The organism is Rhizobium sp. AC27/96 (assembly GCF_001692325.1).
Taxonomy (GTDB): Bacteria; Pseudomonadota; Alphaproteobacteria; order Rhizobiales; family Rhizobiaceae; genus Rhizobium.
In genome coordinates this window covers 1-57,045 of sequence record NZ_LXKN01000009.1, presented here as the reverse complement: position 1 = coordinate 57,045, position 57,045 = coordinate 1, and the positions used below count along the sequence as shown (strand labels likewise).

Here is a 57,045-nt window from a genome sequence, read left to right as displayed (position 1 = left end):
ACCGCGCTCGAGATTGCCGGCCAGCTGCACTTCATCGATGGCGACGAAGGAGGCGCGTGTCTCGCGCGGCATCGCCTCGACGGTGCAGACGGAAAAACGGGCATTGGGCGGCGAAATCTTTTCCTCGCCCGTGACAAGCGCCACATGCTGCGCCCCGACCTTGTCGACGACACGCGTATAGACCTCGCGCGCGAGCAGCCGCAGCGGCAGGCCGATAACGCCGCTGCCGTGCGCCACCATACGCTCGATGGCATAATGGGTCTTGCCGGTATTGGTTGGTCCGAGCACAGCGGTTACGCCGCGTCCGCTCAGGATCATTGGCTGCGAGATGTGAGTCATAGGTCCGTGCATAAGCGAGAAACCACCGTCTTCCGATCAGCAAGCTTCTCCGGGAAGAAGGAAGAGATGACGACCATATGTGACAAAGGCAAGACCTGAATGAAAAAACAGCATCGCCAACGGTCGCTTTTACGATTTGCCGTTTCAACCAAAAGCTTCATTGCCCCTACATCCCATACGAGTCCAAGCGATTCCGGAACAGCCTGAGAACGAATCGGCGACGAATCGCTGACTCTCAGTGGTTCCCTGTATGTTCACTACTACATATGGATTTGGAATCAAAGAATCCCACCAGATACTGAATCGCATTTTTCCTGTCTTTTCCACGCGAAAGAGAGTCAAGCAGCGAATCCGCAGCGGGCGTCACGCCCGGTAATTTTATGGTTAATTATTTGTAAATATTTCGCTTTTTTGAAGGTAACCGCCCGCACTTTGGAAATGAAGCAAAGCCTCAACGAATGAGCGAGGAATCGCTGGATTCAACCGATTCCCCCTTCGTTCTTCACAACATATAGCGATTCTCGACCGAAAATACTTCGGACTCGGAGGAGTTGAGGCAGTGAATCGCGCCCGAATCTTGGATTGCAGGGGGCATTCGCCGGGTTCAAATAGGATAAATCGACAAATACAATCAAAGAGTGTATCCGTTAACACCTCGATCAAAGCCGGAACGAATCGGAGACGAATCGGCGATTCCCGCATGTATCCGATTTGTTCACGGCTACATATGGTGCTCTACCATCGATGCATCCCGATATGGAGAGCCGAACAGGGCAGCAAAACTTCCTTCAACTCCCCCGCATTAACGCATTGAGCCAACGAAACACCACTTCGCCGCGATACGCCGGTAGCATAGCCGCCACGCAGAACGGCTTCCCGCCCTGCCTTGGCGGCCGTGAATGTTAACCAAAGTCCAAATGCAGAACGAATCGCTGACGAAACATCGACATCGGTTCTTTCCCGTTTCGTTCACCGCAACCCGTTGTATTTTAATGAAATTTTAACCATACAAATATGTCCCGGATCATCGATATGTCAGCCGGTTTGCGCTCTCGCGTTAACATTTCGCCGGTCACCGAAAGATCGGCTTTCCGCATTTTTATTTCTTAGCCGGAACAATTTTCGGCGAAACAAGTTTCTACGATCAGAAATGCAAGGAACTCCGCTCGTTCGCATCGAACAGATTAAGGCGGAGGCGCTGGAGCATATATCCGGACGCGGCAACGCTGCCGGGGATATTCCGGCGACGGACATGGAGGAGACACATAATGCTTGGTACGGTATTACTCGTGATACTGATTCTGCTGCTGGTCGGCGCGTTTCCGAGCTGGGGTTACAGCCGGTCTTGGGGCTACGGTCCGTCGGGCGGTCTCGGGCTTGTTCTCGTCATTGTCCTCATTCTGCTATTGATGGGGCGGATCTGATCCGCAGATGATTACTGAAAACCTCACAACACCAGGGAGCTAACATCATGAAGAAGATCATCGTCGCGATTGCCCTCGTCGGCGCGCTGGCGTCTTGCACATCCACCGAAAAAGGCACCGCAATCGGCGCCGGTACCGGCGCCCTGATCGGCGGCGTTGCCACGCACAGCTGGGGTGGCGCGGCAGTCGGCGCAGTCGCCGGCGGCCTCGTCGGCAACCTTATCGGTCGCTCGGAAGATCGCCGCGGCTATTGCATCTATCGCGACCGCTACGGCAATCGCTATGAGGCTCGTTGCCGCTAACACCGATGTCTCATGACCGATCGGCCTAACGGTCGGTCATGACCTTCAGGCTCTGCGCGCCGGACGATAATTCCAGAGAGACAATGGTCTTCTCGCAGCCAAAGGCTGCGGGAAGAAAGCAGTGTTTTGAGAAAGGAACGGCATCATGGCCGCAATCATCGCAAGCATTGCAGCGATCGTGCTCGTCGGCACCACCTTTTACGCGCTCGCCTACGCCGCGAGATCCCGCTTCAGGCAAAAGCGGCGAATGACGGTGGAAGCCGTCATCCTGGAGTTCAAGCCACGACAACGGCAGTCGGCCGGTTCAAGCCACGGATGATTGCCGGGCTGACCCGGCAATCCCCAACATCAACAGGACGATTGGCTCAGGCGAAGAACTGCCCGCCATTGGCCGATATCGTCGACCCCGTGATGAAACCGGCATCGTCGCCGGCGAGGAAGACCGCGATGCGGGCGATTTCCTCCGGCTCGCCTAGGCGTCCCACGGGAATTTGCGGAATGATCCGCTCGTTAAGCACCTTTTCCGGCACCGCCAGCACCATTTCCGTACCGATATAGCCGGGGCAAATGGCGTTGACCGTGATGTTCTTGGCTGCCCCTTCCTGTGCAAGCGCCTTGGTAAAGCCGAGGTCTCCGGCCTTGGCGGCGGAATAGTTTGCCTGCCCCATCTGCCCCTTCTGACCATTGATCGAGGAGATGTTGACGACACGGCCGAAGCTGCGGTCGCGCATGCCCTGCCAGACATGATGCGTCATGTTGAACAGGCCGGTGAGATTGGTGTTGATGACTTCGTGCCATTGCTGCGGCGTCATCTTGTGGAACATGGCGTCACGGGTAATGCCGGCATTGTTGATCAGGACGTCGACATGGCCGAGATCATGCTCGACCTTGGCGATGCCCTTGCCGCAAGCCTCGTAGTCGGTCACGTCCCATTTGTAGACGGCGATGCCGGTGACCTCATGGAAAGCGCGCGCCTTTTCCTCATTACCGGCATAAGTCGCCGCCACCTTGTAGCCCGCATTACGGAACGCCATCGAAATCGCTGCTCCGATGCCGCGCGTACCCCCGGTTACCAATGCCACTCTGCTCATGTGCCACTCCCCTTTGTTGCTACGGAGGCGGGACGACCGATCGTCAGGTCGCCCGCTCCGCCTTCATCACTTCTTCTGGAAAACCCTGCTCAAAACGCGTCAGAGCGCCTCAAGGCACATGGCAACGCCCATGCCGCCGCCGATGCACAGCGTCGCCAGACCCTTGCGGGCGCCACGGCGCTTCATTTCGAACAGCAGCGTGTTGAGGATACGCGCGCCGGAAGCGCCGATCGGATGGCCGATGGCGATCGCACCGCCATTGACGTTGACGATCGACGTATCCCAGCCGAGGTCCTTGTTGACGGCGCACGCCTGAGCGGCGAAGGCTTCATTGGCCTCGACAAGATCGAGATCGCTTACCGACCAGCCTGCCTTTTCCAATGCCTTGCGGGACGCCGGGATCGGGCCAGTGCCCATGATCTGCGGATCGACGCCGGCGGTCGCCCAGGAGGCGATACGGGCGAGCGGCTGGATGCCGCGGCGCGAGGCTTCGGCTTCAGTCATCAGCAGCGCCGCGGCGGCGCCATCGTTCAGGCCCGACGCGTTACCGGCAGTCACGGTGCCTTCCTTGTCGAAGGCCGGCCGGAGCTTGACCATGCCGTCCAGCGTCGCACCGTGACGGATATATTCGTCGGCATCGACGATGACGTCGCCCTTGCGCGACTGAATGGTGAAGGGAACGATCTCATCCTTGAAACGCCCGGCCTTCTGCGCGGCCTCGGCCTTGTTCTGCGAGGAAACGGCAAACTGGTCCTGGTCCTCACGCGAGAGCTGCCACTGGCGCGCGACATTTTCGGCCGTGATGCCCATGTGATAGCCGTGGAAGGCATCCATCAGGCCGTCCTTGATCATGGTGTCGACCATTTTCATGTCGCCCATCTTGGTGCCGGCGCGAAGGTGGGCGGCATGCGGGGCCATCGACATGGATTCCTGGCCGCCGGCGACGATGATCCTTGCGTCTCCCGACGCGATCTGCTGCATGCCGAGTGCTACGGCGCGAAGGCCAGAGCCGCAAAGCTGGTTGACAGCCCAGGCGGTCGCTTCCTGCGGAATACCGGCCTTCATCGCGGCCTGACGGGCAGGATTCTGCCCTTCGCCTGCCTGCAGAACCTGGCCGAGGATCACTTCGTCGACTTCCTTGGCATCGACGCCTGCACGCTCCAGCACGCCCTTGATGGCAGCTGCGCCGAGCTCATGAGCGGGAACGGTCGCAAACGCGCCGTTGAAGGAGCCGACGGCGGTACGAGCCGCGCTGGCGACGACGATGGATGAACTGCTCATGGAAGCCTCCTCATAAAATGAACGTGTATATGAGGCGAAACTGTCAAAGCTTTGCGCCGGAGTCAAACAGCAAGAATTTCCCCCGCGCAGATTTCACGAAGCCGTCATTGCCTGCAGGAAATGCAATCAAAGGAAAGGGCTTGCCGCATCGCACAAAGCGATTGTCACCATGCTTCTTTTGCGTCTACACTCGGGGGTGGAGGAATATTCCATACAATCAGACGGGGCCAGGAGACTGATAATGGCAAAGAATGAGGGCCAGATCGTAATCAAGAAATATGCCAATCGCCGCCTATACAACACTGGCACCAGCACATACGTGACGCTGGACGACTTGGCGGAGATGGTCAAGAAGGGTGAGGAGTTTACCGTCCAGGACGCCAAGAGCGGCGAGGATATTACGCATTCGGTCCTGACGCAGATCATTTTCGAACAGGAATCGAAGACCGGCAACACGCTATTGCCGATTCCCTTTCTCCGGCAGCTGATCGGCTTTTACGGCGATCAGATGCAGATGGTCGTACCGAGTTTTCTCGAACATTCCATGCGTGCCTTCACCGAGCAGCAGGTGCAGATGCGCGAGCAGATGAACCGGGCCTTCGGCGAGACGCCGCTCGGCAAGAATCTGCAGCTGCCGATCCAGATGGTCGAGGAACAGGTTCGCCGCAACACCGAGATGTTCCAGCAGGCGATGCAGATGTTTTCGCCCTTCATGAAGCCGCCGGCAAAGGAAAGCCGCAAGGCCGAGGCCAAGGATATCGACGAACTCAAGGAACAGCTCCGCGCCATGCAGAGCAAGCTGGATAGCCTTTGAGATAAGGCAGCCTTGAATTTGCGGAGAGTGTTCACCCCCCTCTGTCACTAACGTGACATCTCCCCCACAAGGGGGGAGATTGGTGGCTCGCAGGCGCCCTTTACCTCAATCGAATATCGAATCCGCTGAAAGTACAGCCTATTGCATCACGGGTAACGAGCCGCAAACTCCCAACGATCTCCCCCCTTGTGGGGGAGATGTCACGAAAGTGACAGAGGGGGGTATCAAAGGTGCGGCACACGAACAGGCCGCTTTTCACCCACCATAAGACCCCATCGAAACAAAAAAGGCCGGCGAACCGCCAGCCTTTTTTATTCATGCCATCAAGGCAGCGCAGAAATTATGCGCTTTCCTTCGGCGTCAGAACCTGACGGCCGCGATACATGCCGGTCTTCAGGTCGATGTGATGCGGGCGACGCAGTTCGCCGGAGTTCTTGTCTTCAACATAGGTCGAAGCCTTCAGCGCATCAGCCGAACGGCGCATACCGCGCTTGGACGGGCTTGTTTTTCTCTTCGGTACAGCCATTTTCGTTACTCCACTTTGCGGACGAAACATATCAGCGGCCAGCCAGGCGGCCGAAACAGACATGCATCAATTTCGGAATTTGGCCGGGCTTGTACATGACTTATCGGGCTTTGACCAGTCCCTCTCAGCATTTTTTGCCTGCCGCGCCCGATTCAACCCTATCAGGATCGAATCAGCGGGTCACGCCTCGTCCTCCGGCACGATCCATGTTTCCTTCAGCGCGGCCTCCTCCCATTTCCTCCAGGCAGGCGACGCTTTCATCACGTCCATATAGTCCCGCGTGTCGGCGGATACAGGAATGTCGTACCGCTCGAAGCGGCTGACGACCGGAGCATACATCGCATCAGCCCCGGAAAAGGCCCCGAACAGAAAAGGACCGCCGGAACGCGAGCGCGCTTCACGCCAGATCGTCTCGATGCGCGCCACGTCATTCATGAGGCCATCGGACAGATCGGGACGGCTCACCGGACGCCGCATGTTCATCGGGCAGGTGTTGCGCAGGGCGTGGAAACCCGAAAGTATCTCCATGCTGTAGGATCGCGCCAGCGCCCGCGACTGCCGATCGTCAGGCAGAAGCCCGGCGTCGGGAAAGAGTTCGGCCGCATATTCGATGATGGCAAGCGATTCCCACACCTTGAAGCCACCATGCACCAGCATCGGCACCCTTCCCGTCGGCGAAACCGCGCGAATATTGGGATTGCCGGCCGGAAAATCGAAGGGGATCAGGACTTCATCGAAGGCGATGCCGCAGCCCTCGAGCGCGATCCATGGCCGAAACGACCAGGAGGAATAGTTCTTGTTGCCGATGTAGAGGGTTAGCTTGTCCATGATCCCTATTCCCTTGTTAGCTCCCGAATTCGAAGACGCGCAGTTCCTCGAAATGGTTCATGTCCTCGAACGAGCAGAAGGCCGGCGGCCGCAGTTCCAGAACGGGTACTTCGGCGCGCAACTCGGCCGCTACATCGTCCAACATCGCTTGCCAGCGCGGCAGCGCCTCGTCCGCGAGACGCTCGATGACATAAGTGAAGGTGATGTGAAAGGCATAGGTTTCGTGATCGGGGTGGCGATAGCCAAGGAGATCGGCCAGCGAATTGCGCCATTCCCGCATGGTCTCGCGGTCCGCCTCGGTCGCGCCCTCGACCAGAAGGCCGCTGGGCCGCGCCTTTATCACCGCCACCTTGAACGGATCGCGCATGGAGAAGGCCTTCAGGCGTTCGCCCATGATGCCGGTCATCTCGTCGATCGGCGTATCGAGCGCCAGATCCGCAGGCCAGAAAGGCCGCGTGCGCCGATATTCGATGATCCCCTGGAACAGGGTCATATGCAGGCTGGAGACCGGCGTGAAGGCGAATTGCCGGGCTTCCGGCATCGCCAGGTACTTCTGCCGCGCCGAGACCACCGCACGCTGCGTCTGCGAGCCCTCAGGCAGATGGCAGACGACCGTGTTGCCGGGCTCGGGCTGGAAGATGCCGGAGAGATCGTAGCGCGTGCCGAGATGGCGCGGGGGCTGCGGATGCAGGCTCTTGGCATATTGCAGCAATTCGGGGGAAAAGGCGGAGAAGTCCATGGCATGTCCGATCGTCGTTGGCAGATGCACCGCCCTTACGTTACGAGCAAGAATGCCAGATGACGCTCAACCGATCGAACGACAAGTTCTGATCTCAGTCATAAAGGCATTTGATATATGCATCGGCATTTCGCGCGCGGCGCTGGATGAGCGAGGCGAGCTGGCTGAGCCCGCGCCCCGGCTTGCTGGCCACGCGATCGATCGGGTTTGGCAGCGATACCGCGAGAAGGGCTGCCTGACGCCCCGTAAGCTTGGAAGCCGGCACCTTGAAATGATAGCGCGCCGCCGCCTCTATGCCGTAGATGCCCGGGCCCCATTCGGCGACATTGAGATAGATCTCCATCATCCGCCGCTTCGACCAGACGGCGGAAGCGGAGACCGCCAGCGGCAGCTCCAGCGTCTTGCGCACGAAGGAACGGCTGTTCCACAGAAACAGGTTCTTCACCGTCTGCATCGGGATCGTGCTGCCGCCGCGTGTGGATTTGCCGCGCAATGTCTCCTGCGCGAGCATCCGCATCTCGCCCCAATCGACGCCGCCATGGAAACAGAATTGCCCGTCCTCGGAAACCATCACCGATTTCACCAGCACCGGCGCGATATTGTCGAGCGGAACCCAGCGGCGATCATATCCCTGGAAGGTCACGGCATCGCCCAGCATCAGCGTCGAGACCGGGTGGATGAATGGCAACAGATAAAGGACGATGAAAAGATAGGGCAGCAGGAACACGCCGATCAGGATCAGGACGATGCGCTGCCAAAGCGGACGGGCTCTGAAACGCGCCAAGAGGGAGGACCGTTGCGGCACCTCGCCTTCCTCCTCCTCATGATCAGTCGATATGTCCAATTGCCTGAGGTCCACGGTCGCTCCATCCCGGTGCATTCTCAATGCATCCGGGAAACGCTCTGATGCTGCACTCGTCATATCGTCTACGCAAAGCGATGACCAGAGTGCGACACGATTCCCCATATGGCTGTTGACAATTCTCGTTGCCAGCAACCGCCTCTCATGCCAAACAGCGGCCATGGACAGCACCCATTCCTCATTCGAGCACCGCCTCAAGGACAATGCCGGCAGGATCGAAACCCTGTTGAGCCAGCTTCTGGCCGATGTCAGCCTCGACGACGAAATCGTCCGCCCCAACAGGCTGCTGAGCGCAATGCGCCATGGCGTCCTGAATGGCGGCAAGCGGCTGAGGCCTTTTCTCGTCATGGAATCGGCAGCTCTCCTCGGCGGCAATGCCGAAGCCGCCCTCAGGGTGGGCGCCGCGCTCGAATGCGTGCATTGCTATTCGCTAGTTCATGACGACCTGCCGGCCATGGACGACGACGACCTGCGTCGCGGCCAGCCGACCGTGCATATCGCCTTCGACTATGCGACGGCGATCCTTGCCGGCGACAGCCTGTTGACCTACGCCTTCGACATCATCGCCGCACCCGAAACGGAACTGCCGCCCGAGCGGAAGATGGCGCTCGTTCTGGCCCTTTCGCGCGCAGCCGGCATCGGCGGCATGGCCGGCGGCCAGGCACTCGACCTCGCCGCAGAGAAAGAAACACCCGACGAATCCGGCATCACGACGCTGCAGGCGATGAAGACCGGCGCGCTCATCCGCTTTGCCTGCGAGGCCGGCGCCATCATCGCAGGTGCCTCGGCAGAAGACCGCAAACGCCTGCGGACTTTCGGCGAAAAGATCGGCCTTGCCTTCCAGCTTGCCGACGACCTGCTCGACCTGACGGCCGATGCCGCCACCATGGGCAAGGCGACGGGCAAGGATGCCGCCCGCGGCAAGGGGACACTCGTTGGCCTGCATGGCCAGGAATGGGCCGAGGCGACGCTGTCAAGGCTCGTCGCAGACGCCGCCGATCTGTTAGCCGGCTATGGAGGTAAGGCAGATGTCCTGATCGACACAGCCCGGTTCGTGGCGAACCGCAAGAGCTGATCCTCGCCGCACCCCAGCAGAAAAATTAACGCTCGTCACGAACCAGATCGTGGTCGAACAGGCTATTCGCGCAATCGGCGATCGCCACCCTGGCAGGCCGTGGCGAAAAACCGAGCATGCCGCGCGCCTTCTGCGAGGTGAGCTCGAATTTGCGGCCGATCAGCGGCGCAAGCGGCCGCAAATCCCTGAGGAACGGCGCGAGCAGCTTCACAAGGAAGATCGGCAGCCGCCGCGTCGGCGCCTTGGCACCACGGGCTCCCAAACCGTCACGCAGAGCCTTGGCGACCTCCTCCAGCCACAGAAATTCGCCCGCCGCAATGAAGCGCTGACCGGCAGCTGCCGGCGCCGTCATCGCGCGGACGTGCAGATCGGCGAGATCGCGCACATCGACCACCCAGAAGCCGAGCCGCGGCACGAATGCGGGCTTGCCGCGCAGCAGGTCGCGGATGATCCGCACTGAGCCCAGATTGCCGGCCGTGAGGATCGGGCCGAAGACAGCGCCGGGCAGGACCGTGGAAAATTCCGTCGCTCCGCCGTTGGCCTCCATGAACTCCCAGGCCTCCCGCTCCGCCAGGATCTTGGAAACGCGATAGGCATCGAACTGCGGATCGTACGGATCGGCCCACATCGTCTCGTCGCTGACAAGGTTCAGATGCAGCGGAGGACGAGCAGTTGCTGCCGCCGACGTCATCACCACCCGCTTGACGCCGGCATCCACCGCCGCCTTCAGCACGCGCAGCGTACCCTGCCGCGCCGGTGCGACGAAGGCCTGACGATCGCCAGCCGGTGCGCCGCTCAAGGGGGAGGCGACGTGCAGCACATAATCGCAGCCCGCCATCGCTTCCGCCCAGCCGCTATCGTCGAGAAGTTCGGCAACATGGAAGGACAGGTCGGTCGTATCCTTCGCGACTGAAGCAACTGCGGCCCGCACCGCTGGCTCCCTGGATAAGTCACGCACCGTCGTGCGCACACGATAACCGCGACCCAAAAGTTCGGCGATGCACCAACCGGCAACGAAACCGGTTCCGCCTGTCACAAGCACTGTTTCCTTCATCTGATCTCCAGAGCCTTAAAGGCATTTCATTGACCGTTTGTATACAGGCGTATACATTGAGAAACAACATAAGTCTACAACTGTATATTTGGAAATGTGATGGATAGATCAGAGCCCAATCCTCGCCCACGCAACGCGGCCGCAACCCGCACCGCCATCCTCGAATCGGCGCGGCTCGCCTTCATCAGGTCGGGCTACGAAGGAGCCGGCGTCCGCGAGATCGCCGAAGGGGCAGGCGTCACCGCCATGCTGATCAACCGCTACTTCGGCTCGAAGGAGGCGCTGTTTGCCGAGGTTCTCGAGCGGGCGAATGAAAATCCAATCATCGCCACGAGCGGCAATCTCAGCTCCCCCGACAGGGCGCGGCTGGTCGCCAGGATGTTGCTGGAGGTAACGGCCCCGGACGCGACGGCGCTCGACGGCTTCCTGATCATGCTGCGCTCGGCATCCAGCGATGCCGCCATTCGGATTGCTCGCGACGTGATCGAAAAGCACCATCAGCGCAATGTCACGATGGCGCTATCCGGCAAGGCAACGCCACAGCGCGCGGCGCTGCTGCTATCGCTGGTGGCCGGGGTGCAGATGATGCGGCAGATGATCGGCCTCACCGCCTTGAACGCGGAAGCATCCCCGGAACTACAGGCCATATTGGAGCCGATCGTCCGGCAGCTTATGGAAGCAGAAGACGTGGGCCGACCGGAATAGCGACGCGCCTTCGATCCATTCCGCCAGGGAATGTCACCATAACAAGAATCCATGCGTTGCCCGCGTGATTTCCCCTCGGTTTTGTGACAAATTCCGATACCGAATTGGTCCGTAGGCGCGGAATTGTCCGCGCCGGCCGACGCCCCCGGGAATTTCTCCATGCGCGAGACGCTTGCCTACCTGCCGCAGATCATGCCGGCCTATATTGCCTATATCATCGCCGTCGTTAGTCCCGGCCCTGCCATCATGGCGATCATCGGCACATCGATGACCCATGGCCGCAAGGCGGGCATGACCATTTCGCTCGGCATTTTCGGGGGATCGCTGACGTGGGCGATTGCCGCCGCCGCCGGCCTTGCCACGCTGCTGCAGACCTACGCGATGGCGCTGGAAGTTCTGAAGATCTTCGGCGGGCTCTATCTGCTCTATCTCGCCTACAAGGCATTTCGCGCCGTACGGGCGCATGGCGATGTGATGACGACCACCGCCGAAACAAGGGTACCGACCTTCAAGTCACTGGTCCTGCGCGGCTACGGCATCCACGTCACCAACCCGAAGGCGATCTTCGCATGGCTCGCCATTATCGCGCTCGGCATGCCGCAGGGCGCGCCCGCCTCCGTGGCGGTGCTGATCGTCGTCATCTGCTGCGCGACCGGCTTCCTGGCGTTCATGGGGTATGCGGTGCTGTTTTCGACGCCGCATGCGCTGAAGATCTATCGCAGCGCACGGCGCTGGATCGAAGGCGCCATGGCCGGCTTCTACTGCTTCGCCGGCATCAAGCTGCTGACGAGCAATATGTAGCGTTTTTCCCGGAAAAGTGTGCGGCGGTTTTCCGTCCGGAATGGCGTGAAAACAAACAGATCTTCTCGCTTTAGCGGAGGATCATTCCGCCGCGACGCTCTTCTGGCCGAAGCGCTTTTCGATATAGTCGGCAACCAGAGCTTCGAAGTCCGAGGCGATGTTCGGACCACGCAAGGTCATGGCCTTCTGGCCGTCGATGAAGACGGGGGCGGCCGGCGTTTCGCCGGTGCCGGGCAGCGAAATGCCGATATCGGCATGCTTGCTTTCGCCGGGGCCGTTGACGATGCAGCCCATGACGGCGACATTCAGTGCCTCGACGCCCGGATATTTCTCGCGCCACACCGGCATGTTCTTGCGGATATCGCTCTGGATGTTCTGCGCCAGTTCCTGGAAGACCGTCGATGTGGTGCGGCCGCAGCCGGGACAAGCCGCGACGACGGGGATGAACTGGCGGAAGCCCATAACCTGCAGCAGTTCCTGCGCCACCTGCACCTCGCGAGTACGGTCGCCATTCGGCTCCGGCGTCAGGGAAACGCGAACCGTGTCGCCGATGCCGTGCTGCAGCACATAGCCCATGGCGGCGGACGAGGCGACGATGCCCTTCGAGCCCATGCCGGCCTCGGTGAGGCCCAGATGCAGCGCATGGTCGGAGCGTTCCGACAGCATGGAATAGACGGCGATCAGATCCTGCACCTGGCTGACCTTAGCCGACAGGATGATACGGTTGCGCGGCAGGCCGATTTCCTCGGCGAGATCGGCCGAGATCAGCGCCGACTGAACGATCGTCTCGCGCGTTACCTGCCGGGCCGACAGCGGCGAGCCCTCGGCGGCGTTCTTGTCCATGAGCGCAGTCAGGAGATCCTGGTCGAGCGAGCCCCAGTTGACGCCGATGCGCACCGGCTTGTCGTAGCGGATCGCCATCTCGATGATCTCGGCGAACTGCTTGTCCTTCTTGTCCTTGAAGCCGACATTGCCGGGATTGATGCGGTATTTCGCCAGCGCCTCGGCGCAGGCCGGGTGATCGGCCAGCAGCTTGTGGCCGATATAATGGAAATCGCCGATCAGCGGCACATCCATGCCGAGCCGCAGCAGCCGCTCGCGGATCTTCGGCACGGCGGCAGCGCTTTCGTCACGGTCGACAGTGATGCGCACCAGCTCCGAACCGGCCTTGAACAGGGCCGCCACTTGCGCCACGGTCGAATCGACATCGGCGGTATCGGTATTGGTCATGGATTGCACGACCACGGGCGCGCCGCCACCGACAATCACGCCGCCAACATCGACAGCAACGGAGGAACGGCGTGGTTTGGGGTCGAAATCACTGGCAAATGACATGGAAAGCTCTCGCAGACCTTTGAAACAGGTGCCTTTCAGGTGGATCACGAAGCGGTCGTTGTCAACCGCTCCAGGTATCTCTTTTGATCGGGCTGAGCCAAGCCCCTACCGAGCAAAAGCGACGAAATTAATGCCTGCTCTCGCCGATGCCGTCAGCGTAGCGCGCCAGCGACGAGAAGGCCAGCACGACGAGCAGCAACACCGGCAGCGCCATCAGCACCGGCGAGAAGCCGATATGCTCGGCGGCAAAGCCAATGGCGGACGGCGCGACCAGCATGCCGGAATAGCCGAGCGTGGTGACGACGGAGATGCCGATGCCGGGCTGCAGGCCCGGAATGTTGCCGGCCGCGGAAAAGGCGATCGGCACCATGTTGGAAATGCCGATGCCACAGAGCGCGAAGCCGAGAATCGCAATCTCCGCGTTGGGCGCCAATGCAGCGGTCAGCATGCCGATGATGGCAAAGACGGTGCAGACACGCAGCGTCCTGATGGCGCCGAGCCAATCGCGCACGAAATCGCCGGCAAAGCGCATGGTCGCCATGGTGGCGGAGAAGGCGGCAAAGCCGAACCCCGAGAGAATGACCGATGCCCCCTTTTCCTGGCTGAGATAAAGCGCGCTCCAGTCGAGCACCGCCCCCTCCGGCACCATGCAGAACAGTGCGACCATGCCGAGCAGCCAGGGCAGCGGGATCATCGGCAGCCGCGCCTTCGGCTTTGCCTCGTCGGGATGCGGCTGATCGCCGAGCACCATCGGCCAGGCAACGACCAGGAACAGGATCGCCAGCACGGTGGACACTTCGGCATGGCCAAGAACGCCCCAGCGCGAGATCAGAAAGCCACCGATCGCCGACCCCAGCAAACCGCCAAGGCTCCAGAAGGCGTGGCAGGACGACATGATCGCCCGGCGCATGGATTTTTCGGCCGAGACGGCATTGGCATTCATCGCCACGTCCATGGCGCCGATGAAGCCGCCGAACAGGAAGAGCGCAATGGCGGCCGTCCACACGTTCGGGGCCAGCGTCAGTGCCAGAATCATCGGCAGCAGCAGCACACCGAAAGCCCTGACGACGACCCTTGAACCGCGCACGGCGATCTGGGCGCCGGCAAGCGGCATCATCACAAGCGAGCCAACGCCGAAGACGAGGATCATCAGGCCGAGTTCGAATTTCGTGAGGTGCAGCCGCTCGGCGAACTCCGGAATCTTCGGTGCCCAGCAGCCGACCATGAAGCCGTTCATCAAGAACAGCAGGGAGACGGCCGCGCGCGATTTCGTGAAGAATCCGCTCCTGCGCGCCTCAAGACCCTCCGATCTCGTCATATTATCCATAAAAAACCCTCCGGATCGGTGCCGCAGTCTATTTAAATCGATTGAAATCGCAATGATTGAAAACAGCCGACACAGTCACATTTCGTCTCCCTCTGTTAAAGCGGAGGCAAAGACGCCACAACCTCGAATAAATCATTCATATGTGCACGGCATTGGCAAAATGTCCTATTGACGGCGAAAAAGCAGGCTCCTATCCGTTGAGGCCTGAAAGATTCTTCAGTCGGCCCGAGTCGACAATCTTGTTGCCGGCCATCCCTTTGGTGCTTCCGTGAAAAACCCCATCAGCTATGGCATCCTGCTTACGGTGTTTGCCTACATGCTGTTCACTGCCCATGATTCGGCGGTGAAGCTGCTCGTCGCCTCCATCCCCGTCTGGCAGGTGCTGTTCATCCGAAGCTGCACCATTCTTGCCGGCTGCTTCGTCTTCGAAGGGCCGTCGCTGGTTCAGAAGGTGGTGCGCTCGCCGATCATCAAGCCGATGATCGTGCGCAGCATTATCATCCTGGTCGCCTGGATTTCCTATTATTCGGCCGCCTCCTATCTGCAGCTCGCAGAGGTGACGACGCTTTACTATGCTGCGCCGATCGTCGGCACCATTTTGGCGACCATCGTGCTACGCGAAAAGGTCACCTTCACACGCTGGATGGCGGTCGGTGTCGGCTTCTGCGGCGTGGTGATCGCCTCCAATCCGGTGGGGCTGTCGATCTCCTGGCCGGTCTATCTGGCGCTGCAGGCCGCCGTTCTCTGGGCAACCGGCATGGTGCTGCTGCGCAAGACGGCGCTGCATGAGAAGAGCCACATCCAGATGGCCGTCTCCAACATCATGTTTATCATCCTGACCGCCGGCATGGCGATTGCCCACTGGCAGACGCCGACGCTTTTCCAGGTCGTCCTGCTCGCCGCAACCGGCATCATCGCCGGCGCCGGCCAACTGGCGCTATTCGAGGGCATGCGCCAGGCACCCGTTTCGGTGCTGGCGCCGTTCGAATACACCTCGCTGGTCTGGGCCTTCCTGCTCGGCTACCTCATCTGGGGCGACATCCCCGGCGCCAACACCTTCATCGGTGCTATCTTGATCCTGAGCGCCGGGTTGATCATCATCGTGAGCGAGCGGATGAAAAGGCGTACGGCCGCGGCTTGAGGTCAAACGCGGACGGTTGCTGAACTCGCCAGCGTTTCGGTAAGTGTTGGCGATGTCGCTACCAGCCGCGGTTGGACACTATCAAGCGCTCCAGCGGCCGACATCGGCTATTTCATCCGTCAAAGCCCGACGCGTCGCATGTGTTCATCGGAATAGCGAGCACCTTTGATCCGAATGTCTGCCGTTTCGATTTCTCGGAGGTCCTCCGCAGACAATTCAACCGCCAGCGATCCTATATTTTCATCGAACCGCTCGAGCGTGCGCGTGCCAAATAGCGGAACAATCCAGCTCTTCTGTGCCAGCAACCATGCAAGCGCCACCTGAGCAGGTGTGGCACCGCGCCTCGCGCCGATCCCGCTGATCAGATTGATAAGCGTTTGATTGGCTTCACGAGCTTCCGGAGCGAAGCGCGGGATGCTGTTGCGCATGTCCGACCTATCCAGTTCCGTCGTGGTGCCAATCTTACCCGTCAGGAAACCTTTGCCCAACGGGCTGAACGGGACAAAACCTATGCCGAGCTCCTGAAGCAGGGGGATGATCTCCGCTTCGGGCTCACGGGTCCATAGGGAATACTCGCTCTGCAGCGCCGCGACAGGCTGCACCGCGTGAGCGCGTCGAATAGAGCCAGCACCGGCCTCCGAGAGGCCGAACCAACGGACCTTTCCTTCGGCAATCAAATCCCTGACGACGCCCGCGACATCTTCCATAGGCACCTCCGGATCGACACGATGCTGATAGAGGAGATCGATGTGATCTGTCCGCAGGCGCCTGAGACTTCCTTCGACGGCGCGGCGGATATGATCCGGCTTGCTGTTCACCCCACCATGATTGACGCCTGTGGCCGGATCGACATCCCACCCGAATTTTGTTGCGATCTTCACCTGCGCGCGGAGCGGTTCCAGCGCTTCCCCGACCATCTCTTCGTTCGTGAAGGGACCATAGACCTCCGCGGTGTCGAAGAAATCCATGCCGCGTTCCACGGCAGTGCGGATGAGCGAGATCATTTCGGCTCTATCCGGAAGTTCCCGCGCCTTTCCATAGCCCATGGCACCAAGCGACAGTGCCGAGACTTCAAGTCCTTGTCCGAGTTTGCGCTTTTGCATTTTTCCTTCTCCTGCTGTCGAAGGGCCACCAGCCGCTATGCAAACGGGTCGTAGCCAGGCTTCTTGTAGATCAGTTCGGCGCGATCCTGGATGTCGGGCACATAGACCCTCTCCACCCAGCTCGTGGCAACGAAGTCTTCGATCGCGACGGATACGGCATCCTCACCACATCCAAGCACTGAGTTCACTGCTCGGGTAAGTTCAACGGCCAGAGCGTCCTTCTGTTCACGGCTCCTGCCTGTAACCATTTTGACGATGAGATGCGGCATGATTGCTCCCTTCAATGCGTATGGTCGCGGCCCGCGCCCGCGAGCTGATCATCGACCCGAGGTAACGGTTCCCGGTGTATTTCGCCCGGTAGGCATCATCGATGCGGTCGCTGATCGCGCCATCGGCAACGGTTTCGAAGTTGACGCTGGCTGTCATCCCTGCCGCAGTGATCCGACCGGCTTTCTGCTTCAATGCGGCTTGATACCAACGCGAGGCTTGGCCGTTATAGGCGCGTACGAACAGCGCGCCGTCGACAGCAACCGACCAGATCCATGTCGGCGTGCCATAGGTCACACCATCCTCTCGAAATGGGGAGATGTGAAGGTCGTCAGATGCTGCAATGCGTTTCAGTTCGTCCTCTGACCATGCCATGTCTAGCGCTCCGCATATTGCCGGTCCGTAACATGCTCCATCCAGTCCACGGCACGACCGTCCAGAGACTCCTGAATGGCTATATGGGTCATGGCCATCGTCGGAGATGCCCCATGCCAGTGCTTCTCCCCGGGTGAGAACCAGACGACGTCCCCGGCCCGGATTTCCTGTATGTCGCCACCTTCTCGTTGGACGAGCCCGGATCCCGACAGGACCACCAGCGTTTGCCCGAGCGGATGTGTGTGCCACGCCGTTCGGGCACCCGGCTCGAACGTCACACTGGCAGCCGATACTCTTGCCGGCAGCGGCGCCGATGCCAGCATGTCAATGCGAACCGAACCGGTGAACCAGTCGGCCGGCCCCCTCGCTGAGGACTGCGACCCGATACGCTTGATGTCCATGAAACTCTCCTGTCACGACGAGAAGTGTCGCCTCCCGGAGAACATAAACCCTGCCATTTGTTTCGATTAGGCGCTAATATGAGATTGGACTTATATCGGAGATCAATAAATGCGACGCGAAGACCTTGGAGACCTCATGGCATTCCTCGCGGTTGCAGAGGAAAAAAGCTTCACCAAGGCCGCCGCTCGTCTCGGCACATCGCAATCCTCGCTCAGCCTCATCATTCGCAGGCTCGAAGAGCGGCTGGGCGTTCGCCTGTTGACACGAACAACCCGCAGTCTTGCGCCAACGATTGCAGGCGAACAATTGCTCTCGACGCTCAGCCCGGCATTCGGCAACATCGAAGCCCAACTATCGGCGTTGAGCGAGTTCAGGGAGAAGCCGGCCGGCAATTTCAGGATTACGGCCGGGCAGCACGCCATCGATACGCTTCTGTGGCCTAAGCTATCCAAGTTTCTGGTCGATTATCCGGATATCAAGGTCGAGCTCAACGCGGAATCTGCACTGACGGATATCGTCGCGGAGCGCTTTGACGCAGGAGTTAGGCTTGGCGATCAGGTCGAAAAAGACATGATCGCCATCCGCATCGGACCGATGGCTCGGATGATTGTCGTGGCCGCCCCGTCATGCTTCGACCATATGCCCATCCCGACCATGCCGCAGGAGCTAACAGCTTACCCCTGCATCAACATTCGGCTTCCAAGCTATGGCGGATTTTATGCGTGGGAATTTGAACGTGACGGGCACGAGCTGCGTGTGAGGGTTGATGGACAAGTGGCGTTCAATGGCGTGCCGCAATTGATAAATGCTGCGCTAGACGGTTACGGCCTTGCCTATGTCCATGAAGACGTCGTCAGGGAATATCTGGACGACGGCCGCCTTATCCAGGTTCTGGATGAATGGTCTCAGCCGTTTACCGGATATCACCTCTACTATCCTTCAAGGCGGCATCCCTCACCCGCCTTCACGCTGTTGGTGGAGACGTTGAAGTTTCGCCCTTGAAGAGCGAGGGAGGCAGGCTCTGACCGAAGGCACCGGCAATGCGCGAGTATGTCAAAGCAAACGCCTAAAAACGTTGCCTTGCCTCGCCCAGAAATCACCACCCCCATCCCTTTGAGAAAAATATTCGCAATTGCCCTTTTATCTTGCAGTTTTCTACGCTTCCGCGATGCAATTTTTCTGCGATGTATGCCACATTGATTGAAACCGCTCTCCAGAAACGGAAGAAAACGATGAACTGGTTGAAGACTGTTGCCGCTGCCGCCCTCGTACAGGCAGCGCTCCTCGTGCCCGCCCATGCCGGCGACAACCTCAAGGCGATCCAGGCCGCCGGTGTGCTGAAGGTCGGCACGGAAGGCACCTATGCGCCATTCACCTTTCATGACGAGAGCGGCAAGCTCACCGGCTTCGATATCGAGATCGCCGAAGCCATCGCTTCCAAGCTCGGCGTCAAGGCGCAGTTCCTGGAAGGCAAGTGGGACGGCCTGATCGCCGGCCTCGATGCCAACCGCTACGACACCGTCATCAACGAAGTCGGCATCACCGATGCCCGCAAGCAGAAGTATGATTTCTCCGATCCCTACATCGCTTCCAAGGCCGTGCTGATCGTCAAGGACAGCAACACCGACATCAAGGATTTCCCCGATCTGAAGGGCAAGAAGGCCGCACAGTCGCTGACCAGCAACTTCGGCAAGCTCGCCACCCAGTCCGGCGCCGAACTCGTCGGCACCGATGGCTTTGACCAGTCGATCCAGCTCGTTCTGACCGGCCGCGCCGATGCCACGATCAACGACAGCCTCTCCTTCCTCGACTTCAAGAAGCACAAGCCCGACGCGCCGGTGAAGATCGTCGCCCAGCAGGCCAATGCCGATTATTCCGGCGCCATCATCCGCAAGGGCGAGCCGGAACTGCAGGCCGCCATCAACAAGGCGCTGGCCGATATCAAGGCCGACGGCACCTATGAAAAGATCTCCAAGAAATACTTCGGACAGGACGTTTCGAAGTAAGGGAATAGGCAGAGCCGTGAAATTGTGAAAAAGATGCGTCCGGGGACATCTCCGGACGCATTCTCTTATGGAAAGGGCGCTTCTGCGTGGAGCATTGGTTGCAATTGATGTGGGAGTCTTTGGGCACGCTGCTTTGGGCAGGGCTCGTCTTCACCATCCCGCTCACCCTGATCACCTTCGTTCTCGGCCTCTTGCTCGGCCTCGTCACCGCCGTCGTCAGGCTGTTTGGGCCGCGGCCGCTCGTCGCCGTCGCACGTTTCTATGTCTGGGTGATCCGCGGCACGCCGCTTCTGGTGCAGCTCTTCGTCATCTTCTACGGCCTGCCGAGCCTCGGCATCCTGCTCGATGCCTTTCCGGCCGCCGTCATCGGCTTCACGCTGAATGTCGGCGCCTACTCGTCGGAAATCATCCGTGCCGTCATCTCCTCGGTGCCCAAGGGCCAGTGGGAAGCGGCCTATTCCATCGGCATGAACTGGCGCCAGGCGATGAGCCGCACCATCCTGCCGCAGGCAGCGCGCGTTGCCGTGCCGCCGCTGTCCAACACCTTCATCTCGCTGGTCAAGGACACCTCGCTTGCCGCCGCCATCACCGTGCCGGAGCTGTTCCAGGCCGCGCAACGCATCGTCGCGACCACCTATGAGCCGCTGATCCTCTATATCGAGGCGGCCATCATCTATCTCGTGCTCAGCACCTTCCTCTCGACGCTGCAGGGTTACCTCGAACGCCGTTTCGCCCGCTCCGGCGGCACGCTGGAGGCACAGGCATGATCGAGCTGTCGCATATCGAAAAACGCTTCGGCGACAACGTCATCCTCAAGGATATCAGCCTCGTCATTCCCGAAGGCACGGTGACGGCGCTTGTCGGACCCTCGGGCGGCGGCAAGAGCACGCTTCTGCGCTGCATTAACCTCCTCGAAATCCCTACGGCCGGCACCATCCGCATCGGCGACGAGACGGCCACCTTCCAGCCCGGCAAGAAGCCTACCTGGCAGGACATCCAGAAGATCCGCCGCCAGACCGGCATGGTCTTCCAGAATTTCCAGCTCTTTCCTCATCAGACCGCCATCGGCAATGTCATGGAAGGCCTGACGACGGTGTTGCGCTGGCCGCAAGACAAAGCCCGCGCCCGCGCCGTCGAGCTTCTGACCAAGGTTGGCATGGCGCACAAGATCGACGCCTGGCCCTCGACTCTTTCGGGTGGCCAGCAGCAACGCGTGGCGATCGCCCGCGCGCTTGCCCCGTCGCCGCGCGTGCTCCTCTGCGACGAACCGACCTCGGCGCTCGATCCGGAACTGGCGGCGGAAGTGGTCGATGTGCTTGGCAAGCTTGCCAATGAGGGCACGACCATGGTGATGGCGACGCACGACCTGCGGCTTGCCTCGAAGATCGCCAATAATGTGGTCTTTCTCGAAGCGGGCAACATCGTCGAGACCGGCTCCTCCCGCAGCATCTTCGGCGCCCCGGCGCAGGAGCGCACCAAACAGTTCATCTCCACGCTCAATGCCGGTCATAGCTACGACATATGAGCGGCAGGGCATCGCAAAGTGCCCATTACGCCTGAAGAGGCGCATTGACGGCATGCGGCTTTCTGGTTAGCTCTTATGCCATGAACACGGCATCGGTCATGGTAGTGGTAGGAAGGCGCATGGGCAGGATGGTGTAACCATCCGGCGAAAGCTCCCATGCGCGGTAAGCAGGCTCCTGACGGGGCCTTTTTTATTGCCTGAAATCCGGGCAGCACCTCGTCAGATCTTCCTCGACCTCCCCCACTTCCAAGACGGACAAGGCCATGACGCGCAACCAGAGCCGCATCGAAAGTTCAGCAAAGCAAACCATCGAAAACCCGGAAACTGAAAGGGCGCCGCCGCGGCTGACGACCCTCATCCTGCTTTCGGCGCTTGCCGTGTTGCCGGTCAACATGATCCTGCCTTCGCTGCCGAAGATCGCTGCGGCATTCCATGCCGATTTCGCCCTCGTGAACCTATCGGTTGCCGGCTTTTCCATCGTCACTGCATTCCTGGAGGCGATCGGCGGCGCGATATCGGACCGCTTCGGCCGCCGGCCGGTCGTCCTGACGGCGCTCTCGGTCTTCATCGTCGCCTCGATCGGCTGCGTTCTCGCCCCTGACATCGGCATCTTCCTGCTATGCCGCATGATGCAAGCGTGCATCGGCCCCTGCTACTCCGTCGCGCTCGTCATCATCAAGGAAACTTCAAACGATCGGGAGGCCGCCAGCATATTCGGCTATCTCGCCATGGGATGGGCGCTGGCGCCCATGGTCGGCCCCCTGTTTGGCGGCTCGCTGGACGAGATTTTCGGCTGGCAAGCAAGCTTCGTCACCCTCGCGATCCTGGGCATCGCGGCCTTTCTTCTGTCCCTACGCGAACTGAAGGGATCGAGAGCGCCCACGCCGGATGCGCGGAGAAACTATCTTGCCTCTTACGGCCTGCTGCTGCGCTCGGCACGATTCTGGGCCTATGCGCTCTGCATGGCATGCTCGATGGGCGTGCTCTATATCTTCCTCGGTGGGGCGCCGCTCACGATCGGCGATACGCTTGGCGGCTCAAGCGCAATGCTCGGCTTCTATATGGGCCTGGTTCCCGCCGGCTTCATACTCGGCAGCTATCTGGCCGGCCGCTACGGGGCACGTATCCCTCTCGGCATGATCCTCGTCATGGCGCGTTTTCTAACCTGTATCGGCTTGATATCTGGCCTTGCCCTGTCGCTGTCCGGCATGACGCATGTTTGGGCGCTCTTCGGCCCCTGCGTCTTCATCGGCATCGGCAACGGCCTCACCATGCCGGCGGCCAATAGCGGCGCGATGTCGGTAAGAGCGGATATGGTCGGGACGGCCGCGGGGCTCGCCGCCGCCATGCGAATATCAGGCGGCGCACTGATCGGCTCCATTGCCGGACTATTCCTCGAGCGGTCGCCGACAATCCATACCCTGTTCACCCTGATGCTGATGTCGGCCTTCCTCGCGCTGCTTGCGGCATTCTGGGCTGCCATGATCGAGAAACGGGCCTGCTGAAGGGCAGCTAACCGACACGCTTGCTCATATGGACAAGAAAACCGTCCTTGAGGGGTTCTTCGCGATCGATCGCATAGCCGTGTCTCAGATAGAGCTGCACGTTTTCGGCAAAGCGCTTGTTGGTATAGAGCCGGAGTACCTTCAGGCCGAGCGAAGCAGCCACCTGCTCGGCATGGGCAAGCAGCTTTTTGCCTATGCCCTTTCCCTGATGGCGGGGCGATACGGCGATGTTCTCGATCAACAGATGATCGGCGCCCGGCGCCATCTCGATCAGGGCCACAAGCTCTCCATCGGCCTCCACCAGATCGATGCGATGCTTGCGCACGGCTTCGGCATAGTTTGCCGTCATCGGCAGCGGCTCACGACCGATGAGCGGCACCCATTTGCCGTAGGCTTCACGCGTCAGCGCGCGAATGGCATCGACATCGGCATCAGTTGCCGCCCGCAAGGAAATCGCTTCCGTCACTCCTCCATCCCCCTTCACTCGGCCAACTCGTTTGCGCGACTTTTGCGGCAAGGTTTCCCATCATCTCCGCAGCTGGAAATGTCAGGCCGGCAGGATCTTGTAACCCGTCGCGCCCCGCTCCACGCGCCCAAAGCCGGTGATATGGCCGCCGGCGACGATCCAGCCTTCGCGGGCCGCATCTTCCAGAGCCACTTGACGGGTGCGGGCAGCTTGCCCGGGATCGAGATCATAGGCGAGGCCGATTTTCGGGTCACCGGGCTGCAGGTCTCCGACATGCAGGGTATCCCCCCAGATCAGCAAGGAATTGTCGCGGCCGCGAAGCAGATAGCCTGTGTGGCCGGGCGTGTGCCCCGGCAGCGAATGCGCCTCTATGCCGGCAAGCACCTCGCCTGGCCCGATCCGCTTTATGCGCGACCCGTAGACGCGCTGCAGCTGCTCGGCAATCTTGAAGCCACCGCGTCTCGCCTCCGGCAACGCCTCACGTTCAACCTGATCGGTGAAAAAGGCGATATCACGCTCCGGTACGAACACCTCTGCATGCGGGAAATACGGCTCGTCGCCATCGAACAGGCCGAGTGCATGATCGCCATGGATATGGGTGAGCAGAACGCCCTGGATTTCATCCGGCGAAATACCCGCATCATGCAATGCCGATCGTGCATGGCCGTATTTGGGGCCCCAGGACGTGCCCGTTCCGGCATCGATCAGAAGAACCCCGGCAGGCCCGCGCAGAAGGAAGCAGTTCACATCCACCTGAAGCGTCGGCTTGCCCCAGGTTTCAATCGCGTGCCGCCGGGCAACATCGCCATCCGCGTGGACCAACACATCCGCCGGCGCCTCGAAGAGGCCGTCGAGCAGAAGTGTAACGTCGTATTGCCCTATATGCAGGGAACGATCAGTCATGACTGCGCCTCTGTCCGAAAAGCTGCACAAAAAGGGCCGGATCGGAGCCGGCCTTTTTCGTATCTCTATGGACGCTCAGGCGCCGTAGACGACAAGCAGATCCTTGGCGTCGATCTGGTCGCCGGCGCGCACCAGCACCTCGGAGATCGTGCCGTCCTTCTCCGCATGCAGCGCCGTCTCCATCTTCATCGCCTCAATCGAGACGAGAACATCGCCGGCCTTGATAGCCTGTCCCGACGAAACGAAGACCGTGGAGATGACACCCGGCATCGGCGCGCCGACATGGGCTGCATTGCCCGTCTCAGCCTTGCGGCGCACCGCGCTGCCGGAAGCGCCATGGGCGCGATCCGGCACCTTGATGCGGCGTGGCTGGCCGTTGAGCTCGAAGAATACGGTCACCATGCCCTTGTCGTCGGTCGCCGTCATCGCCTGGTTGACGACGACAAGCGTCTTGCCTTTCTCGATTTCGGCAAACAGCTCGCCGCCTTCCTTCAAGCCATAGAAATAGGCGGGCGTCGGCAGCACCGAGACCGGGCCATAGGTATCTGCGGCCAGCGCATAGTCGGTGAAGACCTTCGGATACATCAGGTAGGAGGCGAATTCGAAATCATCGACCTTGCGCTCCAGCTTGGTCTCGATCGCTTTGCGCTCGGCATCGAGATCGGCCTCGGCAAGCAACGAACCCGGGCGCACCGTATAGGGCTTGTCGCCCTTCAGCGCCTTCTTCTGCAGGGCATCCGGCCATCCGGCCGGAGGCTGGCCGAGATCGCCCTTCAGCATGGACACGACCGATTCCGGGAAGGAAACCTCGCGATCCGGGCTGACGACGTCGGACACCGTCAAGTCCTGGCTCACCATCATCAGCGCCATGTCGCCGACGACCTTGGAAGACGGCGTTACCTTGACGATATCGCCGAACATCTGGTTGGCGTCGGCATAGGCCTGCGCCACCTCGTGCCAGCGGGTCTCGAGGCCGAGCGAACGTGCCTGTTCCTTGAGGTTGGTGAACTGTCCACCGGGCATTTCATGCAGGTAGACTTCCGAAGCCGGTCCCTTGAGATCGCTTTCGAAGGCAGCATACTGATGGCGCACGGCCTCCCAATAGAAGGAGATGCGGCGGATCCATTCGGGATCGAGGCCCGGATCGCGTTCCGTGCCCTTCAACGCCTCGACAATGGAGCCCAGGCAGGGCTGCGAGGTATTGCCCGACAGCGCATCCATGGCTGCATCGACGGCGTCGACGCCGGCATCGACAGCGGCGAGCACCGTCGCAGCCGCAATGCCAGATGTATCATGCGTGTGAAAGTGGATCGGCAGGCCGGTCGCCTCGCGCAGCGCCTTGAACAGCACCTTGGCCGCAGCCGGCTTCAGCAGGCCGGCCATGTCCTTCAGCGCGATGATGTGAGCACCGGCCTTTTCCAGCTCCACGGCCAGATCGGTATAGTACTTCAGATCGTATTTCGGGCGGGCGGAGCTCAGGATGTCGCCCGTATAGCAGATCGCCGCCTCGCAGAGCTTGTTCTCCTCGGCAACGGCATCCATCGACACGCGCATGTTTTCGACCCAGTTCAGGCAATCGAAGACGCGGAACAGATCGACACCGCCCTTGGCCGCCTGACGAACGAAGTATTTGACGACGTTGTCGGGATAGTTGGTGTAACCGACGCCGTTGGCGCCGCGCAGCAGCATTTGCAGCAGCAGGTTCGGCGCCGCTTCGCGGATGAGCGACAGGCGCTCCCACGGATCTTCGGTGAGGAACCGCATGGAAACGTCGAAAGTGGCGCCCCCCCAGCATTCCAGCGACAGCAGCTGCGGCAGGGCACGCGCATAGGTGCCCGCTACGCTGGCAATATCATAGGTGCGCATGCGCGTGGCGAGCAGCGACTGATGGCCGTCGCGCATCGTCGTGTCGGTCATCAATATGCGCTTTTCATTGCGCATCCATTCGGCGAATTTCTGCGGGCCGAGCTTGTCGAGCAACTGCTTGGTGCCGTCTGGGACCTTCGCGTCGATATAGGGCAGGACTGGTTCGGACGCCTTCGGCGAAGGTGTCGGACGGCCGCGCGTTTCGGGATGACCGTTGACGGTGACATCGGCGAGATAGGTCAAAAGCTTGGTGGCGCGATCCTGGCGCTTGACCTGCTGGAACAGCTCCGGCGTCGTATCGATGAACCGCGTCGTATAGCTGTTGTCGCGGAATTTCGGGTGGGTGATGATCGCTTCGAGGAAGGTCAGGTTCGTCGCCACGCCGCGGATGCGGAATTCGCGCAGAGCGCGGTCCATACGGGCGATCGTCTCGTCCGGCGTCGACGCCCAGGCCGTCACCTTGACCAGCAGCGGATCGTAGAAGCGGGTGATGATGGCGCCGGAATAGGCCGTGCCGCCGTCGAGACGGATGCCGAAGCCGGCGGCCGAACGATAGGCGGTGATGCGGCCATAATCCGGAATGAAATTGTGCTCGGGATCCTCGGTCGTCACGCGGCACTGCAGGGCGTGGCCGTTGAGGCGAATATCCGCCTGCTTGGGAACACCCGATTCCGGCGTGCCGATGGCAAAACCGTCGAGGATGTGGATCTGCGCCTTGACGATATCGATGCCGGTGACGACTTCGGTCACCGTATGCTCGACCTGGATGCGCGGATTGACTTCGATGAAGTAGAATTTGCCGGTATCGGCATCCATCAGATATTCGACGGTGCCGGCGCCGACATAATTGGTCGCACCGGCGATCTTCAGCGAATAGGCGGCCAGTTCCTGGCGCTGCGCATCGGTGAGATAGGGTGCCGGCGCGCGCTCCACGACCTTCTGGTTGCGGCGCTGAACGGAACAGTCACGCTCGAACAGATGCACGACATTGCCATGCGTATCACCAAGGACCTGGCTTTCGACGTGGCGGGCACGCTCGACCAGCTTTTCGAGGTAGACTTCATCCTTGCCGAAGGCAGCCATCGCCTCGCGCTTGGCCTCGGTCACTTCCTTGGCGAGATCGGCCTCGGAGCGGATGGCGCGCATGCCGCGACCGCCGCCGCCCCAGGATGCCTTGAGCATCACCGGATAGCCGATCTCTTCGGCCATCTTGGCGACTTCCGCCATGTCGTCGGGCAGCGGCTCGGTTGCCGGGACCACCGGCACGCCGACCGAGATCGCCAGATTGCGGGCGGCGACCTTGTTGCCGAGCTGGCGCATCGTGTCGGCGCGCGGGCCGATGAAGATGATGCCGGCGGCATCACAGGCATCGACGAATTCCGGGCTCTCGGAAAGCAGCCCGTAACCGGGATGGATGGCATCGGCACCGGAGAGCTTGGCAACGCGAATGATCTCGTCGATCGACAGATAGCTCTCGATCGGCCCGAGATCACGAGCAAGATGCGGGCCGCGGCCCACCTGATAGCTCTCGTCCGCCTTGAAGCGGTGCAGTGCCAGTTTGTCTTCCTCGGCCCAGATGGCCACCGTTTTTATGCCAAGCTCGTTGGCGGCACGGAATACGCGGATGGCGATTTCGGAACGGTTGGCAACCAGGATCTTGGAAATGGGCAATGCAGTCTCCTCATGCATCGAAACGGGCAATGCTGCACCCGCGAAGAAAATTCTTAACTTCTTGTCACAAGAAGTGTCAATTTCCCCAGCGGGTCGGAAATCAAAATAGTTGCCGCTACGGAATAAGTCCGTTTCTGAAAGCAATGGCTACGATATGCTGACGGTTCTTCGCTTTCAGCTTGTCCTGGATGCTGTTCATGTACCAGTCGACGGTGTGATTGGAGATCGTCAGGAGCCGGCTGATCTCGATCGACGTCATGCCATCGGCCAGGTGGCTCAGCACTTCCAGCTCGCGCTTGGTCAGCTTCAGATCGTCCTTGGCGGCCTCCTCCAGCGATTGCGCCTCGTCGCGCAGCTCTAGAAGCCGCCAAAACGCCTTCTTGGCGACCGCATCGAACAAGGACAGCTCCGTCGGCGACAAATCCACCGCATCGCCGCCGATCGTCATGGTGCCAAGCAGGCCGGTACGCCCGTGAATAGGGAAAATATAACCGTCGACGAGCCCGTTGGCGCGGGCATCCGCCATCATCTGTTCCATCCGCCGCCAGAGCGGGTCCAATTTCTGCGCGGCCACGGCATCGCTCCAGCGAAACGGGCGCTGTGCACGGGTGGCATAGCGCGCCACGGGATCGACAAGCATGTACCTCTTGTTCATGTAGGTCAGCGGCCATTTTTCAGGCCATCGGCCCGCCAGCATGAAGCTGGTGATATCCACATTCGGCCGTGGCTGCTTCAGCAACCCATAGAAATCGAACTTGTAGGAGCGAAGCACCAGCTCGAGTTCACCCACGACATTCTTGGCAAGCTTGCATTCTTCGATGACCACAAGCAGTTGTAATAGAGAATGGATATTCACATCTACCCCTTGGCTTTTCAGCCTGATTTGCTGGCGCGCGGACATCCCCATTCATGTCCTTCAGATCCAAAACGCACCCCACCGCCGGCAACGTAACCAGTCCGGCATAAAATTAAACGCCTGTGGCGATTTTTTTTGTCATTCAACCGTGGATGGCGAATCTTGCGCGATATGGGACCGCGTCGCCACGAGAGTGCATAAACTGTCATATTTTAGCGAAGACCGATAGCGTCCCCATATGATCTCGCGCGCATGACGCGAAAATTATCCTGAGAAAACAGCTTCAGATTCCGTTAATCGCCGGTTCAGGTAGCGATCTGTAGTGTCGCAGCATTCCTAGTTTTGCTTGTGCAAGAGGGTGCCAGACGTGTCGCTGTTCAAAGTCTATGCAAGAGCCCTGAAGTATCTTGGCGCGTATCGCTATCGCGTCTGGATGGTCGTGATCGCCAACATCGCATTGGCGATGACGACGATCTACGAACCGGTTCTATTCGGCCGCATCTTCGACGCCATTGCCAAGAAAGAGGCAGTGACGCCGACCATGATCCTGTGGGCCGGTTTTGCCGTGTTCAGTGCCGTGGCCTTCATCGTGGTATCCCGCGAGGCGGATCGTCTCGCGCATGGTCGCCGCGCATCCTTGCTGACCGAAGCATTCGGCCGCATCATCTCCATGCCACTGTCCTGGCACAGCCAGCGTGGCACGGCGAGCGCGCTGAACACGCTGCTGCGTGCCTGCGAAGCACTGTTCGGCCTGTGGCTCGAATTCATGCGCAATCACCTGACGACGGCCGTTGCGCTCGTCGTGATGATCCCGACCGCCATGGCCATGGACCTGCGTCTATCGGCCGTGCTCATCCTGCTCGGCATCTTCTACTGGACCATCGGCCAGCTCGTCATGAGCCGGACGAAGGACGGCCAGACCTCGGTCGAAGGCCACTACAACACGGTCTTCTCGCATGTCAGCGACTCGATCAGCAACGTGTCGGTTCTGCATAGCTACAACCGCATCGAAGCTGAAACCAAGGCGCTGAAGTCCTTCACCGAGCGGCTGCTTGCCGCCCAGTATCCGGTCCTCGACTGGTGGGCACTTGCCGGCGCGCTGAACCGCACCGCCTCGACCGTTGCCATGATGGCGATCCTGATGATCGGCACCGTGCTCGTCCAGGACGGCAGCCTCAGCCTCGGTGCGCTGATCACCTTCATCGCCTTCGCCAACGTGCTGATCGGCCGTCTGGAGCAGCTGCGTAACTTCGCCAACCAGATTTTCGAAGCCCGCGCCAAGCTGGTGGACTTCTACACGCTGGAAGATTCGGTCCGCGAACGCGAAGAACCCGCTGGCCTGGCCGAAATCAAGGACGTGAAGGGCGAAGTGGAATTCCGCAACGTATCCTTCGGCTTTGCCAGCACCTCGCAGGGTCTGCACGACATCTCCTTCAAGGTGAAGGCTGGCCAGACCGTTGCCATCGTCGGCCCGACCGGCGCCGGCAAGACGACGCTCGTCAACCTGCTGCAGCGCGTCTTCGACCCGCAGTCCGGCCAGATCCTCGTCGACGGCAACGACATCACCAAGGTGACGCGCCGCTCGCTGCGCCGCTACATCGCCACCGTCTTCCAGGACGCCGGCCTGCTGAACCGCTCGATCAGCGACAACATCCGCCTCGGCCGCGAAGGCGCGACCCAGGAAGAGATGATCCGCGCTGCTCAGGCGGCCGCCGCCAACGACTTCATCGAAACCCGCGAAAGCGGCTACGAGACCCGTGTCGGCGAGCGTGGCAACAAGCTGTCCGGTGGTGAACGCCAGCGTATCGCGATTGCCCGCGCCATTCTGAAGGACGCACCGATCCTCGTGCTCGACGAAGCCACAAGCGCGCTCGACGTTGAAACGGAGAACAGGGTCAAGGCGGCGATCGACAATCTTCGCCAGAACCGCACGACCTTCATCATCGCCCACCGCCTGTCGACGGTACGCGAAGCTGATATCGTCCTCTTCCTCGAGAACGGTCGCGTCATCGAGAACGGCAGCTTCAGCGCGCTCAGCCAGAGCAACGGCCGCTTCGCCGCCCTGCTGCGCGCCAGTGGTATCCTGACGGACGAGGAAGTCCGCAAGGCACACACGACGGAACACGAAGCCGCCTGATCTTCGCAAGGGGCCCAAGATAAAAGCCGGGAGAGCGCCGCTCTCCCGGCTTTTTGCTGTCGAACCGTCTGGCCGAATGACGTTTGTCGGGCCAGCGCAGCGCGATCGGCAACCTCGTGCCTGGCCCCTCACCCCAACCCTCTCCCCGCGAGCGGGGAGAGGGGGTTTACCGCACAAGGTCAGAACCTTTCTCCGCGAGTGCCGAAAAACACGGAACAGGTCCCCTCAGGCTTAGGGTGAGGGGCAATACCCGGAAAGAATGAGCCAGGAAAACGCAGCCGGCCCCAAAACAAAGAAAGGCCCGGCGGGAAAACCGGGCCTTTCCGCTTTTCTGATCGGAGGTCAATTCGGTTGGGCACTACCAGGAGTTAACATCGGCACCCAACCGAGATCGGATCAGAACTTGCGCTCGAAGCGGAGTACGCCGGCCCACTGGTCGCGGTCGGCGGCATCCCAATTGGTGTAGGAGACTTCTGGCTCGACCAGCAGATCCTTGACCGGACGCCAGGCAACGTTGGCCGTGGCGGCGAAGATCTTCGAGTCGGTGTAGGCCACCTGAGCGTTGGCCTGCAGTTTCGGATTCAGCTCATAGCTGGCGCCCGTCCAGAAGGCCCAATCACCCCAGCCGCAATCCGCGCCATTGGTCGGGCAGGCGGAACGGTTGCTGTTGAGATAGGAGCCGGCATACTTGTTCAGCTTGTCGCCGTTGGTATTCCAGCCACCCATGAGGAAGGCCTTGAAGGCGCCGAAATCGGCATCGACGCGAGCCTTGATCGCACCTTCCTCGACGACACTGTCATAGCCGCCGATGACGCGCAGGGTCCATGCACCCGTCTTGTAGCCGGCGCCGAGAACGACGTCGGGAGCATAATGGTTGCCCTTGCCGGTCTGCCATGCGCCGCCATAGGAGGAGGTGTCGCTCGCCGAGTTGGAATCTTCCAGCGAGATCACAGCCGTGAAGCCGTTGCCGGCATCATATTTGTAGGTGAGCTGGTTGAGTTCCTTCGGGCCGTCATAGATGACGTCGTCGTTGATGACGTTGCCGGCATAGCCCATGTAGTAGTTGTACTGCGAGTCCGCCTTGCCGACGAGGAAGCCGCCGAGGCTGATATTGGCCCAGAGCAGCTTGGTGCTCGTGGTGTTGCCATCGTTCCAATCCCAGCGGATGACCGTATTGGTCTTGAGCGGACCATATTCGGTGTCCGTCGCGGTATCGACGGCCAGCTCCGCGCGCGTGTGCCACAGCGTGCCGACCTTGCTGCGGGCATTGTAGGCATCGTGCCATTCGCCTTCGGTGCGAACGCGACCGCCGACTTTCAGGCAGGTTTCAGTGCCAGGAATAAAGAAGTAGCCCGCGCCATAGGCGTCGCAAATGCGAACATACTGAAGCGGTTCCGGCTCGGCAGCCACAATGGCGTCAGCCGCCTGCGCCCCCGATGCAGCTGCCAGAGCGGCGGCCGAACCGAGAAGAAGACTTCTGATATTCATAGATTACTCCAATCCAAAATAGATTGGGCATGAGTTATCGCGCCGAAAATTCGACGATCCCTACCCCATTCCCGATTTTGATAATCCCCACGAATGCACGGCGCCTCCTTTCGGAAACGCCGGCGACGCGATGGCGACGCTCCCCGAGCGCCGTCACATCGACGATATAACAATTAAATTTTGCACAACAAGATTTTGGGCACTCTAATTTTTACCGCATCGCACGCGTATGATTTTGCGTTGCAGAAAAATCACGTCACACTTCCTTCGCGAAAATGTCACAATAGAATTAGGAAGGGAAATCAGATGATTGAGCCGCACGCCAGAAGTGCGGCTCGATTGATCACTCAGCGGCGCTTGCCGATGTGGACAGGCATGGCAATCGCCCGCGCCGGTGCCTTCTCTGTCCGCTGAACGCCTGCCTGGAGCCGCTTGTGCTCAAGATGATAGGCGTAGAGGAACTGCGCGAGGATACCGATGACGACATAAATAGCGCCGACGACCGGGTTCGAATGGGTCACGTAAAGGAGGACCTGGCCCGCCATGGCGAGGATCGTACCGGCGACGAAGATGCTCAGCGAATGCCGCCCGAGGATGGTCAGCGGATGATTGGCGGACCGGCGCAGGAACCGCGAAATCGAGGGAACGCTGACGATCAGATAGGCGAGCGCCAGCACATGCAGCAAGCGCGGCAGCGACAGGAACGTCTTGTCGAAGCCGGTGACCACGGTCGGCAGGCCAAGCGTCGCCAGATAGTCGCCGAGTATCCAGAGCTTGTCGGTCACCCAGATGAAGGACAGGAGCACATAGGCGGAGGCGAGCGCGATCAGCAGCGGATGAACAGGCACCCGCCCGCCGCGCTTCACATGCATCGTAGCCGTAAAGCCGATGACGAACAGGAATTGCCAGGACAGCGGATTGAGGAACCAGAAACCGTCGAGCAGCGTCGTATGCGGCGCGATGTAGTAAATGCCCGACACAAGCCAGACGCCGGCCGAAACGGCAAGCAGCAGCAGGCGGCTTTTCGCTTCCAGCAGCATGATCAGCGGCAACATCAGAAACAGGGCGGCATACATCGGCAGGATGTTGTTGTAGCCGATCTGGTGACCAAGCGTCAGCAGGGCCGGAATGCCGCGCGCCGGATCCATCAGCAGTGCTAAGATATTCACTTCCGTAAGGAGGCCCTTCTGGTGGAATATCCAGGCGCCGGAAATGAACAGGATCAGCGTCACGAAGGTGGTGATCATATGCGCGGTATAGAGCGTGAAGGCGCGTTTCACCGCCTTCCACATCATCGCCAACCGGTTACCGGGAGAAAACCTCGTTCCATAGGCGAGACCCACGGAAATGCCAGAGATCAGCACGAAGGCTTCGGCTCCATCGGAAAATCCGAAATTCTTCGAGGTTATCGACTCGAAGATCTGCCCGGGAACGTGATTGATGAAGATCATGATCAAAGCCAAGGCTCTCAGGACATCCAGTCGTGTGTCCCGCGTCGCCACTGGCTTCGGCACATTGATTGGTTGTGCCGGTGTCAGGCCGATATCCGCCCTTGAGTTCATGAAACTCTCCTGTTCCAACTATCAAATGCAATCAAGGCCAAAGAGTTCCCCCTTTGGCCCCGATCTTCGACGTGAAACAGTGCAAAAACGCGACTGTTCGATCGGATGGCCCTCTTCGGGATGGGCGACCGCCCTGTCATTACGGTGACCGAGTATCCCATCGCATCGGGCGCTTTTGAGACAGAAATACGGCGATTTCCGCTCGATAGATTGCAGATTGATGTCTGCCGTAAAGTCATCCCAGTTCCAAAGCAGCGCCGGCTTGACGCAAGCTAACCTGTGTTTGAAGCGGAAGCCGAAAACGCCTTCGATTGCTACGCGATACAGCCAGCCTACCGAGATCCTGAGCGCCAGGTTCAACCGCCAAAGCCGGTCAATTTCCCTTCGCTATAAATATCAGCGGCAGCGATACGGGGCTTTACACGATAGATACCGGCCCGATCACGATCGCGTGCATAGTTTCATTTCAGACGAATCGTCTTCGCCCGGCGGAGTTTATCGCTTGAACGAGGGGGGATGTCACGGGTGAAAATGACGGCGGGGGTCCATGTGGAAAAACGCGGCATCGACAACTCGATCGACCGCGCTTTCAATATCCGTCGTGTGAGAAAATGGACTTAACGGAAGTCTATTAGCAGAAGGCTATCAGATCCGCCTTCTCCAGGAAGAGCTCACTGATCAGACGACGATGCCACAAACAATGGCGGCAACGAACAGAAATGCCGCGGAAAACAGAACGACGTTAATCGCTGTCTGTATCTTGTGCCGCGTCTTGGCGGCTCGCTTGGAACCATCGAACTGATTCACATGCGTATTCGACATACCCAAATTCGCCATGTGTTGCCTCCGTTCGTTTTTCTTATCTATCCCGGCTTAAGCCCGGAAGCGGATATTCATACATTTCCTATCAATTAGGTAGAGATGAATTTCCGTCCAGAACTCAGCCTGAGAAAAAATAAACCACTGGATTGCAAAGGGCTCAAAAGATCGGCAAGGCCAAATCAGCAGAGAATGCGGCGAGCCCAAATCAAGCTGCGCTCGATGGCGCTGGTATCGGCGGCCTGCTCTTCGGCAGGTCCGGCCTGGCGGCGGCTATTGTCTTCGCAATGAGAAGCAGACCGTGCACCTTCCTGCTTCGCCGGAACCGGCGGATGAAGATATCCCATGGTCATGCCACCCATGAAAAACATGCCTGCCTCCACTTGCGTGTGACCCTTAATCGGGATCACGAAAGTTAACCGCCATTAACGAGATCATGACAGAATTGCGGCAGGTGTCAATAGTCTACAGGATTGGTCGTGTTTCAAGGGCGATTCGTTAATGCCGCCCGAGGGTTGGATATCGTCCGCTCAGGCGCGGACGAAACCCTTGCTGGCGATCATCAGATTGCGCGTATAGTCCTGGCTGACGTCGCCTGCCGCCAATTGCTGAGCACTCAGCCGCTCGACGACCGCACCGTTGCGCATCACCACCAGACGCTCGCACATATGCGTGACGACGCCGAGATCGTGGCTCACCATGACGAAAGTCAGATTGCGATCCCTGCGCACCTGTTCGAGCAGGTTGAGCACTTCCGCCTGCACCGAGGCATCGAGAGCGGAGGTCGGCTCGTCAAGCAGCAGGATCGACGGTTCGACGATCAGCGCGCGGGCAATTGCGACGCGCTGGCGCTGTCCGCCAGAGAGCTGGTGCGGATAGCGGAAGCGAAAACCGGTCCCAAGCCCCACTTCATCAAGCGCCCGGGCAATGCGTGTCTCGCTGTCGCCGATACCATGAATCGACAGAGGCTCCAGCAGCAGCCGGTCGATCGTCTGACGCGGATGCAGCGACCCGTAGGGATCCTGGAACACCATCTGCACCTGGCGATAGAAGGTCCTGCTGCGCCGCGCGCCCTTCAGCTGCTCGCCGCCGACACGGATCGTGCCGTCGGTGACGGGCGCAAGGCCCGCGACGGCGCGCAGCAACGTCGACTTGCCGGAGCCGGATTCGCCGACCAGGCCGAAGGATTCACCCTTGTTCACCTCGACGCTGACGGCATCGAGAGCATAGTAGCCGTCATAGACGACGCTGAGGCCATCAACTGCAAGCGTTGCCGTCATGCCGCCCACTCCGGCTTGCGATCGAGAACCGGCAACGGATGACGGTTCTCGCCGATCACGGGCATGCAGTTCAGCAGGCCGCGCGTATAGGGATGCTGGGCATTGTTCAGTTCGGAAGCCTTGATTTCCTCCACGACCCTGCCTGCATACATGACGATCACCCGATCGCAGAAGGACGACACCAGCCGCAGGTCGTGCGACACGAAGATCAGCCCCATGCCGCGCTCGGAAACCAGCTTGTCCATGATGCCAAGCACATCGAGCTGCACGGTGACGTCGAGCGCCGATGTCGGCTCGTCGGCGATCAGCAGTTCCGGCCCGGCGATCAGCATCATGGCGATCATCACGCGCTGGCCCATGCCACCGGAGACCTCGTGCGGATGCAGGTTGTAGACACGGGCGGGGTCGCGGATCTGGACGGCTTCGAGCATGGCCATGGCACGGTCGCGCGCTTCGCCCCTGCCGACCTTCTCATGCGTGCGCAGCGTCTCGGTGATCTGCTTGCCGATGGGCATGACCGGATCGAGCGAATATTTCGGATCCTGCAATACCATGGCGATGCGCTTGCCGCGCAGCGACCGGCGCTCTTTGGCGGAAATCGACAGGAGATCCATGCCGCTGAAACTCAACTTGTCGGCGCTGATGAGGGCGTGTGGCGGCGTCAGCCCCATGATGGCGCGGCCGGTCTGCGATTTGCCCGAGCCGCTTTCGCCGACGATGCCGAGCCTTTCGCGGCCGAGCGTGAAGGACACACCGCGCACGGCCTCGATGATACCAGTGCGAGTGGGGTAGCGGACCCTGAGGTTCTCTACGGTCAGCAGCTCTGTCATTGGCCACTCTCCTTGGGATCGAGCGCATCGCGCAGGCCATCGCCGAGCAAGTTGAAGCCGAGGCTGACGATCAGGATCGCGATGCCGGGCATGGCCGCCACCCACCATTGATCGAGATAGTATTTGAAGCCGCTTGCAATCATGACGCCCCATTCCGGCAAGGGCGGCTGCGCGCCAAGCCCGAGGAAGCCAAGACCGGCGGCGGTGAGGATCACGCCCGCCATATCGAGCGTGACACGGACGATCACCGAGGAGATACAGAGCGGCATGACGTGGCGGAAGATGATGCGCAGCGACGAGGCGCCCATCAGCTGCACGGCGGCGATATAGTCGGAGCGCCTCACGGTCATCGTTTCGGCACGGGCCAGACGCGCATAGGGCGGCCAGGAGGTAATGGCGATGGCGATGACGGCATTCTCGATGCCGGCCCCGAGCGCGCCGGCGAAGGCGAGCGCCAGCACCAGCTTCGGGAAGGCGAGGAAGATGTCGGTAATGCGCATCAGGATCGTATCGGTCCAGCCGCCGAGATAGCCGGCAACCATGCCGATGATCAGCCCGATCGGCGCCGATATGATCGCAACGAGCACGACGATGTAGAGCGTCCAGCGCGAACCGTAGATCAGGCGGGACAGGATATCGCGCGCGAGATCGTCCGTGCCGAGAAGATAGCCCGGCGTGCCCGGCGGTTTCAAATAGGCGTTGGTCAGGTCGCCGATGACGGGCGAGTGCGGTGCGATCACATCGGCAAGTGCGGCCACCAGCACCAGTGCGATGATGATCAGCAACCCGACGACGGCCAGGCGATTGGCGGAGAATTGCCGCCAGGTGACATAGGCACGCCCCAGTCTTGCCTGCCGGCGCGATTGCGGCCGGTCCGATAGCAGCCAATCCCTCAGGCTGGGTTGGGTGATCTCAGCCGTCATTTACGTCGCGTCCTTGGATCCAGGGTCCGATAGAGCAGATCGGAAATCAGGTTGATGGCAATGAAAACGGTGCCGATGACGATCGTGCCGCCGAGCACGGCGTTCATGTCGGCATTGCGCAGGGAACTGGTGATGTAGAAGCCGATGCCCGGCCAGGAGAAGACGATCTCCGTCAGCACCGAGCCTTCCAGCAGCGACGCGTAGGAAAGCGCAATCACCGTGATCAGCGGCACCATGGCACTGCGCAAGGCATGTCCCCAGATCACCCGCGTCTCGGAAAGACCCTTGGCGCGCCCGGCAACGATATATTCCTGCCCCAACTCGTTCAGCATGAAGCTGCGCGTCATGCGGCTGATATAGGCAAGCGCGAAATAACCGAGCAGCGAGGCCGGCAGGATGATATGGCGGAACACGTCCCAAAAGACGTCCCACTGTCCCTGCATGGCGCTGTCGAGCAGGAAGAAGCCGGTAACCGGCGTGAAGGTATATTCGAAGGCGATATCGATACGACCGGGATAGGCGACCCAGTTCAGCTTCGCATAGAAGATGAGGAGCGACACCATCGCCAGCCAGAAGACCGGCAGCGAATAGCCGACTAGGCCGATGACGCGCACGATCTGGTCGATGAAGCTGTTGCGCTTGACGGCGGCGAGAACGCCGAAGGGGACGCCGAACAACGCGCCGATGATCGTACCGACTGTCGCAAGCTCCATCGTCGCGGGGAAGACCCGCTTGATGTCGTCCATGACGGGATTTGTGGTCAGCACCGACGTGCCGAAATCACCGCTGAGCGCACTCAGCAGGTAATAATAGAACTGCTGATAAAGCGGCTGGTCGAGATGCATCTCGCGGCGCAGACGCTCCACGACTTGCGTCGGAGCATGGTCGCCGGCGATCGCAAGCGCCGGATCGATCGGTATGACGCGCCCGATGAAGAAGGTGACGGCCAGAAGGCCAAGATAGGTCGTGACCGCAACGACGAGAAATCGCAGCAGACCCATGAAAAAAGGAGCGGCACGGCCCTTCTTGGGCCGCACCTGCATTTTCCGTTCGACGGTGCTCAAAGAACTAATCCTACCGGATTATCACTTCGAAATCGGCCAGACGAAGTTGTTGTCGAAGCTCGGGCCAAGTTTGAAATCCTTCACATCCTTGCGATAGCCGGCGACTTCCGTCTGCTGATAGAGGATGATGAAGGGGCTCGCCTCCAGGAACTTCTTCTGGATTTCCTGATACATGGCGCCGCGCTTGGTGGCATCGCTCTCGAAGAGGGCAGCCTTGGCTTCCTTCTCCAGCTCGGGAGAGGTCCAGGTATTGCGCCAGGTCAGCGTCTTGTTGTTGCTGGTATCGGAATTGTCGTCGTTAGTCGTGAAGGTATCGGCGTTGGAATGGGGATCCCAATAGTCCGGGCCCCAGTTGCCGAAATAGATATCGTGGTTACGAGCGCGATACTTCGTCAGCTTCTGCTTGCCGTCGCCGGGGATGATCTCGACCTTGATGCCGGCCTGACCGAGCGTCTGCTGGATCGCGGTTGCGATGCTCGTATCCGGCTCGATGCTGCGCACGTCCATGGTGATCGAGAATCCATTCGGCAGGCCGGCCTTGGCCAGCAACTCCTTGGCCTTGGCAACGTCGAGCTTGAACGGGTTTTCATCCAGCGAGCCGAGCATGCCCTTCGGTTCGAAGGTCTGATGGATCTCGCCGATGCCCTTGATCAGCGTCTTGCCGATGGCATCGTAGTCGACCAGATATTTGAACGCCTGCTGCACTTCCGGCTTGGCAAGGTTCGGATTCTTCTGGTTGAGGCTCATATAGTAGATCGTGCCCTTCGGCGCGCTCGTCGAAGCTAGCTGCGGGTTCTTTTCCACGGCCTCGAGATCGGTCGGCGACAGGTTGCGGGCAATATCGATATCGCCGTTCTCGAGCGCCAGGCGCTGCGCCGAGCTCTCCTTCATGAAGCGATAGATGACGCGGTTCAGCTTCGCCTTTTCGCCGTAATAATTGTCGTTGCGCTCAAGCACGACGGCTTCGTTGGCGCGCCATTCGCGCAGCTTCAGCGGGCCGGAGCCGGCAAAGCCGGTCTTCAGCCAGCCATTGCCGAAATCATTGTCATACTTGTAGTCGGCCGACGGCGTTACCGGCTTGACGTGCTGCAGCGTCAGCTTCTTGTCGACCACTTCGGCAACCGTTGCCGTCAGGCAGTTCAGCACGAAGCTCGGCGCATAGGGCTTGTCGACGGTGAAGGTGAAGGTGTTTGGATCTGTCGCCTTGGCCTTTTCCGTCACATTGTCGCCGGTGAGGCCGAACTGGGTGAGGATGAAGGCCGGGCTCTTGTCGAGCTTGACGACGCGCTCGAAGGACCATGCGACGTCTTCGGCGGTGATCGGGTTGCCGGACGCAAACTTCAGGCCGGGCTTCAGCTTGAAGGTATAGGTCAGGTGATCGTCGGAAACAGACCAGCTCTCGGCAATATCGGCCTTGATCTTGGAGGTGTCGTTGATGTCGAGACGGACGAGCAGGCTATAGGTGTTGCCGGTGATTTCGGCCGTGGAGAGCTCATAGGCTTCGGCCGGATCCATGCTCAGAATATCGTCGAAGGCAAAGCCCTCGACCAGCGTGTCCTTGGGCGTTGCGGCATAGGCATTCGGCGCGGCCATCAGCAGAAGCGACAGGGCCACGCCGGCGGAAAGCGCGCGAAAACGGCCATTCATCTTGGTGATAATCATTATTGTCATTCCCCTCTTTTAAAAACTCGAAGCAATGTCAGGACGCACTCGTTGAATTGCCTTCCTTCCAGGCGGACGCCAGGACGCGAAGCCAGTTCTCCCTGCACAGCTTTGCAAGATCTGCCTCACCATAGCCAACGTTCCGAAGAGCGGCAATCAGCTTCTGGTTACCTGCTGCATCGCTAATTTCCTCAGGAATGGTGGCGCCGTCGAAGTCCGATCCGAGGCCGACGCAATCGATGCCGACACGCGAAACAAGATGATCGACGTGGCGCACCATGGCCTCCAGCGGCGTATCGGCATCCGAGCGCGCATCCTCGCGCAGCATGGCCGTCGCGTAGTTGAGGCCGACGATGCCGCGGCTTTCCTTGATGGCATCCAGCTGCTTGTCCGTGAGGTTGCGCGCAACCGGCGTCAAAGCATGGGCATTGGAATGGCTGGCAACGAGCGGCTGGTCCGATGTCCTGGCGACATCCCAGAAGCCCTTCTCGGTGATATGGGCGAGATCGACGAGGATGCCGAGCTGGTTGCACGCGCGCACCAGTGCAAAACCCGCATCCGTCAATCCGGGTCCGGTATCGGGAGAGCTCGGATAGGCGAATGGGACACCATGAGCGAAGACATTGTTGCGGCTCCAGACGGGACCGAGCGAGCGCAGGCCGGCAGCGTAGAAGGTTTCAAGCGCGACGAGATCGGCATCGATGGCTTCGCAGCCTTCCATGTGCATCACGGCCGCGAAGAGGCCTTTTTCCATGCAATCGCGGATATCAGCGGTGGTGCGGCAAAGCTTCCAGGCGCCGGCGCGATCGAGCCTGAGTGCGATCGCCGCCATTTCGAGGGCGATATCAAGCGACGGCGCCCGCTCCAGGGGAGCGGCCAGCGGCGTTGCATAGTGACCGTTGCTGTCCGGATCGGCAAAGACGAGATCGCCCGATGGAATGTAGATGGCACAGAGACCGCCGGCGAGACCGCCCGCCTTGGCGCGGGGTGCATCAATATGGCCGCTCGATATCCCGTCCCTGAATTCGGCGATCGGATCGGCGCCATCGCGCTCGTGATGCCAAAGTCTCAGAAGAACGTCATTGTGACCATCGAATACGGATTGCATCGTCTATCCTGGATGAAGCGCCATGGCGGCGAATGGAAAGCGGCCAGAATAGAAAAGCTGACAGAATTCGCCATAGCCAAAAGAAAAAAATTTGCATTTGCATGCAATGCCGCAATCAAATGCAAAAGGCGGGGCAAAACCCCGCCTCAAATTTACCAATGATGTTTCAGGCAGCTCAGCGCTTGGCCCGCTTCTTCTGGCGATAGACGTCGATGGCGACGGCGGCGATGATGATGACGCCCTTGGCAATTTCCTGGTAATAGGCATCCACATTCAGGAAGGTGAAGCCGGAAATCATCACGCCGAGAATGATCGTGCCGATCACCGTGCCGGCGATGCGCCCGACGCCGCCGGTGAGCGAGGTGCCGCCGATGACGGCCGCTGCAATGGCGTCCAATTCATAGGTGACGCCCATGCCGGCCTGCGCCGTCTGGACGCGGGCAGCGGTGATGATACCGGCGAGACCGGCCAGAAGGCCTGCAATTGCATAGACCTTGACCAGATGTCCCTCGACATTGATGCCCGAGACGCGCGCCGCCTGCACATTGGCGCCGATCGCATAGGTGAACTTGCCGTAGCGCGTATAACGCAGCACCACATGGAAAATAACCGCGATGATCAGGAAGACGACGACAGGCCAGATGCCGGAGCCGATGAAATTGAACTGATCGGTGAGCCCCGAGATCGGCTGCCCCTTGGTATAGAGCTTCGACAGGCCGCGCGCCGAGACCATCATGCCGAGCGTGGCAATGAAAGGAGGGATTTTCGTCCGGGTGATGAGCTGGCCGTTGATATAGCCGGCGAGAAGGCCGATCAGCAAACCGATGCCAATCGGAACGAAGAAAGGCATGTCGGTCAGTGCCGGATAGACGGCGCGGGCCCATGTCGAAGACTGGGCGAAACTGGCGGCGACCATGGCCGTCAGGCCGACGACGGAACCGGACGATAGATCGATGCCGCCTGTAATGATCACCTGCGTCACGCCGACGGAGATGATGCCGATGACGGAGACCTGCAGGATCATGATCTTCAGGCGCTGCAGATTCAACAGGAAGCTCTGGCCGACGAAGATCCAGCCCAAGACTTCACAGAGAAGCGCGATGCCGATCAGCACGAGGAAGATGCCGAGTTCCGGCGGAACGCGGCGGCGTCTCGGACGGGTCAATGCCGGTGCGGCGGCCTCTGCAGCTTTGCTAACCATGGTTCAGTCCTCCCTTGCGACGGTTGGCGGCGTCACTGCGCGGCCAGCTCCATCACCTTCACTTGAGTTGCGTCCGCGCGATCCAGGAATCCGGTAACCCGTCCCTCATGCATCACCATGATGCGGTCGCTCATGCCGAGCACCTCGGGCATTTCCGAGGAGATCATGATGACGGCGACGCCGTTGCGCGCCATTTCGGTGACCAGGCGATGGATTTCCGCCTTGGCGCCGACGTCGATGCCGCGGGTCGGTTCGTCGAGGATCAGGATGCGGGGATTGGTGAGCAGCCACCGGCCGATCAGCGCCTTCTGCTGATTGCCGCCGGACAGGTTTTCGATGCGCTCGTCGAGGTTCGGCGTCTTGACGCGCAGCTTCCTGGCCATCTCCTCGCAGACCTGCTCGATCGCGCCCTCCTGCACGAAGCCGCCTCGCACGAACTTGTCGTGCAGCACGGCAACCTGCATGTTTTCGAGCACGCTGAGGATGAGAAGACAGCCGGTATCCTTGCGGTCTTCGGTCAGGAACGCCATGCCGTGACGGATCGCCGCCGCCGGGGAGGAAATCTCGACCGTCTTGCCGAACAGCTCGATCGTGCCGGACGAAGCAGGCGTCACGCCAAAGAGCGTCTCGGCGACATTCGACCGGCCCGATCCCACCAGCCCGGCAACGCCGAGGATTTCGCCAGCCCTGACATCGAAGGTAATATTCGAGAAGACGCCGTCGAGGCTGAGATCCTTGACCGAGAGGACGGTATCACCGATCGGCACCTCTTCCTTCGGAAACATCTGCGTAATCTCACGACCGACCATCATGCGGATGATGTCGTCGCGCGTGACGTCCGTAGAGGCGTGGGTGCCGATATATTTACCGTCGCGGAACACCGAGAATTCGTCGGCGATCTCGAACAGCTCGTTCATCTTGTGGGTGATGTAGACGATGCCGATGCCCTGCTCGCGCAAGCCTCGGATAATTTCGAACAGATGCGCCACTTCGCGCTCGGTCAGAGCCGAGGTCGGCTCGTCCATGATGAGTACGTCGGAATTGTAGGAAACCGCCTTGGCGATTTCGACCATCTGCCGGCTGGCGACCGAAAGCTCGCTCACCTGGATTTCAGGGTCGATGGAAATGTTGAGGCGGCTGAAGAGCTCTTCCGTCTTGCGGCTCATCTCGGTGTGATCGACGAAGCCGAAGCGGTTCTTCGGCTCGCGGCGGATCCAGATATTCTCGGCCACCGTCATGAAGGGCATCAGGTTCAGTTCCTGATGGATCATGGCAATGCCGTTTTCCAGCGCGTCCAGAGGCGATTTCAGCCGGATTTCGACGCCTTTGAGGCGCACCTCGCCCTGGTCGGGAATATAGATGCCGGCAAGGATCTTCATCAGCGTCGACTTGCCGGCGCCGTTTTCACCCATCAGTGCATGCACCGTGCCGCGCTTCAGATGGAAGGAAACATCGTCGAGGGCCAGAACGCCTGGAAATTCCTTGCGGATGCCGTCTGCGCTCAGCAGAAAGGCCGAATTAGGGACGGCGCCGCTGGCGCGCACCGCAGCCATGGTCGATGGGCTTACAACCATTTTTCCCTCCCGGGCAGATCAGATTTGTGGGGATGCGGGCTCAGGCGCCCGCATCCGTCGATCATCGCGGCATCAGTTCTTCTTGACGAAGTCCTTGACGTTCGCGGGCGTCACGAGCTGGAAGGGAATGTAGACCTTCTTGTCGACCTTATCGCCCTTTGCAAGCTTCAGCGCGGCATCCACGGCGCCCTTGCCCTGGCCGGCAGCATCCTGGAACACGGTGACCTTCAGGTCGCCGGCCTGCATTGCAGCCAAGGCATCCTGCGTCGCGTCGACACCGGCAACGACGATCTTGTCGAGCGACTTGCCCGAAGCCTTGAGCGCCTGGATGGCGCCGATCGCCATTTCGTCGTTGTTGGAAATCACGGCATCGAATTCGAGGCCGCTGGAAAGCCAGTTGGTGACGAGGTCGGCGCCCTGGGTACGCTGCCAGTTGGCAGTCTGCTCCTGGACGATGGTGATGCCCTTGCATTCGTCGGTGGCAAGAACGTCATGTACGTCCTTGGTGCGCATGCGGGCTGCCTGGTTGGACAGTTCGCCCATCATAACGACGGCCTTGCCCTTGCCGCCGAGAAGCCTGCACACTTCCTTGGCTTCCAGCGTGCCGGATTCCTGCTCGTTGGAGGCGACGAAAGCCTGCTTCTCCGGAAGGCTGTCGACGTTTGCCGGCTCGCGGTTGACGTAGATGAGCGGGATCTTGGCATCGGCGGCGAGCTTGGAAATCGCGGCCGTCGCGTCGGTATCGACCGGGTTTACGATGATGGCATCGACCTTACTGGCGATGAAGTTCTGGACCTGGCTCTGCTGCTTGGCGATATCGTTCTGAGCGTCTTCGACCTGCAGCGTCACGCCGTTCAGGCCCTTTGCGTAGTCCTGCATGCCGTTGCGCAGAACGGTTAGGAAGTTGTCGTCAAACAGCGCCATCGACACGCCGATGGTTTCGGCATGAGCCGCGGTCGACAACATGAGCGCCATCGCCGAGCCAAGAATAAATTTCTTCATGTTTTCCTCCCAGATACGGTGCCCGGCCACACCCCTCCTAAATGCCGGAACCCTCGGTCTCGACCGCAGGGCGTCTATTCAATTCGGCCACCACTCCCATGGTGGCCACGCTAAAAAACGGAACAAACAAACCGTAAAATTCTATATGCGGAATATTCATTCCATTTTTCATAACAAACGTCAACACTAATTTCTGACCGCATCGCAGGAGGGGGCGAAGGCGGATTTATTGTCGCTGCTACTGCAAGAATCGGCCGCCGAACCTACATAGGAGCACCCCGCCCGATGGAACGGTTATTTCATCGCCACAGGAGCGGGTTAGAATGCCGCCGATCCCGGCCGCCCGAGCGGCCCGCAATGGAGAACAAACATGCCCTCGATGTACAGTTTCTCGGTCCCCGTCTTTCAACGCGGCCTGCAAAACCTTTCGGCCTATCTCGACAAGATCGAAGCCTATGCCACTGAGAAGGGTATCGAGCCGAACGAGCTCGTCGCCGCACGCCTCTTTGACGACATGCTGCCGCTTTCCGGTCAGTACCAGCGCGCTTCCGATACGGCGAAGCTCACCATCGCCCGGCTTGCCGGCATCAATGCCCCGAGCTTCGAAGACAATGAGACAACCGTCGCCGATCTGCGCGAGCGTCTGAAGAAAACCCAGGATTTCCTGGCGACGGTCACGCCGGAGATTATGGAAGGCAGCGATGTCAGGGAAGTCACGATCTCGCCGGGCGGCAACAAGACCGTCTTCAAGGGCGAGGATTATCTTGCCAAGTTCGCGCTGCCGAACTTCTTCTTCCACCTCACCACGGCACACGGAATCTTGCGCAGCCGCGGCCTGCCTGTGGGCAAGATGACCTATCTCGGATCGTTCGCCTGAAGAGCAAATAGCCAGAACGACTCAGGGCCGGCGCGAAACCGGCCCTTCTTCCGTCAATTCCGTATAGGCGAGCGTCTGGTCCAGATGCTCCGCTCGCAATGAGAGAAGCTTTTCGGCATAGGTAAGCCGGGTGGCCATGTAGGCGCTATCGTCTGCGACGTTCGAAAGCTCCATCGGATCTTTCTCCAGATCGAACAGGACAGGCGGCAGGCCGGCAAAATGGACATACTTGAACCGCTCGTCGCGGATAACGGCGAGATTGCAGGCATTGGATTTCAGGCCGAAATGCCGCTCGGGGCTTTCGTTGGCGATGTCGCGAAAATCGAACTCCCAGAATGCGGCGTCGCGCCAGCTATCCGGGGCAGAGCCCCCGATGAACGGCAGGAGGCTTTCGCCATCGACATGGTTTTCAGGCGTAATGCCAAGCCGGTCGCATAGCGTTGGGAAAATATCGGCGGAGCTGGTGAAATGCTCAACCTCCCCGCCACGCGCGGCCGGCAGGCCGGGGTCACGAATAACGAGCGGCACATGATAGCTCGCGTCATAGAAGCCGCCCTTGCCGAGCATCCAGTGGTCGCCCATCATCTCGGCATGGTCGGAGGTGAAGATGATCAGCGTATCGTCCCACGCACCGGCATCCTTCAATGCCTGCCAGATCCGGCCGAGCTGCGCGTCCACTTCCGAAATCATGCCATAGTAGATAGCGCGGATCGCTGAAAGGTCCTCCGCAGACCAATCCGCGATGGAACCTTCGCCACCATACATGAACCCGCCCTTGCCGATCTGCGGCAGGGCAAAAGCAAGCAGCGGATGAGCAGACATCTCCGTCTGGCGATCGGCCGCCCGCGCAAAGGCTGGTCCATCGGCGGCGGAGAACATGCGATTATAAGGCCCCGGCACCGAAAACGGTGGATGCGGTCTCAGGAAGGAAACATGCGCGAACCAGGGCGCGTCCTGCTCGCCAAGCCAGCGAATGAACTCCCCGGTCATGAAGGCCGTCTGGGTCTCATCCTTGGAATAGGCCGGCGCATTGTTGGAAATTTCGCCGGGCGCGGCGCCAACGGGAATATGGATATCGCGGCTGAAGGCATCGGCGTGGCCGCGCGACCGCAACCAGGACAGCCACTGCTTCTCATGCTCGGGCAGAAGCTGCCGTGCCGTGAAGCCGGGCAGCACACCCTCATAGGTCGTCAGATGCGGATCGCTCAAGTCCTTGCTGCGCGGATCGGGCGCGGTGTCGGTATAGCCGAACAACGTCGGATCGTAGCCTGCCCGGCGGGCCGCAAGCGCCAGATTATCGAAACGGGCATCCAGCGGCGACCCGTTGCGGCAAACGCGATTGTTCATCTGGTAGAGGCCGGTATAGAGCGTCGCCCGCGCCGGCGAGCAAGGCGCGGCCCCCGCATAGTGGCGACGGAAGAGCACCCCCTCCCGCGCCAAGGCATCGACATTCGGCGTCTTGACGCAATCATGGCCAACGGCGGAGAGGCAATCGCCGCGCCATTGATCGGCCGAAATCAGCAGCACATTCAGACGCTTGCCCTTGACGTTGCCCGGAGAGGAAGACTGCTCAGTGCTGGTTGGATTTGGCATGCCAGTTCCATGCGGATTCGATGATCCCGGTCAGATCATATTGTGGCGACCAGCCAAGGATATCGCGGGCCTTGTCGTTATTGGCGACGAGCGTCGTCGAATCGCCCTCGCGACGGCCGACATATTCGACCGGGAACGGCCGCTTCGACACGGTCTCTATCGTTCCCAGCAATTCCTTCACTGTCGTACCCGTGCCGGTGCCCAGATTGAGGGCAACGGAGTCGCCACCGCGCAGTAGATATTCAACGGCGCGGACATGGGCATCGGCGAGATCGAGCACATGGATGTAATCGCGAACGCAGGTGCCGTCGCGGGTATCATAGTCGCTGCCGAACACCTTGAAGCCCTGGCGACGGCCGAGCGCAGCATCGATGGCGAGCGGAATGGCGTGGGTTTCCGGCGTGTGCCATTCACCGATGCGTCCCTCGAAATCGGCGCCGGCCGCGTTGAAGTAGCGCAGCACCACGGAGCGCAGGCTCTTGTACTGATCGTAATCGGCAAGCGCCTGCTCGACGATATATTTGGTGCGGCCGTAGGGATTGATCGGCACCTGCTGGTGGCTCTCATCGAGCGGCACGCTCTGCGGCAGGCCGTAGGTTGCGCAGGTAGAGGAAAAGACGAAGGCATTGACGCCGGCCGCCTGCGCCGCCGACAGCAGGGTCAGCGTGCCGATGACGTTGTTTTCATAGAAGGATACCGGGTCCTTGACTGACTCGCCCACTTCGATCAGCGCGGCGAAATGCAGGATGGCGGCAGGCTTGTGCTTGGCAAGGACTTCATCGAGGCGCGCCCGATCGCGGATATCGCCTTCCTCAGCCGGGCCCCATTTGACGAACTCACGATGCCCATTGGAGAAATTGTCATAGACGACGGGCTTGAACCCCTTGTTCGCCAGATCCAGACATGTGTGCGAACCGATATAGCCGGCTCCGCCGACCACAAGCACCGTTTCTCCTGCCATGATCACCCCTTCTCAATTCACCAACAATCTGCCGCCCCAAAATGCGGCGAACCGGCTTCGATCCGACGCGTACACTTAGAGAGCTGTAGCCGACTTGCAAGGCTGGAGAAAGGAGCAAGATTGGCATGATCAGAAATGGATGGAGACGAAAAGCTAAGCCGGCTTTGCCGAGTTGGCGGCATGCATGAGAATTCCCGCAAGCGCCAGCACCGGCGGCAGCAGGAAGCAGGCCATGCCGACAAGCAGGAAAAGCGTTGCCGCCACCGCGCAGCCGAGCGCAAAGCCACCGACAGCCGCCCCCATGCGGCCAAGCCGCGCCTTCGTTGCGACTTTCTCCTCGGGCTTGGCGCCACGCAGGAGATCGGCGATATCGATCATGATCTGTGTCGTCGTGCCCGTCATCATCGTCGTCGGCGGTGTGGAGCCAAGATGAATGCGGTGCGCCGTTGTCTGGATCGCCATCGCCGCAATCAGCGTCATTCCGGTGACTGTCGCCTGCCAACCGTCGCCATCGGCAAACGGGCCAAACCGCATGGCGAAAAACGCCGCAAGCACCAGCAGGAAAAATTTCAGCGTCAGGACGATCTGCAATGTCGGCAGATTGCGCCGCGACAGATCGCCTCCAAGCAGCCGAGCGAGAATGACGACAACGCAGAAAACCGGCAGCGCCAGAAGTTTGGCAACGGCACCCGACGTTCCCAGTGCCAAAGTCGCGCCGAGCGTCACGAAATTACCGGTCACATGTGCGGTAAACAGCCCATGCAGGGCAAGAAAGCCGGCCGTATCGACATAGCCGCCATTGATGCTGAGAAGGGTAGACAGGCTCGGCTTCATCGGCTCCTCATCGTCACGGATAATCGCTCCGATCTTATCGCGCTGAATAGCTGCCGATGTCGAGACGTTTGCGTGCCTATCGATGCCTCGTATTTTAACCCGGTGGCTGTCTCGTGACACGGTACGGATCGAGGTTGTTCCCCTTGCTTAATTGGATTGCACTTTGCTAGCTTCCATTTAGAGGGTGCGGGGGTTTCGCTTCATGATTTTTGCAGTTTTCAGGCATCTTTTGCGTTGCGCGCTGAAGATTTGCCTGCCGGCAGCCGTGGCCGGTTTTGCACTCGCGGGGCTGACGGCGGCTGCGATGGCCCAGGTGCCCGGCGCGCCAATGCAATTCATGCTCGTTCACGCGGCTCCCGGCTCCGGCAACTGTCGGCCCGAGGGCTGCATGGACTGGATTGCAGCCGAAGGCATGATCGATGCAAGATCCCCCGACGACCTGCGCAAGCTTCTAGCAAGCACAGGCAACAGGAAGCTGCCTATAATCGTGAACTCACCCGGCGGGAATGTAGAAGCCGCGATGGAAATGGGTGAGATCATCCGCAAGCGCGGCCTGTCCGTTGCCGTGGGCGGAACCCGGCTGGAATCCTGTCCGAGCAACCAGCCGCTCTGTGCCGACGGCTGGCGCGCCGGAGCAAAAGCTATTGCATATTCCGCAGGTAGCAGATGTCTTTCGGCCTGCCCCTTCGTGCTGTCTGCCGGCGTCAGGCGCGTCGTCAGCCCCTTCGCTATCGTCGGAGTCCATCAGGTCAAGACGACCTACGATCAGGAGCGGATCATCTACCGGATGAAGTATCAGATCGTTAACGGCAAGAAGCGCCTCATCAGTCGCCAGGAAATCAGCCGCAAGTTTGTCGGACTGCACGACAGTACGAAACTGTCGAAATCGCAGCGATCGAAGATGCTCGCTTACTTCAAGAAAATGGGCGTTGATCGGTCGATACTGGATATGGCGATGAGTACCGTTCCAAGTTCGATACGGCTTATCACGCCGGATGAGGCGACGAACATCAACCTGGTGACCGACAAGGCTTCCGCCGACGACTTTGATCAAGGCCGGCGCTTGCGCGGCCGGCCAGCCTTTTTCGGCCTGCTTGGCACCGATTTCAGCGGATTCGACAGCTCTTGTTGCAAACCCGCCTTTTGCTGACTGGCAGCTGAACCAGGTTCAGGATTTCCTTGCACCTTCTGTCACCGATCACGCCGACCGGAATCAGCAAGCTGCCGCCTGTGCCCAGAAGCCGTCAGACTATTCACCCCATTGGGTTTCAAGCACGGTGATTTCGTCAGACAGTTCCGCGATCCGCTGCCGCAACTCCGCCTCGGTACCGTCTTCAACCTCGCCGTCACCGAAACAATAGCGTGCTATATGCAGCTCAAGCTTGGCTTCGAGATCCTCTCGTTGTGAGCGTAGATATTTGAGATGGCTGTTTCGCATCGCGAACCACCCTTTCCGAGAAAATAACTCTCACCCCTATAAATAGGTTCGGCACGGGAAAGTTTCGATGTCGATATCAGGCGCGCTGCCAAAACCAGCCCCATAACCAACCGCAACCCCGTATCTCCAGCCTATTGCAAAGCCGGCAGCCGACATTCACATTCACGCGACCCGCAGCAGAAACTACGCTTGTGGCAGATATTGACGCTGACACGAGCCTCAGGTTTGGGCTAATTCAGGTGGATTGTTCGAGGTATGCTGTGTTGAATGAAAAGATTGCCGTTATCGGCCTGGGTTATGTGGGTCTGCCCGTCGCGATCGCGCTTGCAGAAAAATTCCACGATGTTGTCGGTTTTGACATCAAGGCCTCCCGTGTCGCCGCACTGAAGGCTGGTGACGACGATACTCGCGAGGTTTCGGCCGAGAAGCTGAGAGCAAGCGGATTGCGCATCAGCAGCGACATCGAGGATCTGCGGGATCGCAATATGTTCATCGTCGCCGTGCCGACGCCGATTGACCGCAACCGGCAGCCGGATCTGAGGCCTATGATCTCCGCCTCGCGCACGGTTGGCAAGGTGCTGCGCCAAGGCGGGGTCGTCGTCTACGAATCGACTGTCTATCCCGGCGTGACCGAGGAAGTATGCGGCCCGGTGCTCGCGGAAGTCTCGGGCTTGCGTCAGGGCGAGGATTTTCACGTCGGCTATTCACCGGAACGCATCAACCCCGGCGACAAGGAACACACCTTCGAGCGCATCGTGAAGGTGGTCGCCGGCGACGACGAGGAGACGCTGGAGAGGATTGCCGCCATCTATGGCGCCGTGGTCGAGGCCGGCATTCATCGCGCCCCCAGCATCAAGGTCGCCGAAGCCGCCAAGGTGATCGAGAACACCCAGCGCGACGTCAACATCGCCCTGATGAACGAGCTGTCGATCATCTTCGAAAAGATGGACATCCGCACCGCCGACGTGCTGAAGGCGGCACGGACGAAATGGAATTTCCTGCCCTTCACGCCCGGCCTCGTCGGCGGCCATTGCATCGGTGTCGATCCCTATTATCTCACCGCCAAGGCGGAAGAACTCGGCTATCATCCGGAGGTCATTCTGTCCGGCCGCCGCATCAATGACGGCATGGGGGCATTCATCGCCCAGAAGCTCATCAAGATGCTGGTCTCGGCAAAGAGGCCGATCAACGGCGCCCGCATCGGCATCTTCGGCCTGACCTTCAAGGAAAATGTGCCGGATCTGCGCAACAGCCGCGTGCCCGATATTATAAGTGAACTGCACCAATTCGGCCTGGAGCCGCTGGTGCACGACCCGATGGCGAGCCATGCGGAAGCGGAAGAAGAATACGGCATTCGCCTGGCGGCGTTGAAGGATTTCGGCAAGCTCGACGCTCTCATCCTCGCCGTTCCCCATAAATCCTATCTGGCCGGCGGTGCTGCCGATATCCTCAATCTGCTCAGCGAAAACGGTGTAGTCGTCGATGTGAAAGCGGCGCTTGACCCGGCCACCCCCCTGCTGGAAGGTCATTCGGTCTGGAGCCTGTAAGGGCTCACGGCAATGCCGGCCCTGCTGTCGTCAACGGCCGACAGTTGCCGCCAGCCCTTCCTCGATCGAATAGGGCGGCGACCAACCGGTGGTCGCCATCGTCTCGCCGATATCGACCTGGAGCGAGCCGAGCAGACGCTGGGCGGCGGCACGGCGGCCCAAGAGTGCCGCAAGCCCCTCCAGCAAGGCGGATGGCACCGGCAGCATCATGGCCTTTTTCCCCTGGGCCGACGACAGCTTGCCAATCAACGCGCCGATGGAAAGATCCGCGCCGTCGCTGATGAGAAAAACACGATTTCCAGCGTCCGGGTGACGGACGCAGAGCAGCATGAAATCGACGAGATTGCCGACGAAAACGAGCGACCTGCGATTACGGACCATACCGAACGGCCAGGGAAACGGCCGGGCCGCCCATTTCATCAGGCTCGCAAAATTCGCCTTCACGCCGGGTCCATAGACCAGCGGCGGCCGGATGATGATGACCTCCATGCCGGTCTCGACGGCGATTGCCAGCAGCGCCTCTTCCGCCTCCAGCTTCGAGCGGCCGTAGTCATCCTCCGGGTGCGGCGCATCCGAAGCCCTGAATGGTCGTCCCGGTGCAGTTTCCTCGCCGTTGACCTTGATCGAGCTCAGGAAGATAAACCGCCGGACCCCAGCCCGCGCCGCCTGCCGCGCCAGGTTGACCGTGGCGTCGACATTGACGGCGCGAAACGCGGCGAGCGGATCGGCCGCACTCTCGTTCATGACATGCACGCGGGCAGCCAGATGCATGACGGCATCGACGCCGGCAAGCGCTCCAGACCAATCGGTGGTGGCATCGATCGCGCCGGTGGCAACGTAACCTGGCCGCGGCGCGCGGCTGACCGGCCGATACTCCATCTGCCGGCGGGACAGTTCGGCACAAAGCGTCTGTCCGACAAAACCCGTTGCGCCGGTAACCAGGATCATGGGTTCATTGCCTCTGTTCGTTTTGTTCAAACATGCTTTGCATGGGATATCCGCGGAGAACAAGGCCGGGGAATCTCATGCCGCACGGTTGTGCACCAATCCGCAATATGAGATGCACAAAACACCCAAACCGCCATTGCCGCCGCCCGAACCGGCGGCGACGCAACGACAAGAGACGATGCTTTATACGATCGCCAAGCGCCTTTTCGATTTTCTTGCCGCGCTTGCCGCGGCCATCGTCTTTTCCATTCCGATCCTGATCGTCGCCATTGCCGTACGGCTGACCTCTCGCGGCCCCATCCTCTACTGGTCCGATCGTGTCGGGCGCGGTAACAGGATCTTCCGCATGCCAAAATTCCGCAGCATGCGCACCGACACTCCCGCCGTCGCGACGCATCTGCTGAAGGACCCCAAGATCTATCTGACGCCGATCGGCTCCTTCCTGCGCAAATCCAGCCTGGACGAACTGCCACAACTTCTCTGTATCCTGAAGGGAGAGATGAGCATCGTCGGCCCACGACCCGCCCTCTTCAACCAGCACGACCTGATCGCCTTGCGCACGGAACGCGGCGTCGACGCGTTGCTGCCCGGCCTCACCGGCTGGGCGCAGGTCAATGGTCGCGATGAACTGCCCATCCCGCAGAAGGTGGCGCTGGACGAAGACTATCTACGCCGGCGATCCTTCCTCTTCGATCTCAAGATCATCTTTCTGACGGTTTTGAAAGTGGTTCGGCGCGATGGCGTTACCCATTAGCAAACATCCGGCGAAATCGATGCCGCCCGGGCGCCGGCGGGAGAAAAATGCCGCATTCCTGCCCCTTTACGGCCCTAACGGCCTTCATGGGGGCGTCGCAATGCCGGACAATGGAACAAATGTGGACGAAGGCGGACGACGACATTGGACGACTCGCGCATGAACAAATCGCATGCTGATCTCGCAACCCGCCCCCCAGGCATGACCAAGGCTGCGAGCACCATGCCGAAAGCCGTCGCAATAATCGGCGGTATACTCTGGCTTTTGGTGGCCTCGCCCACCGTCGTCGAAAGCGACGCCTATCGCTATGCGACCGCGTTCCTCTCGCTGATCGCCCTCTATTACTACATGAAAGCGCCCCTGCGGCCGCGCACGGACTGGGTCGGCTGGCTCTGCATGGGTTGGGCCTTCTATGTCATGGCCCGCTTCGGCATCACCCTTTGGCTGACGCCGCAGCATGATATCGGTGCCTCGGACTGGCTCTACGCCTTTCCCTTCTTCTTTCCGATCATGGGCGTCGCTTTCCTGCTCTATGAAGAGGTGATGGAAAAGATTGTCGCGGCCTATTTCGCCATGGTCCTCGTCATGCTTGTGGCAACCCAGCATCTGCGCGAGGTTTTTGCCGGCGAGACCATCCGCCCGTTGATCATGAACAATCAGATCCATGGCGCCGTCGCCTGCGGCATGATCGTCATCTTCACGCTGTTCTGGCTGCTGCATTACCTGACGGAAAAATCCAGCGATCGGCGCATCGCCCGTTTCGCCTATATTGTTTCACCCTTCATCTTCGCGCTCTGTTTCATCGCCATCTATGGCGCCAAATCGAAGGGCGTCTGGCTGGCGCTCGGCATTTCCATCCCGCTCCTGGCGCTCGTCACGCTGACCTATCTGCGCATGAAGAGTGGCCTCATCGCCATCGTCGTCGTGGCGGCGCTGCTGATCGCCGGCATCTATGGCGTGCGCCACAATCTCGACAAGACGGCCGGCCCGACCGTGTCGGCAGCATTGTCCATGGTCGAAAAGGTAACAGGCAGCCATGATGTGGGCGACGTGGTCTCAAACGCCATCAGCTCGACCAACACCCCGGTATCGATGGATGAGCGCCTGCAGCTCTGGTCCAACAGCTGGGAAGTCTTCTCCTCCGCGCCGATCTTCGGCTGGGGCAACAGATGGCTCGAACGCTGGGCCGAGACGCGCTACTCGCACATTCAGTACACGCTGCTGCACAATGGCTATCTGGAGATCCTGGTGCGCTACGGCCTGTTCGGCGCCGCCGTGATGGCCTTCATGCTCGGCGTCTTCATCCGCGCCGTCTGGCGCGCCCGCAAGGCACGCATCATTCCGCGCGCCGCCTGGCACGCCTATATCATGTGCCTGTTCTTCTTCTCACTGACCTTGCTCAGCAACTCCAACAACCGCCTCGCCATCGGCGAAAGCCTGGCCTTCGCCTCCTCGGCCTTCGCCTGCTGGTGCCACATGCGGCTGAAGGGCGAGTATCTGGCGGCGGCAAAGCCGCCCATGCAGCCGGAAATGGCCGCGAGAGGTTGATCCTTCGACACGAAGAAGGGACATGACCGAGCGTCATGACGAGGCAATCGGATCGCCAGGTCCATGAGATGGATTCGGATTGATCGACATCGTACGCGGCGCGGCATCGAATTCGCGCAGTCGCCAAGCCTTCAAGGCATTGTCTATCTGATATTTTTGCAGAAATTTTTTGGCTAAAAAGCCTTTATTCTTCTATTATTTCAAATAATTACCCTAAGGTTTCAGAAGTATATTTTGCGTTTCCATTGCGAGCGACTATGGATGCAACTGTTTGCCCTGGCTTTGGACCTCGGTCATCAGAAGATGGGGAGCCGTTAGTTTCCGTACTCGATGCCGATACGTTGTCTGGCGGATCGCAGCAAGCATCACCGTTCCGCGCCTTCAATTCGGTCGTCTGAGTACCCAATAGTGCCCTGGAAACCGTTGGTCTACTTCGCAGGTGACCCGCGTGAAAAGCGCCTCTGTTAAAGACATTTGCAACGCAAACCTCGGTTTCTGATTTGGGGATGGGAGCCGTCCGCGGGCTTCTCGCTTCGAGGTTATAATACCGGACGTTCTCCATGCCCATTTAGAATGGCGATATGAAATTAATTGAGAGGCCCGAAGGGAATGCAAGAAGACGAAATCTAGTCAACAAATTAGCCAGGTAGGTAGATTAGCCGGCCGTTTAAAGTTTATCACAGTAACTTACGCAGCATGATAAAAATTAATATGGATTTTATCCGGGATTCGCGCAACAATCAAACATCGGAAAAATTGAAAGGGAGATTGTGCTATGGAAGAAAAGTTTATCGTCACACATTCAGTTGAAGATGACGACAAGGGCCATGCCCTTGACTGTTCTTGCAGCTGCGGCGGCCCGAATGTTTCAGTATCAAATGTGCACAGCAGCAAGAACAAAGAAGAAAATGTAATAATTATATTGAAGGGCGAAGAAGAACTTTGATGTTGATTATATAGGTGGCAACAAAATGTGCTCTATGCTATTACGAAGAGAGAAATTTGGAGGGATAGCAGCTCAATTGGGTGGTGATGCTCTTCGGTTGCTAGACCACATTGGTTATACTACCGTTGAAGGCATCGCTCTTAGTCTTTCAGATGACGAAATTCAGCAACGAACCTTGGCCAAACATCCTACGGCAAAGTCCACGCGGATAGCCAAGACGATATTAAAATTCAGAAACCTCCTCGACAAACCTGAAACGTGGTGGAGTTGCCCCTTAAAAACCGGACAGGATCAGGTTTCGGTTTGACGGTTCAAGAACTCACGAGGCGAGCAATACCCCAATGCCTTATGCGGGTGAAG

General features: G+C 59.8%; 56 protein-coding genes (1 of these 56 only partly in view). 20 read left to right on the top strand and 36 right to left on the bottom strand.

The genetic code is table 11. From position 1 onward, the window contains the following. Positions 1–339, bottom strand: the beginning of a protein-coding gene (locus A6U86_RS09895; RefSeq protein WP_083196778.1) for a helicase-related protein. The gene continues 2,817 nt to the left of window position 1, outside the view; 339 of the gene's 3,156 nt are visible here — the first part of the coding sequence; it begins with the start codon at positions 337–339; its stop codon lies off the left edge, out of view. Positions 340–1,607: 1,268 nt separating this feature from the next. Between A6U86_RS09895 and A6U86_RS09890 the strand changes: the two genes are divergently transcribed. The 3 genes from A6U86_RS09890 to A6U86_RS35590 all read left to right on the top strand — a co-directional run bounded on the left by A6U86_RS09890 (position 1,608) and on the right by A6U86_RS35590 (position 2,384). Further along, the gene (locus A6U86_RS09890; RefSeq protein ID WP_068389874.1) at positions 1,608–1,763 is read left to right on the top strand and encodes a DUF3309 family protein; all 156 of its coding nucleotides are present in this window, start codon (positions 1,608–1,610) and stop codon (positions 1,761–1,763) included. A gap of 47 nt (positions 1,764–1,810) precedes the next feature. Continuing rightward, complete coding sequence (locus A6U86_RS09885) at positions 1,811–2,065, top strand: YMGG-like glycine zipper-containing protein (RefSeq protein WP_068389871.1); 255 nt, start codon at positions 1,811–1,813, stop codon at positions 2,063–2,065. Between the two features lie 145 nt (positions 2,066–2,210). Next, positions 2,211–2,384, top strand: coding sequence for a hypothetical protein (locus tag A6U86_RS35590; protein WP_198929040.1), 174 nt, complete (start codon positions 2,211–2,213; stop codon positions 2,382–2,384). A 46-nt stretch (positions 2,385–2,430) separates the two neighbouring features. Here the strand turns inward: A6U86_RS35590 and phbB are convergent, their stop codons facing one another. Next, positions 2,431–3,156 (bottom strand): acetoacetyl-CoA reductase, encoded by a 726-nt coding sequence (gene phbB / locus A6U86_RS09880; protein ID WP_068389868.1) that lies wholly within the window; start codon positions 3,154–3,156, stop codon positions 2,431–2,433. A 99-nt stretch (positions 3,157–3,255) separates the two neighbouring features. Then, entirely contained in the window at positions 3,256–4,437 is a 1,182-nt protein-coding gene (locus A6U86_RS09875) for an acetyl-CoA C-acetyltransferase (RefSeq protein WP_068389865.1), read from the bottom strand. A gap of 241 nt (positions 4,438–4,678) precedes the next feature. Here A6U86_RS09875 and phaR point away from each other — a divergent pair, with 241 nt between their 5' ends. Beyond that, complete coding sequence (gene phaR / locus A6U86_RS09870) at positions 4,679–5,251, top strand: polyhydroxyalkanoate synthesis repressor PhaR (protein ID WP_068389863.1); 573 nt, start codon at positions 4,679–4,681, stop codon at positions 5,249–5,251. A 340-nt stretch (positions 5,252–5,591) separates the two neighbouring features. On the opposite strand, the gene rpmF is transcribed toward phaR, so the two are convergent. From rpmF to mtgA, 4 genes are all read right to left on the bottom strand, one after another. Next, on the bottom strand, positions 5,592–5,777 hold the full coding sequence (gene rpmF / locus A6U86_RS09865) for a 50S ribosomal protein L32 (protein WP_006724402.1): 186 nt from the start codon (positions 5,775–5,777) through the stop codon (positions 5,592–5,594). Between the two features lie 180 nt (positions 5,778–5,957). Further along, entirely contained in the window at positions 5,958–6,605 is a 648-nt protein-coding gene (locus A6U86_RS09860; RefSeq protein WP_068389860.1) for a glutathione S-transferase family protein, read from the bottom strand. 16 nt (positions 6,606–6,621) lie between these two features. Then, on the bottom strand, positions 6,622–7,344 hold the full coding sequence (locus A6U86_RS09855; RefSeq protein WP_068390119.1) for a DUF1868 domain-containing protein: 723 nt from the start codon (positions 7,342–7,344) through the stop codon (positions 6,622–6,624). A gap of 94 nt (positions 7,345–7,438) precedes the next feature. Next, the gene (gene mtgA, locus A6U86_RS09850; RefSeq protein WP_244509861.1) at positions 7,439–8,224 is read right to left on the bottom strand and encodes a monofunctional biosynthetic peptidoglycan transglycosylase; all 786 of its coding nucleotides are present in this window, start codon (positions 8,222–8,224) and stop codon (positions 7,439–7,441) included. A gap of 142 nt (positions 8,225–8,366) precedes the next feature. Between mtgA and A6U86_RS09845 the strand changes: the two genes are divergently transcribed. Further along, positions 8,367–9,281 carry a polyprenyl synthetase family protein gene (locus tag A6U86_RS09845; RefSeq protein WP_068389857.1) on the top strand — a complete coding sequence of 305 codons (915 nt, stop codon included), beginning with the start codon at positions 8,367–8,369 and terminating at the stop codon, positions 9,279–9,281. Between the two features lie 25 nt (positions 9,282–9,306). On the opposite strand, the gene A6U86_RS09840 is transcribed toward A6U86_RS09845, so the two are convergent. Beyond that, the gene (locus tag A6U86_RS09840) at positions 9,307–10,335 is read right to left on the bottom strand and encodes an NAD-dependent epimerase/dehydratase family protein (protein ID WP_068389854.1); all 1,029 of its coding nucleotides are present in this window, start codon (positions 10,333–10,335) and stop codon (positions 9,307–9,309) included. 99 nt (positions 10,336–10,434) lie between these two features. Here A6U86_RS09840 and A6U86_RS09835 point away from each other — a divergent pair, with 99 nt between their 5' ends. Together A6U86_RS09835 and A6U86_RS09830 are read left to right on the top strand one after the other, a co-directional pair. After that, positions 10,435–11,040, top strand: coding sequence for a TetR/AcrR family transcriptional regulator (locus A6U86_RS09835; protein ID WP_068389851.1), 606 nt, complete (start codon positions 10,435–10,437; stop codon positions 11,038–11,040). Between the two features lie 159 nt (positions 11,041–11,199). Next, entirely contained in the window at positions 11,200–11,841 is a 642-nt protein-coding gene (locus A6U86_RS09830) for a LysE family translocator (protein ID WP_068389848.1), read from the top strand. Between the two features lie 81 nt (positions 11,842–11,922). Here A6U86_RS09830 and ispG read toward each other — a convergent pair whose 3' ends face one another. Beyond that, complete coding sequence (gene ispG, locus A6U86_RS09825) at positions 11,923–13,176, bottom strand: flavodoxin-dependent (E)-4-hydroxy-3-methylbut-2-enyl-diphosphate synthase (RefSeq protein WP_068389845.1); 1,254 nt, start codon at positions 13,174–13,176, stop codon at positions 11,923–11,925. A gap of 127 nt (positions 13,177–13,303) precedes the next feature. Beyond that, positions 13,304–14,503, bottom strand: coding sequence for an MFS transporter (locus A6U86_RS09820; protein WP_068389842.1), 1,200 nt, complete (start codon positions 14,501–14,503; stop codon positions 13,304–13,306). A gap of 268 nt (positions 14,504–14,771) precedes the next feature. Between A6U86_RS09820 and A6U86_RS09815 the strand changes: the two genes are divergently transcribed. Beyond that, positions 14,772–15,644, top strand: coding sequence for a DMT family transporter (locus tag A6U86_RS09815; RefSeq protein WP_068389838.1), 873 nt, complete (start codon positions 14,772–14,774; stop codon positions 15,642–15,644). A 119-nt stretch (positions 15,645–15,763) separates the two neighbouring features. Here the strand turns inward: A6U86_RS09815 and A6U86_RS09810 are convergent, their stop codons facing one another. Genes A6U86_RS09810 through A6U86_RS09795 form a run of 4 tightly spaced genes read right to left on the bottom strand, consistent with a single transcriptional unit; the run spans position 15,764 to position 17,790 of the window. Next, positions 15,764–16,747, bottom strand: a complete 984-nt coding sequence (locus tag A6U86_RS09810) for an aldo/keto reductase (protein WP_068389835.1) — start codon at positions 16,745–16,747, stop codon at positions 15,764–15,766. Positions 16,748–16,782: 35 nt separating this feature from the next. After that, on the bottom strand, positions 16,783–16,995 hold the full coding sequence (locus A6U86_RS09805; RefSeq protein WP_244509860.1) for a tautomerase family protein: 213 nt from the start codon (positions 16,993–16,995) through the stop codon (positions 16,783–16,785). After that, positions 16,973–17,389 (bottom strand): DUF2255 family protein, encoded by a 417-nt coding sequence (locus A6U86_RS09800; RefSeq protein WP_068389830.1) that lies wholly within the window; start codon positions 17,387–17,389, stop codon positions 16,973–16,975. The genes A6U86_RS09805 and A6U86_RS09800 overlap by 23 nt, the downstream gene beginning before the upstream one ends. Positions 17,390–17,391: 2 nt before the next feature. Next, complete coding sequence (locus A6U86_RS09795) at positions 17,392–17,790, bottom strand: cupin domain-containing protein (protein ID WP_068389828.1); 399 nt, start codon at positions 17,788–17,790, stop codon at positions 17,392–17,394. Between the two features lie 109 nt (positions 17,791–17,899). Between A6U86_RS09795 and A6U86_RS09790 the strand changes: the two genes are divergently transcribed. The 5 genes from A6U86_RS09790 to A6U86_RS09770 all read left to right on the top strand — a co-directional run bounded on the left by A6U86_RS09790 (position 17,900) and on the right by A6U86_RS09770 (position 22,827). Further along, complete coding sequence (locus A6U86_RS09790; protein WP_068389825.1) at positions 17,900–18,793, top strand: LysR family transcriptional regulator; 894 nt, start codon at positions 17,900–17,902, stop codon at positions 18,791–18,793. Positions 18,794–19,023: 230 nt separating this feature from the next. Then, positions 19,024–19,797, top strand: a complete 774-nt coding sequence (locus A6U86_RS09785) for an amino acid ABC transporter substrate-binding protein (protein WP_068390113.1) — start codon at positions 19,024–19,026, stop codon at positions 19,795–19,797. 86 nt (positions 19,798–19,883) lie between these two features. Continuing rightward, positions 19,884–20,564 (top strand): amino acid ABC transporter permease, encoded by a 681-nt coding sequence (locus A6U86_RS09780; protein ID WP_068389822.1) that lies wholly within the window; start codon positions 19,884–19,886, stop codon positions 20,562–20,564. Continuing rightward, positions 20,561–21,322 carry an amino acid ABC transporter ATP-binding protein gene (locus A6U86_RS09775; protein WP_068389819.1) on the top strand — a complete coding sequence of 254 codons (762 nt, stop codon included), beginning with the start codon at positions 20,561–20,563 and terminating at the stop codon, positions 21,320–21,322. Before A6U86_RS09780 ends, A6U86_RS09775 begins: the two co-directional genes overlap by 4 nt. 263 nt (positions 21,323–21,585) lie before the next feature. Continuing rightward, positions 21,586–22,827, top strand: a complete 1,242-nt coding sequence (locus tag A6U86_RS09770) for a multidrug effflux MFS transporter (protein WP_068389816.1) — start codon at positions 21,586–21,588, stop codon at positions 22,825–22,827. Between the two features lie 7 nt (positions 22,828–22,834). On the opposite strand, the gene A6U86_RS09765 is transcribed toward A6U86_RS09770, so the two are convergent. From A6U86_RS09765 to A6U86_RS09750, 4 genes are all read right to left on the bottom strand, one after another. Further along, positions 22,835–23,293 carry a GNAT family N-acetyltransferase gene (locus tag A6U86_RS09765; protein WP_068389813.1) on the bottom strand — a complete coding sequence of 153 codons (459 nt, stop codon included), beginning with the start codon at positions 23,291–23,293 and terminating at the stop codon, positions 22,835–22,837. An 81-nt stretch (positions 23,294–23,374) separates the two neighbouring features. Continuing rightward, on the bottom strand, positions 23,375–24,196 hold the full coding sequence (locus A6U86_RS09760; protein WP_068389810.1) for an MBL fold metallo-hydrolase: 822 nt from the start codon (positions 24,194–24,196) through the stop codon (positions 23,375–23,377). Positions 24,197–24,271: 75 nt separating this feature from the next. Beyond that, complete coding sequence (gene pyc, locus A6U86_RS09755) at positions 24,272–27,733, bottom strand: pyruvate carboxylase (protein ID WP_068390110.1); 3,462 nt, start codon at positions 27,731–27,733, stop codon at positions 24,272–24,274. 115 nt (positions 27,734–27,848) lie between these two features. Then, entirely contained in the window at positions 27,849–28,589 is a 741-nt protein-coding gene (locus tag A6U86_RS09750; RefSeq protein ID WP_068390107.1) for a LuxR family transcriptional regulator, read from the bottom strand. A gap of 367 nt (positions 28,590–28,956) precedes the next feature. On the opposite strand from A6U86_RS09750, the gene A6U86_RS09745 reads away from it, so the two are divergent. Continuing rightward, complete coding sequence (locus A6U86_RS09745; protein ID WP_068389807.1) at positions 28,957–30,726, top strand: glucan ABC transporter ATP-binding protein/ permease; 1,770 nt, start codon at positions 28,957–28,959, stop codon at positions 30,724–30,726. Positions 30,727–31,122: 396 nt separating this feature from the next. On the opposite strand, the gene A6U86_RS09740 is transcribed toward A6U86_RS09745, so the two are convergent. The 13 genes from A6U86_RS09740 to A6U86_RS09685 form a co-directional block, all read right to left on the bottom strand. Then, entirely contained in the window at positions 31,123–32,214 is a 1,092-nt protein-coding gene (locus tag A6U86_RS09740; protein WP_068389804.1) for a porin, read from the bottom strand. 347 nt (positions 32,215–32,561) lie between these two features. After that, the gene (locus A6U86_RS09735; protein WP_083196776.1) at positions 32,562–33,776 is read right to left on the bottom strand and encodes an OpgC family protein; all 1,215 of its coding nucleotides are present in this window, start codon (positions 33,774–33,776) and stop codon (positions 32,562–32,564) included. 678 nt (positions 33,777–34,454) lie between these two features. Then, entirely contained in the window at positions 34,455–34,613 is a 159-nt protein-coding gene (locus A6U86_RS35585) for a hypothetical protein (RefSeq protein WP_174072653.1), read from the bottom strand. A 164-nt stretch (positions 34,614–34,777) separates the two neighbouring features. After that, positions 34,778–34,966: a hypothetical protein gene (locus A6U86_RS09730; RefSeq protein ID WP_068390101.1), complete on the bottom strand. Its 189-nt coding sequence runs from the start codon at positions 34,964–34,966 to the stop codon at positions 34,778–34,780. 159 nt (positions 34,967–35,125) lie between these two features. Further along, positions 35,126–35,875 (bottom strand): ABC transporter ATP-binding protein, encoded by a 750-nt coding sequence (locus A6U86_RS09725; protein WP_068390099.1) that lies wholly within the window; start codon positions 35,873–35,875, stop codon positions 35,126–35,128. Continuing rightward, positions 35,872–36,705 (bottom strand): ABC transporter ATP-binding protein, encoded by an 834-nt coding sequence (locus tag A6U86_RS09720; RefSeq protein WP_068389801.1) that lies wholly within the window; start codon positions 36,703–36,705, stop codon positions 35,872–35,874. The genes A6U86_RS09725 and A6U86_RS09720 overlap by 4 nt, the downstream gene beginning before the upstream one ends. Beyond that, on the bottom strand, positions 36,702–37,628 hold the full coding sequence (locus tag A6U86_RS09715) for an ABC transporter permease (RefSeq protein WP_068389798.1): 927 nt from the start codon (positions 37,626–37,628) through the stop codon (positions 36,702–36,704). The genes A6U86_RS09720 and A6U86_RS09715 overlap by 4 nt, the downstream gene beginning before the upstream one ends. Then, the gene (locus tag A6U86_RS09710) at positions 37,625–38,692 is read right to left on the bottom strand and encodes an ABC transporter permease (RefSeq protein WP_068389795.1); all 1,068 of its coding nucleotides are present in this window, start codon (positions 38,690–38,692) and stop codon (positions 37,625–37,627) included. Before A6U86_RS09710 ends, A6U86_RS09715 begins: the two co-directional genes overlap by 4 nt. A 21-nt stretch (positions 38,693–38,713) precedes the next feature. Next, complete coding sequence (locus A6U86_RS09705) at positions 38,714–40,354, bottom strand: ABC transporter substrate-binding protein (RefSeq protein WP_068389792.1); 1,641 nt, start codon at positions 40,352–40,354, stop codon at positions 38,714–38,716. 37 nt (positions 40,355–40,391) lie between these two features. Then, positions 40,392–41,462 (bottom strand): dipeptidase, encoded by a 1,071-nt coding sequence (locus A6U86_RS09700; RefSeq protein ID WP_068389789.1) that lies wholly within the window; start codon positions 41,460–41,462, stop codon positions 40,392–40,394. Between the two features lie 175 nt (positions 41,463–41,637). Further along, on the bottom strand, positions 41,638–42,663 hold the full coding sequence (locus A6U86_RS09695; RefSeq protein WP_068389786.1) for an ABC transporter permease: 1,026 nt from the start codon (positions 42,661–42,663) through the stop codon (positions 41,638–41,640). A 32-nt stretch (positions 42,664–42,695) separates the two neighbouring features. Beyond that, the gene (locus tag A6U86_RS09690) at positions 42,696–44,237 is read right to left on the bottom strand and encodes a sugar ABC transporter ATP-binding protein (RefSeq protein WP_068389783.1); all 1,542 of its coding nucleotides are present in this window, start codon (positions 44,235–44,237) and stop codon (positions 42,696–42,698) included. Between the two features lie 72 nt (positions 44,238–44,309). Then, on the bottom strand, positions 44,310–45,239 hold the full coding sequence (locus A6U86_RS09685) for a sugar ABC transporter substrate-binding protein (RefSeq protein WP_068390096.1): 930 nt from the start codon (positions 45,237–45,239) through the stop codon (positions 44,310–44,312). Between the two features lie 370 nt (positions 45,240–45,609). Here A6U86_RS09685 and A6U86_RS09680 point away from each other — a divergent pair, with 370 nt between their 5' ends. After that, entirely contained in the window at positions 45,610–46,116 is a 507-nt protein-coding gene (locus A6U86_RS09680; protein WP_068389779.1) for a DUF1993 family protein, read from the top strand. 21 nt (positions 46,117–46,137) lie between these two features. Here A6U86_RS09680 and A6U86_RS09675 read toward each other — a convergent pair whose 3' ends face one another. From A6U86_RS09675 to A6U86_RS09665, 3 genes are all read right to left on the bottom strand, one after another. After that, a complete protein-coding gene (locus A6U86_RS09675; protein WP_068389776.1) occupies positions 46,138–47,709 on the bottom strand; it encodes an alkaline phosphatase family protein in 1,572 nt (523 codons plus the stop codon). Next, positions 47,687–48,670, bottom strand: coding sequence for a UDP-glucose 4-epimerase GalE (galE, locus tag A6U86_RS09670; RefSeq protein WP_068390093.1), 984 nt, complete (start codon positions 48,668–48,670; stop codon positions 47,687–47,689). Before galE ends, A6U86_RS09675 begins: the two co-directional genes overlap by 23 nt. A 153-nt stretch (positions 48,671–48,823) precedes the next feature. Then, positions 48,824–49,504 carry a YoaK family protein gene (locus A6U86_RS09665; RefSeq protein WP_068389773.1) on the bottom strand — a complete coding sequence of 227 codons (681 nt, stop codon included), beginning with the start codon at positions 49,502–49,504 and terminating at the stop codon, positions 48,824–48,826. Between the two features lie 304 nt (positions 49,505–49,808). On the opposite strand from A6U86_RS09665, the gene A6U86_RS09660 reads away from it, so the two are divergent. Then, positions 49,809–50,654 carry a hypothetical protein gene (locus tag A6U86_RS09660; protein WP_141683670.1) on the top strand — a complete coding sequence of 282 codons (846 nt, stop codon included), beginning with the start codon at positions 49,809–49,811 and terminating at the stop codon, positions 50,652–50,654. 99 nt (positions 50,655–50,753) lie between these two features. Here A6U86_RS09660 and A6U86_RS34650 read toward each other — a convergent pair whose 3' ends face one another. Next, positions 50,754–50,942, bottom strand: a complete 189-nt coding sequence (locus A6U86_RS34650; protein ID WP_077470473.1) for a hypothetical protein — start codon at positions 50,940–50,942, stop codon at positions 50,754–50,756. A 260-nt stretch (positions 50,943–51,202) separates the two neighbouring features. Here A6U86_RS34650 and A6U86_RS09655 point away from each other — a divergent pair, with 260 nt between their 5' ends. Next, positions 51,203–52,489 (top strand): nucleotide sugar dehydrogenase, encoded by a 1,287-nt coding sequence (locus A6U86_RS09655; protein ID WP_068389766.1) that lies wholly within the window; start codon positions 51,203–51,205, stop codon positions 52,487–52,489. A gap of 30 nt (positions 52,490–52,519) precedes the next feature. Here the strand turns inward: A6U86_RS09655 and A6U86_RS09650 are convergent, their stop codons facing one another. Further along, complete coding sequence (locus A6U86_RS09650; protein ID WP_068389763.1) at positions 52,520–53,437, bottom strand: SDR family oxidoreductase; 918 nt, start codon at positions 53,435–53,437, stop codon at positions 52,520–52,522. Positions 53,438–53,615: 178 nt separating this feature from the next. Between A6U86_RS09650 and A6U86_RS09645 the strand changes: the two genes are divergently transcribed. From A6U86_RS09645 to A6U86_RS35440, 3 genes are all read left to right on the top strand, one after another. Continuing rightward, positions 53,616–54,191: a sugar transferase gene (locus tag A6U86_RS09645; protein ID WP_068390090.1), complete on the top strand. Its 576-nt coding sequence runs from the start codon at positions 53,616–53,618 to the stop codon at positions 54,189–54,191. A 159-nt stretch (positions 54,192–54,350) separates the two neighbouring features. Beyond that, positions 54,351–55,739 carry an O-antigen ligase gene (locus A6U86_RS09640; RefSeq protein WP_083196775.1) on the top strand — a complete coding sequence of 463 codons (1,389 nt, stop codon included), beginning with the start codon at positions 54,351–54,353 and terminating at the stop codon, positions 55,737–55,739. Between the two features lie 775 nt (positions 55,740–56,514). Beyond that, complete coding sequence (locus tag A6U86_RS35440; protein ID WP_158008742.1) at positions 56,515–56,685, top strand: hypothetical protein; 171 nt, start codon at positions 56,515–56,517, stop codon at positions 56,683–56,685. Positions 56,686–57,045 lie beyond the last annotated feature (360 nt).

Coding starts and splice junctions, on each gene's coding strand:
- A6U86_RS09890 (WP_068389874.1), top strand. CDS start 1,608: ATGCTTGGTACGGTATTACTCGTGATACTGATTCTGCTGCTGGTCGGC.
- A6U86_RS09885 (WP_068389871.1), top strand. CDS start 1,811: ATGAAGAAGATCATCGTCGCGATTGCCCTCGTCGGCGCGCTGGCGTCT.
- A6U86_RS35590 (WP_198929040.1), top strand. CDS start 2,211: ATGGCCGCAATCATCGCAAGCATTGCAGCGATCGTGCTCGTCGGCACC.
- phbB (WP_068389868.1), bottom strand. CDS start 3,156: ATGAGCAGAGTGGCATTGGTAACCGGGGGTACGCGCGGCATCGGAGCA.
- A6U86_RS09875 (WP_068389865.1), bottom strand. CDS start 4,437: ATGAGCAGTTCATCCATCGTCGTCGCCAGCGCGGCTCGTACCGCCGTC.
- phaR (WP_068389863.1), top strand. CDS start 4,679: ATGGCAAAGAATGAGGGCCAGATCGTAATCAAGAAATATGCCAATCGC.
- rpmF (WP_006724402.1), bottom strand. CDS start 5,777: ATGGCTGTACCGAAGAGAAAAACAAGCCCGTCCAAGCGCGGTATGCGC.
- A6U86_RS09860 (WP_068389860.1), bottom strand. CDS start 6,605: ATGGACAAGCTAACCCTCTACATCGGCAACAAGAACTATTCCTCCTGG.
- A6U86_RS09855 (WP_068390119.1), bottom strand. CDS start 7,344: ATGGACTTCTCCGCCTTTTCCCCCGAATTGCTGCAATATGCCAAGAGC.
- mtgA (WP_244509861.1), bottom strand. CDS start 8,224: ATGCACCGGGATGGAGCGACCGTGGACCTCAGGCAATTGGACATATCG.
- A6U86_RS09845 (WP_068389857.1), top strand. CDS start 8,367: ATGGACAGCACCCATTCCTCATTCGAGCACCGCCTCAAGGACAATGCC.
- A6U86_RS09840 (WP_068389854.1), bottom strand. CDS start 10,335: ATGAAGGAAACAGTGCTTGTGACAGGCGGAACCGGTTTCGTTGCCGGT.
- A6U86_RS09835 (WP_068389851.1), top strand. CDS start 10,435: ATGGATAGATCAGAGCCCAATCCTCGCCCACGCAACGCGGCCGCAACC.
- A6U86_RS09830 (WP_068389848.1), top strand. CDS start 11,200: ATGCGCGAGACGCTTGCCTACCTGCCGCAGATCATGCCGGCCTATATT.
- ispG (WP_068389845.1), bottom strand. CDS start 13,176: ATGTCATTTGCCAGTGATTTCGACCCCAAACCACGCCGTTCCTCCGTT.
- A6U86_RS09820 (WP_068389842.1), bottom strand. CDS start 14,503: ATGGATAATATGACGAGATCGGAGGGTCTTGAGGCGCGCAGGAGCGGA.
- A6U86_RS09810 (WP_068389835.1), bottom strand. CDS start 16,747: ATGCAAAAGCGCAAACTCGGACAAGGACTTGAAGTCTCGGCACTGTCG.
- A6U86_RS09805 (WP_244509860.1), bottom strand. CDS start 16,995: ATGGTTACAGGCAGGAGCCGTGAACAGAAGGACGCTCTGGCCGTTGAA.
- A6U86_RS09800 (WP_068389830.1), bottom strand. CDS start 17,389: ATGGCATGGTCAGAGGACGAACTGAAACGCATTGCAGCATCTGACGAC.
- A6U86_RS09795 (WP_068389828.1), bottom strand. CDS start 17,790: ATGGACATCAAGCGTATCGGGTCGCAGTCCTCAGCGAGGGGGCCGGCC.
- A6U86_RS09790 (WP_068389825.1), top strand. CDS start 17,900: ATGCGACGCGAAGACCTTGGAGACCTCATGGCATTCCTCGCGGTTGCA.
- A6U86_RS09785 (WP_068390113.1), top strand. CDS start 19,024: ATGAACTGGTTGAAGACTGTTGCCGCTGCCGCCCTCGTACAGGCAGCG.
- A6U86_RS09775 (WP_068389819.1), top strand. CDS start 20,561: ATGATCGAGCTGTCGCATATCGAAAAACGCTTCGGCGACAACGTCATC.
- A6U86_RS09770 (WP_068389816.1), top strand. CDS start 21,586: ATGACGCGCAACCAGAGCCGCATCGAAAGTTCAGCAAAGCAAACCATC.
- A6U86_RS09760 (WP_068389810.1), bottom strand. CDS start 24,196: ATGACTGATCGTTCCCTGCATATAGGGCAATACGACGTTACACTTCTG.
- A6U86_RS09740 (WP_068389804.1), bottom strand. CDS start 32,214: ATGAATATCAGAAGTCTTCTTCTCGGTTCGGCCGCCGCTCTGGCAGCT.
- A6U86_RS09735 (WP_083196776.1), bottom strand. CDS start 33,776: ATGAACTCAAGGGCGGATATCGGCCTGACACCGGCACAACCAATCAAT.
- A6U86_RS35585 (WP_174072653.1), bottom strand. CDS start 34,613: ATGGCGAATTTGGGTATGTCGAATACGCATGTGAATCAGTTCGATGGT.
- A6U86_RS09730 (WP_068390101.1), bottom strand. CDS start 34,966: ATGTTTTTCATGGGTGGCATGACCATGGGATATCTTCATCCGCCGGTT.
- A6U86_RS09725 (WP_068390099.1), bottom strand. CDS start 35,875: ATGACGGCAACGCTTGCAGTTGATGGCCTCAGCGTCGTCTATGACGGC.
- A6U86_RS09720 (WP_068389801.1), bottom strand. CDS start 36,705: ATGACAGAGCTGCTGACCGTAGAGAACCTCAGGGTCCGCTACCCCACT.
- A6U86_RS09715 (WP_068389798.1), bottom strand. CDS start 37,628: ATGACGGCTGAGATCACCCAACCCAGCCTGAGGGATTGGCTGCTATCG.
- A6U86_RS09705 (WP_068389792.1), bottom strand. CDS start 40,354: ATGATTATCACCAAGATGAATGGCCGTTTTCGCGCGCTTTCCGCCGGC.
- A6U86_RS09700 (WP_068389789.1), bottom strand. CDS start 41,462: ATGCAATCCGTATTCGATGGTCACAATGACGTTCTTCTGAGACTTTGG.
- A6U86_RS09695 (WP_068389786.1), bottom strand. CDS start 42,663: ATGGTTAGCAAAGCTGCAGAGGCCGCCGCACCGGCATTGACCCGTCCG.
- A6U86_RS09690 (WP_068389783.1), bottom strand. CDS start 44,237: ATGGTTGTAAGCCCATCGACCATGGCTGCGGTGCGCGCCAGCGGCGCC.
- A6U86_RS09685 (WP_068390096.1), bottom strand. CDS start 45,239: ATGAAGAAATTTATTCTTGGCTCGGCGATGGCGCTCATGTTGTCGACC.
- A6U86_RS09680 (WP_068389779.1), top strand. CDS start 45,610: ATGCCCTCGATGTACAGTTTCTCGGTCCCCGTCTTTCAACGCGGCCTG.
- A6U86_RS09675 (WP_068389776.1), bottom strand. CDS start 47,709: ATGCCAAATCCAACCAGCACTGAGCAGTCTTCCTCTCCGGGCAACGTC.
- galE (WP_068390093.1), bottom strand. CDS start 48,670: ATGGCAGGAGAAACGGTGCTTGTGGTCGGCGGAGCCGGCTATATCGGT.
- A6U86_RS09665 (WP_068389773.1), bottom strand. CDS start 49,504: ATGAAGCCGAGCCTGTCTACCCTTCTCAGCATCAATGGCGGCTATGTC.
- A6U86_RS09660 (WP_141683670.1), top strand. CDS start 49,809: ATGGCCCAGGTGCCCGGCGCGCCAATGCAATTCATGCTCGTTCACGCG.
- A6U86_RS34650 (WP_077470473.1), bottom strand. CDS start 50,942: ATGCGAAACAGCCATCTCAAATATCTACGCTCACAACGAGAGGATCTC.
- A6U86_RS09650 (WP_068389763.1), bottom strand. CDS start 53,437: ATGATCCTGGTTACCGGCGCAACGGGTTTTGTCGGACAGACGCTTTGT.
- A6U86_RS09645 (WP_068390090.1), top strand. CDS start 53,616: ATGCTTTATACGATCGCCAAGCGCCTTTTCGATTTTCTTGCCGCGCTT.
- A6U86_RS09640 (WP_083196775.1), top strand. CDS start 54,351: ATGAACAAATCGCATGCTGATCTCGCAACCCGCCCCCCAGGCATGACC.
- A6U86_RS35440 (WP_158008742.1), top strand. CDS start 56,515: ATGGAAGAAAAGTTTATCGTCACACATTCAGTTGAAGATGACGACAAG.